Origin of the sequence: Halomonas sp. SL1 (genome assembly GCF_003030865.2) — a bacterium.
Taxonomy (GTDB): Bacteria; Pseudomonadota; Gammaproteobacteria; order Pseudomonadales; family Halomonadaceae; genus Halomonas; species Halomonas halophila.
Window position 1 is genome coordinate 1 of record NZ_PYUQ02000005.1, and the last position, 56832, is coordinate 56832.

General features: G+C 68.3%; 50 protein-coding genes and 2 tRNA genes (1 of these 52 only partly in view). 22 read left to right on the forward strand and 30 right to left on the reverse strand.

Annotation, left to right across the window (positions count from 1 at the left end):
- Positions 1-254: 254 nt before the first annotated feature.
- Positions 255-1454: a tyrosine--tRNA ligase gene (gene tyrS / locus C9J49_RS01860; RefSeq protein ID WP_046079382.1), complete on the reverse strand. Its 1200-nt coding sequence runs from the start codon at positions 1452-1454 to the stop codon at positions 255-257.
- A 111-nt stretch (positions 1455-1565) separates the two neighbouring features.
- Between tyrS and C9J49_RS01865 the strand changes: the two genes are divergently transcribed.
- The gene (locus tag C9J49_RS01865; protein ID WP_107180911.1) at positions 1566-2696 is read left to right on the forward strand and encodes an anhydro-N-acetylmuramic acid kinase; all 1131 of its coding nucleotides are present in this window, start codon (positions 1566-1568) and stop codon (positions 2694-2696) included.
- Positions 2697-2875: 179 nt separating this feature from the next.
- Here the strand turns inward: C9J49_RS01865 and C9J49_RS01870 are convergent, their stop codons facing one another.
- Entirely contained in the window at positions 2876-4018 is a 1143-nt protein-coding gene (locus C9J49_RS01870; protein WP_107180912.1) for a PilT/PilU family type 4a pilus ATPase, read from the reverse strand.
- 26 nt (positions 4019-4044) lie between these two features.
- Positions 4045-5082 (reverse strand): type IV pilus twitching motility protein PilT, encoded by a 1038-nt coding sequence (locus C9J49_RS01875; protein ID WP_107180913.1) that lies wholly within the window; start codon positions 5080-5082, stop codon positions 4045-4047.
- A 54-nt stretch (positions 5083-5136) separates the two neighbouring features.
- Here C9J49_RS01875 and C9J49_RS01880 point away from each other — a divergent pair, with 54 nt between their 5' ends.
- The 5 genes from C9J49_RS01880 (at position 5137) to metW (ending at position 9303) form a co-directional block, all read left to right on the forward strand.
- Complete coding sequence (locus C9J49_RS01880) at positions 5137-5844, forward strand: YggS family pyridoxal phosphate-dependent enzyme (protein ID WP_107180914.1); 708 nt, start codon at positions 5137-5139, stop codon at positions 5842-5844.
- Positions 5845-5905: 61 nt separating this feature from the next.
- On the forward strand, positions 5906-6730 hold the full coding sequence (gene proC, locus C9J49_RS01885) for a pyrroline-5-carboxylate reductase (protein WP_046079377.1): 825 nt from the start codon (positions 5906-5908) through the stop codon (positions 6728-6730).
- A 46-nt stretch (positions 6731-6776) separates the two neighbouring features.
- Positions 6777-7370, forward strand: coding sequence for a YggT family protein (locus tag C9J49_RS01890; RefSeq protein ID WP_035593026.1), 594 nt, complete (start codon positions 6777-6779; stop codon positions 7368-7370).
- Between the two features lie 182 nt (positions 7371-7552).
- Positions 7553-8710: a homoserine O-acetyltransferase gene (locus C9J49_RS01895; protein WP_046079376.1), complete on the forward strand. Its 1158-nt coding sequence runs from the start codon at positions 7553-7555 to the stop codon at positions 8708-8710.
- Entirely contained in the window at positions 8710-9303 is a 594-nt protein-coding gene (gene metW / locus C9J49_RS01900) for a methionine biosynthesis protein MetW (protein WP_035593045.1), read from the forward strand. The genes C9J49_RS01895 and metW overlap by 1 nt, the downstream gene beginning before the upstream one ends.
- Before the next feature lie 35 nt (positions 9304-9338).
- Here the strand turns inward: metW and sfsA are convergent, their stop codons facing one another.
- Together sfsA and C9J49_RS01910 are read right to left on the reverse strand one after the other, a co-directional pair.
- On the reverse strand, positions 9339-10082 hold the full coding sequence (gene sfsA, locus C9J49_RS01905; RefSeq protein ID WP_107180915.1) for a DNA/RNA nuclease SfsA: 744 nt from the start codon (positions 10080-10082) through the stop codon (positions 9339-9341).
- The gene (locus tag C9J49_RS01910) at positions 10082-11251 is read right to left on the reverse strand and encodes a pyridoxal phosphate-dependent aminotransferase (protein ID WP_046079374.1); all 1170 of its coding nucleotides are present in this window, start codon (positions 11249-11251) and stop codon (positions 10082-10084) included. Before C9J49_RS01910 ends, sfsA begins: the two co-directional genes overlap by 1 nt.
- A 218-nt stretch (positions 11252-11469) precedes the next feature.
- Here C9J49_RS01910 and dksA point away from each other — a divergent pair, with 218 nt between their 5' ends.
- From dksA to C9J49_RS01965, 11 genes are all read left to right on the forward strand, one after another.
- Entirely contained in the window at positions 11470-11907 is a 438-nt protein-coding gene (dksA, locus tag C9J49_RS01915) for an RNA polymerase-binding protein DksA (protein WP_035593017.1), read from the forward strand.
- A gap of 90 nt (positions 11908-11997) precedes the next feature.
- Positions 11998-12888, forward strand: a complete 891-nt coding sequence (gluQRS, locus tag C9J49_RS01920) for a tRNA glutamyl-Q(34) synthetase GluQRS (RefSeq protein ID WP_046079373.1) — start codon at positions 11998-12000, stop codon at positions 12886-12888.
- A 9-nt stretch (positions 12889-12897) separates the two neighbouring features.
- Positions 12898-13092, forward strand: coding sequence for a hypothetical protein (locus C9J49_RS01925; protein ID WP_035593013.1), 195 nt, complete (start codon positions 12898-12900; stop codon positions 13090-13092).
- Entirely contained in the window at positions 13089-16043 is a 2955-nt protein-coding gene (locus C9J49_RS01930) for an ATP-binding protein (RefSeq protein WP_107180916.1), read from the forward strand. The genes C9J49_RS01925 and C9J49_RS01930 overlap by 4 nt, the downstream gene beginning before the upstream one ends.
- Positions 16021-17424: a sigma-54 dependent transcriptional regulator gene (locus C9J49_RS01935; protein WP_107180917.1), complete on the forward strand. Its 1404-nt coding sequence runs from the start codon at positions 16021-16023 to the stop codon at positions 17422-17424. Before C9J49_RS01930 ends, C9J49_RS01935 begins: the two co-directional genes overlap by 23 nt.
- 855 nt (positions 17425-18279) lie before the next feature.
- Positions 18280-19668 carry a polynucleotide adenylyltransferase PcnB gene (gene pcnB / locus C9J49_RS01940; protein ID WP_107180918.1) on the forward strand — a complete coding sequence of 463 codons (1389 nt, stop codon included), beginning with the start codon at positions 18280-18282 and terminating at the stop codon, positions 19666-19668.
- Positions 19665-20168 carry a 2-amino-4-hydroxy-6-hydroxymethyldihydropteridine diphosphokinase gene (gene folK / locus C9J49_RS01945; protein ID WP_107180919.1) on the forward strand — a complete coding sequence of 168 codons (504 nt, stop codon included), beginning with the start codon at positions 19665-19667 and terminating at the stop codon, positions 20166-20168. The genes pcnB and folK overlap by 4 nt, the downstream gene beginning before the upstream one ends.
- Positions 20169-20276: 108 nt before the next feature.
- Positions 20277-21068, forward strand: coding sequence for a 3-methyl-2-oxobutanoate hydroxymethyltransferase (panB, locus tag C9J49_RS01950; protein ID WP_046079369.1), 792 nt, complete (start codon positions 20277-20279; stop codon positions 21066-21068).
- A complete protein-coding gene (gene panC / locus C9J49_RS01955; RefSeq protein WP_107180920.1) occupies positions 21068-21916 on the forward strand; it encodes a pantoate--beta-alanine ligase in 849 nt (282 codons plus the stop codon). The genes panB and panC overlap by 1 nt, the downstream gene beginning before the upstream one ends.
- 34 nt (positions 21917-21950) lie before the next feature.
- A complete protein-coding gene (gene panD, locus C9J49_RS01960; protein WP_035592999.1) occupies positions 21951-22331 on the forward strand; it encodes an aspartate 1-decarboxylase in 381 nt (126 codons plus the stop codon).
- A 162-nt stretch (positions 22332-22493) separates the two neighbouring features.
- Entirely contained in the window at positions 22494-23669 is a 1176-nt protein-coding gene (locus C9J49_RS01965; protein ID WP_107180921.1) for an acetyl-CoA C-acetyltransferase, read from the forward strand.
- 84 nt (positions 23670-23753) lie between these two features.
- Here C9J49_RS01965 and C9J49_RS01970 read toward each other — a convergent pair whose 3' ends face one another.
- The 16 genes from C9J49_RS01970 to rlmE all read right to left on the reverse strand — a co-directional run bounded on the left by C9J49_RS01970 (position 23754) and on the right by rlmE (position 40764).
- A complete protein-coding gene (locus C9J49_RS01970; protein WP_107180922.1) occupies positions 23754-24962 on the reverse strand; it encodes an MFS transporter in 1209 nt (402 codons plus the stop codon).
- Positions 24963-25056: 94 nt separating this feature from the next.
- Complete coding sequence (pnp, locus tag C9J49_RS01975; protein WP_173835027.1) at positions 25057-27192, reverse strand: polyribonucleotide nucleotidyltransferase; 2136 nt, start codon at positions 27190-27192, stop codon at positions 25057-25059.
- 459 nt (positions 27193-27651) lie between these two features.
- Complete coding sequence (gene rpsO / locus C9J49_RS01980) at positions 27652-27921, reverse strand: 30S ribosomal protein S15 (RefSeq protein WP_016853973.1); 270 nt, start codon at positions 27919-27921, stop codon at positions 27652-27654.
- Positions 27922-28012: 91 nt separating this feature from the next.
- On the reverse strand, positions 28013-28939 hold the full coding sequence (truB, locus tag C9J49_RS01985) for a tRNA pseudouridine(55) synthase TruB (protein WP_046079365.1): 927 nt from the start codon (positions 28937-28939) through the stop codon (positions 28013-28015).
- Positions 28939-29358 carry a 30S ribosome-binding factor RbfA gene (rbfA, locus tag C9J49_RS01990; RefSeq protein WP_035592990.1) on the reverse strand — a complete coding sequence of 140 codons (420 nt, stop codon included), beginning with the start codon at positions 29356-29358 and terminating at the stop codon, positions 28939-28941. The genes truB and rbfA overlap by 1 nt, the downstream gene beginning before the upstream one ends.
- Before the next feature lie 16 nt (positions 29359-29374).
- A complete protein-coding gene (gene infB / locus C9J49_RS01995; RefSeq protein WP_035592988.1) occupies positions 29375-31891 on the reverse strand; it encodes a translation initiation factor IF-2 in 2517 nt (838 codons plus the stop codon).
- Between the two features lie 27 nt (positions 31892-31918).
- Positions 31919-33412 carry a transcription termination factor NusA gene (nusA, locus tag C9J49_RS02000; RefSeq protein WP_107180924.1) on the reverse strand — a complete coding sequence of 498 codons (1494 nt, stop codon included), beginning with the start codon at positions 33410-33412 and terminating at the stop codon, positions 31919-31921.
- Positions 33413-33452: 40 nt separating this feature from the next.
- The gene (rimP, locus tag C9J49_RS02005; protein ID WP_046079364.1) at positions 33453-33914 is read right to left on the reverse strand and encodes a ribosome maturation factor RimP; all 462 of its coding nucleotides are present in this window, start codon (positions 33912-33914) and stop codon (positions 33453-33455) included.
- 222 nt (positions 33915-34136) lie between these two features.
- Positions 34137-34213: transfer RNA gene (locus tag C9J49_RS02010), tRNA-Met, on the reverse strand.
- A gap of 123 nt (positions 34214-34336) precedes the next feature.
- Positions 34337-34423: transfer RNA gene (locus C9J49_RS02015), tRNA-Leu, on the reverse strand.
- Positions 34424-34447: 24 nt separating this feature from the next.
- Positions 34448-34816, reverse strand: a complete 369-nt coding sequence (secG, locus tag C9J49_RS02020) for a preprotein translocase subunit SecG (protein ID WP_035592984.1) — start codon at positions 34814-34816, stop codon at positions 34448-34450.
- Between the two features lie 5 nt (positions 34817-34821).
- Positions 34822-35571: a triose-phosphate isomerase gene (gene tpiA, locus C9J49_RS02025; RefSeq protein ID WP_046079363.1), complete on the reverse strand. Its 750-nt coding sequence runs from the start codon at positions 35569-35571 to the stop codon at positions 34822-34824.
- 63 nt (positions 35572-35634) lie between these two features.
- On the reverse strand, positions 35635-36984 hold the full coding sequence (gene glmM / locus C9J49_RS02030; protein ID WP_107180925.1) for a phosphoglucosamine mutase: 1350 nt from the start codon (positions 36982-36984) through the stop codon (positions 35635-35637).
- Complete coding sequence (gene folP / locus C9J49_RS02035; protein ID WP_202020729.1) at positions 36977-37771, reverse strand: dihydropteroate synthase; 795 nt, start codon at positions 37769-37771, stop codon at positions 36977-36979. The genes glmM and folP overlap by 8 nt, the downstream gene beginning before the upstream one ends.
- A 165-nt stretch (positions 37772-37936) precedes the next feature.
- Positions 37937-39904 (reverse strand): ATP-dependent zinc metalloprotease FtsH, encoded by a 1968-nt coding sequence (ftsH, locus tag C9J49_RS02040; protein WP_046079360.1) that lies wholly within the window; start codon positions 39902-39904, stop codon positions 37937-37939.
- A 197-nt stretch (positions 39905-40101) separates the two neighbouring features.
- The gene (gene rlmE / locus C9J49_RS02045; RefSeq protein ID WP_035592978.1) at positions 40102-40764 is read right to left on the reverse strand and encodes a 23S rRNA (uridine(2552)-2'-O)-methyltransferase RlmE; all 663 of its coding nucleotides are present in this window, start codon (positions 40762-40764) and stop codon (positions 40102-40104) included.
- 177 nt (positions 40765-40941) lie between these two features.
- Here rlmE and yhbY point away from each other — a divergent pair, with 177 nt between their 5' ends.
- On the forward strand, positions 40942-41268 hold the full coding sequence (gene yhbY / locus C9J49_RS02050; protein ID WP_035592977.1) for a ribosome assembly RNA-binding protein YhbY: 327 nt from the start codon (positions 40942-40944) through the stop codon (positions 41266-41268).
- A 193-nt stretch (positions 41269-41461) separates the two neighbouring features.
- Here the strand turns inward: yhbY and greA are convergent, their stop codons facing one another.
- The 6 genes from greA to C9J49_RS02080 form a co-directional block, all read right to left on the reverse strand.
- Positions 41462-41938, reverse strand: coding sequence for a transcription elongation factor GreA (gene greA, locus C9J49_RS02055; protein WP_046079359.1), 477 nt, complete (start codon positions 41936-41938; stop codon positions 41462-41464).
- Positions 41935-45165 (reverse strand): carbamoyl-phosphate synthase large subunit, encoded by a 3231-nt coding sequence (gene carB / locus C9J49_RS02060; RefSeq protein ID WP_046079358.1) that lies wholly within the window; start codon positions 45163-45165, stop codon positions 41935-41937. Before carB ends, greA begins: the two co-directional genes overlap by 4 nt.
- 48 nt (positions 45166-45213) lie before the next feature.
- Positions 45214-46359 (reverse strand): glutamine-hydrolyzing carbamoyl-phosphate synthase small subunit, encoded by a 1146-nt coding sequence (gene carA, locus C9J49_RS02065; RefSeq protein WP_107180926.1) that lies wholly within the window; start codon positions 46357-46359, stop codon positions 45214-45216.
- Positions 46360-46645: 286 nt separating this feature from the next.
- The gene (gene dapB / locus C9J49_RS02070) at positions 46646-47452 is read right to left on the reverse strand and encodes a 4-hydroxy-tetrahydrodipicolinate reductase (protein WP_046079357.1); all 807 of its coding nucleotides are present in this window, start codon (positions 47450-47452) and stop codon (positions 46646-46648) included.
- Positions 47453-47524: 72 nt separating this feature from the next.
- On the reverse strand, positions 47525-48475 hold the full coding sequence (locus tag C9J49_RS02075; protein WP_258393722.1) for a DMT family transporter: 951 nt from the start codon (positions 48473-48475) through the stop codon (positions 47525-47527).
- Entirely contained in the window at positions 48475-48756 is a 282-nt protein-coding gene (locus C9J49_RS02080; protein ID WP_046079355.1) for a DUF2218 domain-containing protein, read from the reverse strand. The genes C9J49_RS02075 and C9J49_RS02080 overlap by 1 nt, the downstream gene beginning before the upstream one ends.
- A gap of 272 nt (positions 48757-49028) precedes the next feature.
- On the opposite strand from C9J49_RS02080, the gene C9J49_RS02085 reads away from it, so the two are divergent.
- Genes C9J49_RS02085 through C9J49_RS02095 form a run of 3 tightly spaced genes read left to right on the forward strand, consistent with a single transcriptional unit; the run spans position 49029 to position 51974 of the window.
- On the forward strand, positions 49029-50156 hold the full coding sequence (locus tag C9J49_RS02085) for an ABC transporter substrate-binding protein (protein ID WP_046079354.1): 1128 nt from the start codon (positions 49029-49031) through the stop codon (positions 50154-50156).
- Position 50157: 1 nt separating this feature from the next.
- Positions 50158-51231: an iron ABC transporter permease gene (locus tag C9J49_RS02090; protein WP_107180927.1), complete on the forward strand. Its 1074-nt coding sequence runs from the start codon at positions 50158-50160 to the stop codon at positions 51229-51231.
- Complete coding sequence (locus tag C9J49_RS02095) at positions 51225-51974, forward strand: ABC transporter ATP-binding protein (protein WP_046079352.1); 750 nt, start codon at positions 51225-51227, stop codon at positions 51972-51974. Before C9J49_RS02090 ends, C9J49_RS02095 begins: the two co-directional genes overlap by 7 nt.
- Here C9J49_RS02095 and C9J49_RS02100 read toward each other — a convergent pair.
- The gene (locus C9J49_RS02100) at positions 51952-52845 is read right to left on the reverse strand and encodes a DMT family transporter (protein WP_107180928.1); all 894 of its coding nucleotides are present in this window, start codon (positions 52843-52845) and stop codon (positions 51952-51954) included. The two genes, C9J49_RS02095 and C9J49_RS02100, sit on opposite strands and share 23 nt — an antisense overlap.
- 199 nt (positions 52846-53044) lie before the next feature.
- Between C9J49_RS02100 and C9J49_RS02105 the strand changes: the two genes are divergently transcribed.
- Positions 53045-53977, forward strand: coding sequence for an HNH endonuclease (locus tag C9J49_RS02105; protein WP_181454228.1), 933 nt, complete (start codon positions 53045-53047; stop codon positions 53975-53977).
- A gap of 69 nt (positions 53978-54046) precedes the next feature.
- On the opposite strand, the gene dnaJ is transcribed toward C9J49_RS02105, so the two are convergent.
- Both dnaJ and dnaK read right to left on the reverse strand, forming a co-directional pair.
- Positions 54047-55189: a molecular chaperone DnaJ gene (gene dnaJ / locus C9J49_RS02110; protein WP_046079349.1), complete on the reverse strand. Its 1143-nt coding sequence runs from the start codon at positions 55187-55189 to the stop codon at positions 54047-54049.
- Between the two features lie 93 nt (positions 55190-55282).
- A protein-coding gene (dnaK, locus tag C9J49_RS02115; protein ID WP_107180930.1) for a molecular chaperone DnaK crosses the window boundary here: on the reverse strand, positions 55283-56832 show its 3' portion. Its footprint extends 379 nt past the window's final position; 1550 of the gene's 1929 nt are visible here — the last part of the coding sequence; its start codon lies off the right edge, out of view — the gene reads right to left on this strand; its stop codon occupies positions 55283-55285.

Genomic DNA, 56832 nt, shown 5'->3' on the forward strand with positions numbered 1-56832 from the left:
CATTACCGCCTGCAACGTTGCCCGTCGCCGGCAGCGGATGCGTACTCTACGGATTTCCCGAGGGCGACGCAAGGACTATTTGCCGAATCGTGACGAGGGGATGAACAAGGCGTGACATTCACCTGCACCGGCACCCGCAGAAAGCCATCCACACCCGCCTGCCCACTCGACCGCCTGTGGATAATTAAGGCCCGGCGCCCAGAGACAACAACGCCCGCACGAGGCGGGCGTTCGTCTCGGCACTCGTCAGCGCATCAGGCGACGATGACGCGCGCGTAGCGCTTCTTCCCGGCCTGAACCACGTAGCTCTTGCCGGTATCCAGCATGGCGCTCGGCTCCACGACCTCGCCGTCGACCTTGACCCGGCCGTTCTTGAGCATGTCCTTGGCCTGGGCGCTGTTCTTGGTCAGTCCGGCGCGATTGAGCAGTGCGGCAATAGGCGCCTGCTCGCTGCCCTCGAAATCGACCTCCACTTCCGGCAGGTCTTCCGGCAGCTCGCCGTCGGCCAGCTGGTTGCCGGCGCTGCGGTGGGCATTGGCGGCGGCCTCATCGCCGTGATAGCGGGCGATCAGCTCGCGGGCCAGCTCCATCTTCACGTCGCGCGGGTTGGCACCGCCCTCGACATCGCGCTTGAGCGCCTCAAGCTCCTCGTTGCTCTTCAGCGAGAGCAGCTCGAAGTAGCGCCACATGAGGCTGTCGGGCATCGATACCAGCTTGTTGAACATGGTGCCCGGCGTATCGTCGACGCCCACATAGTTGCCCAGCGACTTGGACATCTTCTGTACGCCGTCCAGGCCCTCGAGCAGCGGCATCGTGATGACGACCTGGGAAGACTGGCCGTAGTGCTTCTGCAGCTCGCGGCCCATCAGCAGGTTGAACTTCTGGTCGGTGCCACCCAGCTCGACATCCGCCTCCAGAGCCACGGAGTCGTAGCCCTGCACCAGCGGATACAGGAACTCGTGAATGGAGATCGACTGGCCGGACTTGTAGCGCTTCTCGAAGTCGTCGCGCTCGAGCATGCGCGCCACGGTGCTCTGCCCCGCCAGCGAGATCATGTCGGCCGCGCTCATGGCGGAGAACCACTCGGCGTTGAAGCGCACCTCGGTCTTCTCGGGATCGAGGATCTTGAACACCTGGGCCTTGTAGGTCTCGGCGTTGGCCTTGACCTCTTCCTCGGTGAGCGGCTTGCGGGTGACGTTCTTGCCGGTGGGGTCACCGATGCGGCCGGTGAAGTCCCCGATCAGGAAGATGACCGTATGACCGAGATCCTGGAACTGGCGCATCTTGGTCAGCAGCACGCTGTGCCCCAGATGCAGGTCCGGTGCGGTGGGATCGAAGCCCGCCTTGATGCGCAGCGGGCGGCCGGAGGCCAGCTTCTTCTCCAGCTCGTCTTCCAGCAGGATCTCGTGGGTACCACGCTTGAGCAACGCTAGCGCGTCGGCGACATCGGTCATGCTCTCCTCTCCACTCGGCAGGGCGGCCCGTTCGGGCGACGCAGGACATTGGCAATGGGCGAGGATGTTACCATGCCAGCCATCGACGGTTGAGCCCCAGCGAGAGCCCTTATGCCCTACTTCATCGGCCTGATGTCCGGCACCAGTCTCGACGGCATCGACGCCGCCCTGGTCGACTGCTCGGCGACACAGCCCCCGCGCCTGATCGCCACCCACGGCGAGCCGATGCCGCCGACGCTCCGCGAGCGCCTGTGGACGCTGTGCCACGCCGACGGCGCCGGCTTCGCCGAACTGGCCGCGGCCGAGCAAGGCTTCTGCGAGGCCCAGGCCCGAGCCGTCACCGGACTGCTGGCGGATGCCGGGCTCGCTCCCGCCGACATCGCCGCCGTCGGCAGCCATGGCCAGACCATCGAGCACGCCCCCTGGGGCCACGACGGAGGGCCGCCCTATACCCTGCAGCTCGACAACCCCAGCCTGCTGGCCGAGCTCACCGGCTGCCCGGTGGTCGCCGACTTCCGTCGTCGCGACCTGGCCGCCGGCGGCCAGGCCGCGCCCCTGGCGCCCGCCTTTCATCAGGCGCTGTTCCGCGCCCCGGGCCAGTGGCGCCTGGTGCTGAACCTGGGCGGCTTCGCCAACCTGACCCTGCTGCCGCCGCGGGAGGACGACCGCCCACCCCTGGGCTTCGACAGCGGTCCGGCCAACGCCCTGCTGGACGCCTGGCACGCTCGCCATCGCCGCGGAAGCTTCGATGCCGACGGCGCCTGGGCGGCCTCGGGCCGCGTCGATGAAGCCCTGCTGGAGCGGCTGCTTGCCGAGCCCTTCTTCCATCGCCCGCCACCGCGCAGTACCGGGCGCGAGATCTTCCATCTCGACTGGCTGGCCTCACATCTCGACGGCCGCGAGCGCCCGGAGGACGTTCAGGCCACCCTCGCCGAGCTGACCGCCGCCAGCGTGGCGCTGGCCGTGGAAATGGCCCGCGACGTCTACGACGCCCCGCCCGCCGAATGCCTGATTCCCTGCGGCGGCGGCGCCCACAACGCCAATCTGCTGGCCCGCCTGGCACGCCGAATGCCCGACACGCGACTGGAAACCGCCGAGGCCTTCGGCTGGTCGCCCGACTGGCTCGAGGCCTCGGCCTTCGCCTGGCTGGCCTGGTGCCGCCTCGAGGGCCAACCCGGCAACCTGCCCTCGGTCACCGGCGCCGCCGGCCCGCGAGTGCTGGGCGGACTCTTCACGCCCTGACTCATACATCCCGCACCGGCACCGACGACGACAGATACTGGCAACACCTGAAAAGTCGACGAGCGAAGGCTAGACCAGGCAAAAATCGGCGAAAGGCCGGAGTTTACGAGCCGTAAATGAGGACCTTGAGCCGATTTTTAACGCCGTATAGCCGAGCGCAGTCACTTTTCGAATAGGCCCTAATAGTCGTCCTCGCCGCGCAGGGACAGATGACTGGCCGCCTCCTTGGCCTGCGCCAGCCCCACCCCCTGCTCGTCGCCGTACTTGATCATCATGCGCAGATCGTTGGCCGAGTCGGCATGCACCAGCGCGACCTCTTCGCTGATCGCCCCCTTCTTGTAGAGGTCATAGAGCGCCTGGTCGAAGGTCTGCATGCCCATGTCCCGGGAGCGGGCCATGACGTTCTTGACGTCCGCCACCTCCCCCTTGCGGATCAGGTCGGCGATCAGCGGCGACTTCAGCAGGACCTCGATGGCCGGGCAACGGCCACCGGCCTGGGTCGGCAGCAGCTGCTGGGCGACGATGGCCTGCAGGTTGAGCGACAGGTCGAGCCAGACCTGGTCGTGCCGCTCGTGGGGGAAGAAGTGGATGATGCGTTCCAGCGCCTGGTTGGCGTTGTTGGCATGCAGGGTCGCCAGGCACAGGTGGCCGGTCTCGGCGAAAGCCAGCGCATGCTCCATGGTCTCCCGGGTGCGGATCTCGCCGATCAGGATCACGTCCGGGGCCTGGCGCAGGGTGTTCTTCAGCGCCACCTCGAACGACTCGGTGTCGATGCCGACCTCGCGCTGGTTGATGATCGCTCGGCGGTGGGGGTGCACGTACTCGATCGGATCCTCGATGCTGATGATGTGGCCGCCGGCGGTCTCGTTGCGCTGCTGGATCATCGACGCCAGGGTCGTCGACTTGCCGGTGCCGGTGCCGCCGACCACGAACACCAGCCCGCGCTTGATGTTGGCCAGCTCGCCGAGCACCTCCGGCAGCGACAGTTCCTCGAGATGGGGAATCTCGAAGGCGATGCGACGGAGCACCATGGCCGGCTGGTTACGCTGGCGGAAGGCACTGACGCGGAAGCGCCCCCGCCCCGACAGGCTGAGCGCGAAATTGGCCTCCTGCTCATCGTCGAAGCGCGCCCGGTGATTCTCGGGCATTGCCGCCGCCACCAGCTCGCCGACCTGCGCCACCGACAGCCCTTCTTCGCCCATGGGCGTCAGCTGACCGGCCATCTTCAGCGTCGGCGGCGCGCCCACCGAGATCAGCAGGTCCGAGGCTTCCTTCTCGATCATGATGTCGAGCAGCTGATACAGCCATTCCTTCGCGGTCATTGACGCTTTCCTCCTGCCTCACCGCCTCATTGATGCGCGAGCGTGGCTCGCGCCTTAGTCTGGGCTTCCTCACGGGCGACCACGTTGTCCGCCACCAGCCGCGACAGCGCCGTATCCAGGGTCTGCATGCCCAGGTTGCCGCCGGTCTGCAGCGCCGAGTAGATCTGCGCCACCTTGTCCTCGCGGATCAGGTTGCGCACGGCCGAGGTGGCGATCAGGATCTCGTGGGCCGCCACCCGGCCGCCGCCCTGGCGCTTGAGCAGGGTCTGCGAGATCACCGCCTGCAGCGACTCGGAGAGCATCGAGCGCACCATGGCCTTCTCGTCCCCCGGGAAGACATCGATGATCCGGTCGATGGTCTTGGCCGCCGAGGTGGTATGCAGGGTGCCGAACACCAGATGGCCGGTCTCGGCCGCGGTCAGCGCCAGCCGGATGGTCTCCAGATCACGCATCTCGCCGACCAGGATCACGTCCGGGTCCTCGCGCAGCGCACTGCGCAGCGCCGGGGCGAAGCCCTGGGTGTCGCGATGCACCTCGCGCTGGTTGATCAGGCAGCGCTTGCTGCGATGCACGAATTCCACCGGATCCTCGATGGTCAGGATATGCTCGAAGCGGTTGTCGTTGATGTGGTCGATCATCGCCGCCAGGGTGGTGCTCTTGCCCGAGCCGGTAGGCCCGGTCACCAGCACCAGGCCGCGCGGCAGCATGGCCAGGCGGCGGAACGTCTCGCCCATGCCCAGATCCTCCATGGTCAGCACCTCGGAGGGAATGGTGCGGAACACCGCCCCGGCGCCGCGGGCCTGGTTGAAGACGTTGACGCGAAAGCGCGAGACGCCCGGCACCTCGAAGGAGAAGTCGGTTTCCAGGTACTCCTCGAAGTCGCGCCGCTGACGGTCGGTGAGGATATCGTAGATCAGCTTGCGGACCTCACGATCGTCCATGGCCGGCACGTTGAGCCGCCGAATGTCGCCGTCGACCCGGATCATCGGCGGCAGGCCGGCCGAAAGGTGAAGGTCCGAGGCGTTCTGCTTTGCCGAGAATGCCAGCAGTTCGGTAATATCCATGCGATTCCCCTGCTCCCGGGATAGAGGTGTTCTTAGTATGGTAAAGCTTGCGACATGACAAACCTGGCACTTCGTGACGCCCTGGCCAACGCCCGCCACCGCCTCGACGCGGCACTGGCCGATGCCGGCCGCGCGCCCGACGGCGCGACGCTGCTGGCCGTGAGCAAGACCAAACCCGCTGCCATGATCCGCGAAGCGCACGCGCTGGGCCAGCGCGACTTCGGCGAGAACTACCTGCAGGAGGCGCTGGAGAAGCAGGAGGCGCTCGCGGATCTCGACGATATCGTCTGGCATTTCATCGGCCCGCTGCAATCGAACAAGACCCGCGACGTGGCCGAGCACTTCGCATGGGTGCACAGCCTGGAACGCGAGAAGATCGCTCGCCGCCTCGATGCCCAGCGCCCCGAGGCGCTGCCGCCGCTGAACGTCTGCCTGCAGGTCAACATCAGCGACGAGCCCTCGAAGTCCGGCGTCTCCGTCGCCGATCTCCCGGCACTGGCCGAGGCCGTGCTGGCCATGCCGAACCTCCGGCTGCGCGGGCTGATGGCGATCCCGGCCCCGGCCGACGATCCCGCCGCACAGCGCCGCCCCTTCGCCCGCCTGCGCGAGGCGCTCGAGGACCTCCGCGAGCGCTTTCCCGAGGCACGGCTCGACGCCCTCTCGATGGGCATGAGCGGCGACCTGGAAGCCGCCGTGGCCGAGGGCGCCACCCAGGTGCGGCTCGGCACCGCCATCTTCGGGGCACGCGACACCTCCGCCTGATCACTCACGACGCCGCCGGCATGCCGACGGCCCATTCGTCGACCCACACAGGATTGAACGCATGGCAAGCCAAGTCACCTTCATCGGCGCCGGCAACATGGCCGGCGCCATCATCGGCGGCATGATCGACAGCGGCTATCTCCGCGACGCCATCACCGCCACCTCGCCCAGCGACGAGATGCTCGCGCCGATGCGCGAGAAATACGGCATCCACACCGCCACCGACAACGCCGCCGCCGTGGCCGAGGCCGACGTGGTGGTGCTGGCGGTCAAGCCGCAGATCATGCAGGACGTCTGCGCCGGGATGCGCGACGCGATCCAGGCGCGCAAGCCGCTGATCGTCTCGGTGGCGGCCGGCCTGCCCGCCGAGACCCTCGAGGCCTGGCTGGGGGGCGAACTCGCCGTGGTGCGCTGCATGCCCAATACGCCCTCGCTGGTCGGCGCCGGCGCCGCCGGGCTCTATGCCAACGCCAAGGTCAGCGACACCCAGCGCGACCTCGCCACCGAACTGCTCGAGGCCGTGGGCCTGGTCGAGTGGGTCGACGACGAAGGCCTGCTGGAAGCCGTGACCGCGGTCTCCGGCAGCGCTCCGGCCTACTTCTTCCTGATGTTCGAGGCCATGGAAGAAGCCGGCGTCAGCCTCGGCCTGCCCGCCGACACCGCCCGCCGGCTGGCCATGCAGACCGCCTTCGGCGCGGCGCGCATGGCGATGGACAGCGACAAGACCCCGGGCGAGCTCAAGCGCAACGTGATGTCGCCCGGCGGCACCACCGAGCGCGCCATCTCGCACCTCGAGGATGCCGGCATGCGCCGCATCGTGGCCGAGGCCATGGATGCCTGCGCCGCCCGCGCCCGCGAAATGGCCGACGAACTCGGCAAGCACTGAACGCCGCGCCACCGCGACCGATCGCACAAGACACGGAGGAGCCCCGATGGGCAGTCAACTGGGAAACGCCGGCCTGCTGCTGGTCAACACCCTCGTCAATATCTACCTGTTCCTGCTGATGCTGCGCTTCCTGCTGCAGGCATCCCGGGCCGACTACTACAACCCGATCAGCCAGTCGGTGGTGAAGATCACCCAGCCGGTGGTACGCCCCTTCCAGAGTTTCCTGGGGCCGGTGATGAACCGCTTCGACCTGGCCACCCTGGCGGCCGGCCTGGTGGTCAAGCTGATCGCCATCGTGGCCATCCTGCAGATCGCCGGCTACGGCATGGCACCGATCGGTAGCCTGGCGATCGGCGCGGTGGCGGCGCTGGCCAATGCCATTCTCAAGATCTACTTCTTCGCGCTGATCGTGATGATCATCCTCAGCTGGGTGTCGCCCCGCGCCAGCCACCCGGCGGCGATCCTGGTCATGCAGCTGGTGGAGCCGATCATGGCACCGGTGCGCCGGGTGATCCCGCCGCTGGGCATGCTCGACCTCTCGCCGATCGTGGTGTTCATCGCCATCAGCCTGCTCGACGGCATCGTGGTGGGCTCGCTGATCCGCGCCGCCGGCGTCGTCGGCGTGCTGGTGGGGCTCTAGAAGGCACGTCGCCGACGATCAGGGATTCGCGATGAGCGTTTCCGGCGACAAGCCGTCGCGAGGGCGCCTTGACCCCATCCATGGCCAAGCCCCCTCGCGCCGGCTCATCCCCGGCGCGGATCGAGCCGAGCCCCCCGTCACGCCCCGAATACCAACGAAAAACGACTGGACACGCCTGACAGATGACCGAGCAGCCACGCGATTCGGTCGGCCTGGTGACGCCGCAGACGGCGCACTTCGACGACCCCCTGGAGCTGGCCTGCGGCAGAACGCTGCCGGCCTACGACCTCGTCTACGAGACCTACGGCACCCTCAACGCCGAGGGCACCAACGCCGTGCTGATCTGCCACGCCCTGTCGGGGCATCACCATGCCGCCGGCTACCACTCGGCGGACGACCGCAAGCCCGGCTGGTGGAACGCCCATATCGGCCCCGGCAAGTCGATCGACACCGACCGCTTCTTCGTGGTCTCGCTGAACAACCTGGGCGGCTGCCACGGCAGCACCGGGCCGACCAGCGAGAACCCCGAGACCGGCACCGCCTGGGGCCCCGACTTCCCGATGATGACGGTGATCGACTGGGTGCACAGCCAGGCGCGCCTGGCCGACCGGCTCGGCATCCAGCGCTTCGCCGCGGTGGTCGGCGGCAGCCTCGGCGGCATGCAGGCGCTGCAGTGGGCCCTGACCTACCCGGAGCGCGTCGCCCACGCCGCGGTGATCGCCGCCACGCCCAAGCTGTCGGCCCAGAACATCGGTTTCAACGAGGTGGCCCGCCAGGCGATCCGCTCCGACCCCGAATTCTTCGACGGCCACTACGCCGAACACGCCACCCTGCCACGCCGCGGGCTCAAGCTCGCCCGCATGGTGGGCCACATCACCTACCTGTCCGAAGACGCCATGGGCAGCAAGTTCGGCCGCGACCTGCGCAGCGACGACCTCAACTTCGGCTACGACGTGGAGTTCCAGGTGGAGTCCTACCTGCGCTATCAGGGCGACACCTTCTCGACCTCGTTCGATGCCAACACCTACCTGCTGATGACCAAGGCGCTGGACTACTTCGACCCGGCGGCAGCCCACGGCGGCGACCTGGCGGCGGCGCTGGCCCCGGCCGCCTGCCCCTTCCTGGTGGTCAGCTTCACCAGCGACTGGCGCTTCCCGCCGTCGCGCTCGAAGGAACTGGCCAACGCCCTGATACGCGCCGGCAAGGCGGTCAGCTACGCCAACATCGACTCGCCCCACGGCCACGACGCCTTCCTGCTGCCCGAGCCCCGCTACCTGGCGGTGTTCGCCGCCTTCATGCAACGCGTGGCCCGCGACCAGGGACTGGAGGAACGCTCATGATGCGCGCCGACCTGCAACGTATCCACGACTGGGTGCCGCACGGCGCCCGGGTGCTCGACCTGGGCTGCGGCGACGGCACCCTGCTGGCGGCCCTGGCCGAGAGCAAGAACGTCACCGGCTACGGCCTGGAAATCGACCCGGACGGCATCACCGCCTGCCTGGCCCGGGGCGTCAACGTCATCGAGCAGAACCTCGACGAGGGGCTCTCCAACTTCGAGGACGACGCCTGCGACCTGGTGGTGATGACCCAGGCCCTCCAGGCGCTGCGCCGCCCGGACCGCATGCTCGACGAGATGCTGCGCGTGGCCGACGAGTGCATCATCACCTTCCCCAACTTCGCCTACTGGCGTCACCGCGCCTATCTGGGCCTGCGCGGCTACATGCCGGTCTCCAAGTCGCTGCCCCACGCCTGGTACGACACCCCCAACATCCACCTCTCGACCTTCAACGACTTCGAGCAGCTGTGTCGCGACAAGGGGCTGTCGATCGTCGACCGGGCGGTGGGCGTCGGCAGCCGTGGCGGCAACTGGGCCTCGCGGCGCTGGCCCAACCTGTTCGGCGAGATCGCGATCTTTCGCGTCACCCGGCGCTGAGCGGACGGGGCGCCGCCCCGTCCGGTTCGTGCCCGTCAGCGATAGCGGCGCTCGAGCTCGACCGGCAGCGCCTCGCCCAGGCTCACGGCCACCGGCCGCCCGTCTTCCCGCATGAAGCGGCAGGCCCGCGCCAGCACCTCCACGCCCTCGCCGGCCACCCGACGCAGCGCCTCGGCATAGGCCGGATCCAGGTGGCCGGCCGGCGCCACCGAGCGGATGCCCTCATGGGCGACGCAGAACAGCAGCACCGCACGATGGCCCTCGGCGGCGAGCGCGGCCAGGGTCTCGAGGTGCTTGCGCCCACGCTCGCTGACCGCATCGGGAAAGTAGCCGTGGCCGTCGTCCTCGCGCAGGGTCACCTGCTTGACCTCGACATAGGTGGTCGCGCCGGCATCGCCATCCAGCCGGAAATCCAGCCTCGCGCCCTCCACCCTGGCCTCACGCTTCAGCGTACCGGCCCCGGCCAGCGCCTCGACCGTGCCCGCCACCAGCGCCTCCTCGACGATGCGGTTGGCCCGCCCGGTATGCACCGAGGCCAGGTCGACGCCGCCCTCGGGCCGAGGCAGCTCGATAAGCTCCCAGGTCCAGGCCAGCTTGCGCCGCGGATCGGCGCTTGGCGACAGCCACACCCGGCAGCCCGGCACGTTGACCGCGCGCATCGAGCCGGTGTTGGGGCAGTGGGCGACGACCTCGCGGCCGTCGGCCAGGCGCACGTCGGCCAGGAAGCGCTTGTAGCGGCGCAGCAGCACGCCCGCCACCAGCGGCGCGGCATAGTCCATCAGGCGCCCTCCTGGCGACTCAGGAACCGCCCCAGCCGCGTCACGGCCTCTTCCAGCCGCTCGACGCCGGTGGTGAAGGCGATGCGCACATGGTATTCGCCGCCCTCGAGGGCGAAGTCGGTGCCCGGGGTGATGGCCACGTTCTCCTCCTCGAGCAGGCGCCGGCAGAAGGCCTCGCTGTCGCGGGTGTAGCGGGACACGTCGAGCCACAGGTAGAAGGCGCCCTGGGGCGGCTGATCGGGCGCCAGCCCCAGTCGCTCCAGCCCCGCCAGCAGGGCGTCGCGGCGCTGCGCCAGCTCCCGGCGGCGCGCCTCGAGGATGTCCCGACACTCGGGCTCGAAGGCCGCCAGGGCGGCGTGCTGGGCCGGCGTCGGTGCCGACAGGAAGACGTTCTGTGCCAGCCGGGTCAGCGGCTCGACCGCCGCCTCCGGCGCCACCAGCCAGCCCAGGCGCCAGCCGGTCATGCCGAAGTACTTGGAGAAGCTGTTGACCACGAAGGCCTGCGGCGCCACCGAGGCGGCGGAGAGCGGCGCCAGGTCGTAGCACAACCCCTGATAGATCTCGTCGACCAGCAGATGGCCGCCGCGCGCGGCGACGGTGTCGGCCACGGCGCCCAAGGCCGAGGCATCGAGCATGTGCCCGGTGGGGTTCGACGGCGTGGCCAGCATCGCCAGCCGGGTGTCGTCGCGCCAGTGGCGGGCGACGGTCGCGGCGTCGAGCTGCCAGCCGCTCGCCGGCCCCACCGGCACCGCCTCGACCTCGGCGCCGGCCAGTGCCATGAAGTGGCGATTGCAGGGATAGGTGGGATCGGCCATCAGCACCCGATCTCCGCCCTCGACCAGCAGCTGGCTGGCCAGCAGCAGCGCGCCGGAGGCGCCCGGAGTGACGATGATGCGGGACGGATCGACCTCGGCGCCGAAATGGCGCGCGTAGTGCCCGGCGATCGCCTCGCGCAGCGCCGGCAGCCCCGCCGCCGGCGTGTAGCGGGTCTGCCCCTCGGCCAGGGCCCGCTGGCCCGCGGCCTGCACCGGTTCGGGAGTGGGGAAGTCCGGCTCGCCCACCTCCAGATGGATGACGTCGTGGCCGGCGGCTTCGCGGGCCTGGGCGGCCTCCAGCAGGCGCATCACGCGGAAGGGAGCAACGGCGTCGAGTCGCGAGCTCCAGGACATGGGCTTCTCCTTGCACGGCGAGTCGTGACCGGCATCTTTTCGGCCGCTCACGGTCAAAGCTCGCATGTTACGACTTTTGTTGCGCTGGCGCAGTCCGGCGCGTCGGGGGGATTGCAAAGGCCGCGTTTTTTCGCTAAACAAGCATCCCTTTGGCGTGAGATACCTTGAGCAGTTCATCGGGTATTGATCAGCAGTCACACAAGTAACGAGGCAGTCCCATGCCAGTAGCAGAAAAGAAGATGGAAGCGCCCAAGAAATTCACCCCGTACGAGCCGGCACCGGGTGAAGAGTACATGAACGAGAAGCAGCTCGAGCACTTCCGCCAGATCCTGCTGGGCTGGAAACAGGAGCTCATGGAAGAAGTGGATCGCACGGTGCGCCATCTCCAGGAAGAGGCGAACAACTACGCCGACCCCGCGGATCGCGCTACCCAGGAGGAAGGCTTCAGCCTCGAGCTCCGCACCCGCGACCGCGAGCGCAAGCTGCTCAAGAAGATCAACGAGACCATCGAGAAGATCGACGAGGACGACTACGGCTTCTGCGAGGCCTGCGGCGTCGAGATCGGCATCCGCCGCCTCGAGGCGCGTCCCACCGCGACCCTGTGCGTCGACTGCAAGACCCTCGCCGAGCTCAAGGAGAAGCAGCTGGGCGGCTGATGGCCGGCCGCCACCGGTTCCGCGACGGGCGCCGCCGGCGCCCGTCCGCACCGTCGCTTCAGCCCTGTCTCTCCCGCTCCGGAGCTGCCCATGAGTGCCTATCGTGGCCGCTTCGCGCCGACCCCCTCGGGTCCCTTGCACTTCGGCTCACTGGTCGCCGCCCTCGCCAGCTTCCTCGACGCCCGCCACGCGCGGGGCCACTGGGGACTGCGCATCGAGGACGTCGACCCGCCACGCTGCCCGCCCGGCGCCGCTGATGCCATCCTGCGCCAGCTCGAGGCCTTCGGCCTGCACTGGGACGGCCCGGTCGCCTGGCAGAGCGAGCGTGACGACGCCTACGCCGCCGCCCTGGCTCGCCTCGAGGCCCGGGGCCTGGCCTATCCCTGCAGCTGCTCGCGCAAGCAGTGGCGCGATCACGCGATCTACCCCGGCTGGTGTCGCGACGGCGTGTGCGAACCGCAGCAGCCTCAGGCCTGGCGGCTGCGTAGCGACCTCGGCCTGCGCCCCGTGCGCTGGCAGGATCGCCTGTTCGGCCCGCAGGCCTTCGATCCGGCCGAGCTCGGCGACGTGGTGCTCAAGCGCAAGGACGGCCTCTGGGCCTACCAGCTGGCCGTGGTGGTCGACGACGCCGACCAGGGCATCAACGAGGTGGTGCGCGGCGCCGACCTGCTCGACAACACCCCCTGGCAGCGCCAGCTGCAGCACGCCCTGGGCCTGCCCGAGCCGCGCTACCTGCACCTGCCGCTGGTGATGGGCGACGACGGCCAGAAGCTCTCCAAGCAGAACCTGGCCCCGGCGCTGCCGGAGGCCGAGCCCGAGGCCCGGCCGCTGCTGCATCGGGCCCTGACGCTGCTCGACCAGGCACCGCCGGCCGCGCTGGCCGAGGCCCCGGTGGCCGAGCAGCTCGAACACGCCATCGCCCGCTGGGCACCATGGCGGCTGCGCGCCGATCCCGAGCGGCACCTGACCGCCGCCGACTGAGGAGAGCGCATGTACGTCTACCGCATCGTGCTGTTCCTGGTCTTCGCCGGCTACCTGTTCTCGCCGCTGCTGATGAGCGGCTGGGGCAGCCCCGGCGCCGCCTGGTATCGGCCCTTCCTGATCTGGGGCGGACTGATCGCCCTGACCGTGTGGCTGGAGCGCAAGCGCCACCTCGACGAGCGACGCCAGGGGGACCTCGAATGAACCTCGCCGGCCTGCTCGCCCTGGGCGTGGGCTACCTGCTGCTGCTCGCCCTGTGCGCCCTGGCGGTGGAACGGGGCGGGGCGGCGAACCGCCTCGCCCGCCATCCCGCGACCCACACCCTGGCGCTGGGCGTCTACGCCAGCGCCTGGGCCATCCACGGCACCCTCGAGCAGGCCGACCGCAGCGGCTACGGCTACCTGGCCTACTACCTGGGGGCGGCCGGTGCCTTCCTGCTGGCGCCGATGCTGCTGGTGCCGATCCAGCGCATGGCCCACACCTACCAGCTGGCCTCGCTGGCCGACCTGTTCGCCTTCCGCTTCCGCTCACGCTGGGTGGGCACGCTGGTCACCCTGGTCAGCCTGCTGGCGGTGCTGCCGCTGCTGGCGCTGCAGGTGCAGACCATGGCCAACGCCATCCGTCTGCTGACCGGCGGCGGCTCGCGGGAGTGGCTGGCGCTGGGCTTCAGCGCCCTGATCGCGCTGTTCGCGATCCTGTTCGGCGCCCGGCATACCCACCTCAATGCCCGCCAGGACGGCCTGCTGGCGGCGATCGCCCTGGAGTCGGTGGTCAAGCTAGGCGCCATGCTGGCGCTGGGCGCCGTGGCGCTGTTCGGGATCTTCGACGGCCCCGGCGACCTCCAGGCCTGGCTCGACGGTCCGGGCCACCTCGCCCAGGCCGAGACGCAGTCGCTGCCCCCGGCCCAGTGGCGCACCCTGCTGATGCTGTTCTTCGCCGCGGCCTTCCTGATGCCGCACATGTTTCACATCACCTTCGCCGAGCCGCTGGAGCGCCGCACCCTGCTGCGCGCCGGCTGGGTGGTGCCGCTGTTCCTGCTGCTGATGGCCCTGCCGGTGCCGCTGATCCTGTGGGGAGCCCAGCGTCTCGGGGTCGACCCCGCGACCACCGGCAGCGCCTACCTGGCCTTCGCCCTGTCGTCCTCGTGGTGGGTCGGCGCCCTGGCCTTCCTCGCCGGCCTGGCCGCGGCCAGCGGCACCATGATCATCATCTCCCTGGCGCTGTCGGGGATGATCCTCAACCACCTGGTGCTGGTGGCCCACCCGCCCATCGCCCAGCCCGACCTCTACCGCTGGCTGCGCTGGCTGCGGCGCGCCCTGATCGGCGCGGTGATCGTTGGCGGCTGGCTGTTCTATCGCACCGTGGGCGTGCACCACGACCTGTCGACCCTGGCGATCGCCTCGTTCGTCGGCATGGCCCAGTGCCTGCCGGGCATGCTGGCGCTGCTCTACTGGCCCGGCGCCAACCGCAAGGGCATGGTCACCGGCCTCGCGGTGGGCGTGGCCATCTGGCTGGCCGGCCTCTGGCCGTCGCTGCTCGGCGGCGCGCCCTGGCTCCCTCCGATCCCCCCGGGACTGGAGACGCTGGCCGACGAGCCCGACTGGTATCTCGTCACGCTGGTCTCGCTGGCCGCCAACGTGCTCGCCTTCATCCTCGTCTCGCTGGCCACCCGCACCTCGGCCGGCGAGCGGGCCGCCGCCGAGGCCTGCTCGGTGGACGCCGTGGTGCGCCCCATGCGTCTGCCGCTGGTGGCCGCCAACGGCCTGGAGATCAAGCGCCACCTGTCCCGGGCGCTGGGTCAGGAGGTCGCCGAGCGCGAGGTGGAGCGCGCCCTGGCGGCGCTGCAGATGTCGCCTCTCGATGGCCGCCCCTATGCCCTGCGCCGGCTGCGCGACCGCATCCAGGCCAACCTCTCCGGGCTGATGGGCCCCTCGGTGGCCCAGGACATCGTCGACCGCTTCCTGCCCTATCGCCAGGACGGTCCCGGCCCCACCGAGGACATCCACTTCGTCGAGAACCGGCTGGAGGACTATCGTCCGCGGCTCAACGGCCTGGCCCGTGAGATCGACGGCCTGCGCCGCTATCATCGCCGCACTCTGACGCGGCTGCCGGTGGGGCTGTGCGCCTTCGGCGAGGACGGCGAGCTGCTGATGTGGAACGACGCCCTCGCCGAGCTCTCCGGCATCCCCGGCGAGTCGGTGATCGGCGCCCACCGCGATACCCTGCCGCCACCCTGGGACGAGCTGCTGGGCCGCATCCTCGCCGAACCGGCCAGCCAGCTCTACAAGCAGCCGGTGACGCTGGCGAACGGCCAGCGCTTCCTGAGCCTGCACCGGGCCGAACATCAGGACGAGCGCGACGCCCACGGCGGCAACGTCATCCTGGTGGAGGACCACAGCGAGATGAAATGGCTGGAGGACGAGCTGGTGCACGCCGCTCGCCTGGCCTCCATCGGCCAGCTGGCGGCCGGCGTGGCCCACGAGATCGGCAATCCCATCACCGGCATCTCCTCGCTGGCCCAGAATCTGCGCTACGACACCGATGACCCCGAGCTCCGGGAGACTGCCGACCAGATCCAGCAGCTCACCGACCGGGTCTCGCGCATCGTCGGCTCGCTGGTGGGCTTCGCCCACGGCGGGCGCCACGTCACCGGCGCCGCCTTCGCGCCGGTGTCGATGGCCGAGGTCACCGACGAGGCCCTGAACTTGATCCACCTCGCCCGCTCGGGGGAGGATATCCGCTTCGAGAACCGCTGCCCGCCGAACCCACGGGTGTCCGGCGACGCCCAGCGCCTGCAGCAGGTGATGATCAACCTGCTCGGCAACGCCCGCGACGCCAGCGTGCCCGGCGGGCGAGTGGTCGCCGCCGGCGAGGCGGACGGCAAACGGCTTCGGGTCACGGTCACCGACGAGGGCCACGGCATCGACGCCCGGGTCCGCGATCATCTCTTCGAGCCCTTCACCACCACCAAGCCCGCCGGCGAGGGCACGGGACTCGGCCTGCCGCTGGTCTACAGCATCGTCGCCGAGCACGGCGGCCACATCGACATCGAGTCCCCGCCCGCCGGGCAGGCCCATGGCACCCGTATCCTGCTGTGGCTGCCCCTCCACCGAGAGGATGCTGAGAGTACCAATGAGCCGGATCCTGATCGTTGAAGACGAAGCCATCATCCGCAGCGCCCTGAAGCGCCTGCTGGAACGCCATGACCATCGCGTCAGCGAGGCCGGCTCGGTGGACGAGGCGCTGGCCCTCGATCCCCAGGGCTTCGACCTGGTGATCAGCGACCTGCGCCTGCCCGGGGATCCCGGCACCGAGCTGGTCGCCCGCGTCGCCCCGGTGCCGGTGCTGATCATGACCAGCTACGCCAGCATGCGCTCGGCGGTGGAGGCGCTGAAGCTCGGCGCCGTGGACTACGTGGCCAAGCCCTTCGATCACGACGAGCTGCTCGAGACCGTGGCCCGGGTGCTCCACCAGCGCGCCCTGCAGCAGGGCGAGCCGCCTGACGTCACCGCCCCCGGCGGCGAACGCCAGCCAATGATCGGCAACTGCCCCGCCATGCAGGCGGTCTACACCCGCATCCGCAAGACCGCGCCGGCCGACGTCACCGTGCTGATCCAGGGCGAGTCCGGCACCGGCAAGGAGCTGGTGGCCCGCGCCCTGCACCAGCAGAGCCGGCGCGCCGCCGCCCCACTGGTGTGCGTCAACTGCGCGGCCATTCCCGAGACGCTGATCGAGTCCGAGCTGTTCGGCCACGAGAAGGGCGCCTTCACCGGCGCCAGCGCCGCCCGCACCGGCCTGGTCGAGGCCGCCGACGGTGGCACCCTGTTCCTCGACGAGATCGGCGAGCTGCCGCTGGATGCCCAGGCCCGCCTGCTGCGCGTGCTGCAGGAGGGCGAGATCCGCAAGATCGGCTCGGTGGAGACCCGCCACGTCGACGTGCGCCTGATCGCCGCCACCCATCGCGACCTGCACGCCCTGTCACGCACCGGCGGCTTCCGCCTGGACCTCTACTACCGCCTCAACGTGATGCAGATCGACCTGCCGCCGCTGCGCGACCGCGAGGACGACATCCTGGAAATCGCCGACGTGCTGCTGGAGAAGGCCTGCCGGCGCCACGAACGCGAGGGGCTCAAGCTGTCGCGGGCCGCCCGACGGGTGATCCGCGACTGCCCCTGGCCCGGTAACGTGCGCGAGCTGGAGAACGCCCTGGAACGCGGCGTGATCCTCGCCGAGGGCCACCTGATACACCCCGACGATCTGGGGATCGGCCCCCCGCCCCATGCCGGTGCGGCCCCGCCGGCGCCGCCCGTTCCCGACGACGAGCCGCCCGCGTCCGGCGGCGGCGAACGACCGGACGAGGAGGAAGAGGACCTGTCCCTCGAGGACTACTTCCAGCACTTCGTGCTCGAGCACCAGGACCAGATGAGCGAGACCGAGCTGGCCCAGAAGCTCGGCATCAGCCGCAAGTGCCTGTGGGAGCGCCGTCAGCGCCTCGGCATCCCGCGCAAGAAGGGCCCTCGCCGCAGCACCGGCTGAGGCGACGGGCACCGGACGCCGCCCGCCACTACGACCAAAGCACTAGCGCCCGCGGCCGACCCCGCGGGCGTCGTTTTTGAGGCGTTCGACGGCGCACACGCACCATTTGTTACCTTCCCACACAGCCTTTGCCCCATAAGCGCGCACCCTGGGTAACACTTTCCCGCCTCACGCCGAGAGCACTCGACGGTGTATAACATATCTTATTGATTTAAATGAGCTTAATGGATTGTGGCACACCGCCTGCTACATACAGGACAAGAAAAACAATGCCGGATGCCACCCGCGGCCAATAACAACAACAAGGCCCGCGCGCGGTGACAGGCCCGTCCAACAACAACAAGACCACGGGCCGGAAGACACACGAGCGCCATTGCCGACAACAAGCACAACAGCGGCAGCGGGCGCGAGTCCTTCGAGGCAACAACAACAAGACGCTCGAAGTCCGGAATCAGGACGCGACGCACCCGACCCGGCCGCCAACAACAACAAGGGCCGTCAGAGGTGCACCCCCGTCAACAACAACAAGACGTCGGGGGGAGGCAATCACATGCCGTCGTGGTTGGATTATTGTTTTGAATACGAGACGGTCACTTTCAGGAACGTCCACAATGACAACAACATTGCTTGCCTGAGCTCCTTGGTGACTGTGGTGCGTATTCAAGGCGATGCGCCATCACGAAGAAGAATCAGCAGCAGGGATGCTGCATCCTGCTTTCAGGGGAGGCTCACGAGCCTCCCCTTTCCATTTCCAGGCGGCGGGTCAGCGGCCCCACGCTTTGCAAGGTGTCGGGTGTTCGCTACACTCAACGCCTTTCGTACCCTCTTTTGTACCCCGCGAGTCGACAACGCCGCATGATCAAAGGATTTACCCGCTTTCTGCAGAGCCCGGGCGAGCGCCTCCGGTCGCTGTTCGGCCCTCAGGAGCCGTCGGCCGCCCTCCCCGAGCTGCGCATCATTCCACGCGACGAGCACCCGGTCTCTCGCCAGCACTTCAGCGACGCCGCCCTCAAGGTGCTGTACCGGCTGCACAACGCCGGCCATGAGGCCTTCCTGGTAGGGGGCTGCATCCGCGACTCCCTGCTCGGCCGCATGCCCAAGGACTTCGACGTGGCCACCGACGCCACCCCGGAGCAGGTGCGCGAGCTGTTTCGCAATTCCCGTATCGTCGGGCGCCGCTTCCGTATCGTCCACGTGCGCTTCGGCCGCGAGGTGATCGAGGTCACCACCTTCCGCGGCAAGCCCAGCGACGATCACGCCGACCATATCGCCCAGCAGTCGGACGACGGCATGCTGCTGCGCGACAACGTCTGGGGCAACATCGAGGAGGACGCCATCCGGCGCGACTTCACGATCAACGCGCTCTACTACAACATCGCCGACTTCTCGATCCACGACTTCGCCGGCGGCGTCCAGGACATCGAGGATCGCACCCTGCGGCTGATCGGCGACCCGGCGACCCGCTACCGCGAGGACCCGGTACGCATGCTGCGTGCGGTGCGCTTCGCCGCCAAGCTCGACTTCGACATCGCCCCGGCCACCGAGGCGCCGATCGCCGAGCTGGCCGAGCTGCTGCTCCAGGTACCGCCGGCGCGGCTGTTCGACGAGGTCCTCAAGCTGTTCATGAGCGGCCACGGCGTCGAGACCTTCCACCTGCTGCGCGACTACGGCCTGTTCGCCATGCTGTTCCCCGAGGCCGACGAGGCCATGGAAGAGCTGCCCTGGGCCGAGGCGGTCATCGAGCGCGCCCTGACCAGCACCGACCGCCGCGTCCGCGACGACCGCCCGGTGACGCCGGCCTTCCTGTTCGCCGCCCTGCTGTGGGGCCCGGTGCAGCTGCGCCAGCAGGCCCTGGAGGCCGACGGCATGCCGCCCATCCCGGCGCAGCAGGCCGCCTCCCAGCAGGTCATCTCGCGCCAGCTGCAGCACGTGTCCATTCCCAAGCGCTTCAGCCTGCCGATGCGCGACATCTGGGACCTGCAGCAGCGCCTGCCGCTGCGCCGCGGCAAGCGCGTCTTCCAGACCCGCGAGCATCCGCGCTTCCGCGCCGCCTACGACTTCCTGCTGGTGCGCGAAGCCGCCGGCGAGATGGAGCCCGGCCTCGGCGACTGGTGGACCGCCTTCCAGGACGCCGACGAACACGAGCAGCGCCGCCTGCTGGGCAAGGTCGACGCCGACCCCGCCGGCACCCCCGCCCCGCGCAACAAGCGCCGGCGCCGCAAGCCGTCCAACGACGACTCATGAGCGCACCACACCGCGCCTGGATCGGGCTCGGCAGCAACCTCGACGACCCCCACGGCCACGTCGAGCGCGCCCTGACCGAGCTCGACGCCCTGCCGCTGACCCGGCGGCGCCGGGCCTCGTCGCGCTACGCCAGCCGCCCGCTGGGCCCGGCCGACCAGCCCGACTTCGTCAACGCCGTGGCCGAGCTGGAGACCCGGCTGTCGCCGCTGGCCCTGCTCGACCAGCTGCAGGCCCTCGAGCAGCGCCACGGACGTGTCCGTGGCCGCCGCTGGGGGCCGCGCACCCTGGACCTCGACCTGCTGCTGTTCGACGATCACGAGATGACGACGCCACGACTGACGCTGCCCCACGCGGAAATGGCGAACCGCGCCTTCGTGCTGGTGCCAATGGCCGAGCTCGCCCCGGCGCTGCGCCTGCCCAACGGCCGAACCGTCGCGCATCTGGCCGCCGACCTCGACCAGGCCGGACTGCGCCGAGTGTTACCCGATACCGCCGAATGACGCCCCGCCTGTTACATATCGACACCCTCGACCGGTTCGGGTAACAATGCGCGGTTACACAAGAGCGCGGCCTTCGCCGAGCGCCGGATCACGACACGAGAGCACGCCATGAAAACCGTCACCCTGAGCACGCTGCAGGCCTTCAAGCGCGCCGGTGAAACCTTCAGCTGCCTGACCGCCTACGACGCCACCTTCGCCCATGCCGCCAGCGAGGCCGGCATCGAGGTGCTGCTGGTCGGCGATTCCCTGGGCATGGTCCTGCAGGGCCACACCAGCACCCTGCCGGTGACCCTGGACGACGTCTGCTATCACACCCGCTGCGTGGCCCGCGGCAAGGGCGCGAGCCTGCTGATGGTCGACCTGCCCTTCATGAGCAACACCACCACCGAACGCCTGCTCGAGGACGCCGGGGCGCTGATGCGTGCCGGCGCCGAGATGGTCAAGGTGGAAGGCGAGGCCTGGATGGCCGACGGCATCCGCGAGCTCTCCCGCCGCGGCGTGCCGGTGTGCGCCCATCTGGGCCTGACCCCGCAGACCGTCCACCAGCTGGGCGGCTACAAGGTCCAGGGGCGCGACGCCGGCCAGGCCGAACGCATCCTCGAGGATGCCCGCACCCTGGCCGAGGCCGGCGCCTCGGTGATCCTGCTCGAGTGCGTGCCGGCGAGCCTCGGCCGCGCCGTGAGCGAGGCCCTGGACGTGCCGGTGATCGGCATCGGCGCCGGCGCCGGCACCGACGGCCAGATCCTGGTGATGCACGACGTGCTCGGCGTCACCGCCGGCCGCAAGCCGCGCTTCGTGAAGAACTTCCTGGCCGAGGCCGACGACGTCCAGGGCGCCTTCCGCCGCTACCACGAGGACGTCAAGGCACGGCGCTTCCCCGCCGAGGAGCACGGCTTCTGATGCAGACCCTGAACGACGTCGCCACGCTGCGCGAGATGCTGGCCGAGCATCGCCGCGCCGGCCGCACCATCGGCCTGGTGCCGACCATGGGCAACCTGCACGCCGGCCACCTGGCGCTGGTCGCCGAGGCACGGCGCCGCACCGACGTGGTGGTGGCGACCATCTTCGTCAATCCGATGCAGTTCGGGCCGAACGAGGACCTCGACGCCTATCCGCGCACCCTGGCCGACGATCAGGCCCACCTCGAGGCCGCCGGCTGCGACCTGCTGTTCGCCCCCGACGTGGCCACCGTCTACCCGCGCGGCCTGGACGCCCAGACCCGGGTCAGCGTGCCCGAGGTCTCCGAGGGGCTGTGCGGCGGCGACCGTCCCGGTCACTTCGACGGCGTGGCCACCGTGGTCACCATGCTGTTCAACCTGGTGCAGCCGGACCTGGCCTGCTTCGGCGAGAAGGACTACCAGCAGCTGGCGGTGATCCGCCGCCTGGTGGCCGACCTGCACCTGCCGCTCGAGATCGTCGGGGTGCCGATCGAGCGCGCCGAGGACGGCCTGGCGCTGTCCTCGCGCAACGGCTATCTGGACACGGCGCAGCGCGCCGTGGCGCCCGAGCTGTATCGCACCCTGTGCGCCCTGCGCGAGGCGCTGGAGGGCGGCGAGCCGGTCGACGACAGCCTGACCCGCGGCCTCGAGCGGCTGCGCGAGGCGGGCTTCGTCCCCGACTATCTGGAACTGCGTGCCGCCGACCTGGGCCCGGTCGGCGACACCACGCGCGACGCCGTGCTGCTCACCGCGGCGCGCCTGGGCCCGACCCGACTGATCGACAACCTGTCGCTGACCCTCCCCCGCTGAGGGCCCGGCCACGCCACGAAGGAGTTCCCCTTTCATGCTGACCACCATGCTCAAGGCCAAGCTGCACATGGCCCGCGTCACCCACTCGGTGCTGAACTACGAAGGCTCCTGCGCCATCGACGGCGAGCTGCTCGACATGTCCGGCATCCGTGACAACGAGCAGATCCAGATCTACAACGTCGAGAGCGGCCACCGCTTCACCACTTATGCCATCCGCGCCGAGGAAGGCTCCAAGGTGATCTCGGTCAACGGCGCCGCCGCCCACCTGGCCAACGCCGGCGAGCGGGTGATCATCTGCAGCTACGCCCAGTACGAACAGGCCGAGCTCGACGATCACCAGCCCTCGCTGGTCTACCTCAAGGAAGGCAACGTCGTCAGCCACACCAGCAACGCCATCCCCGTCCAGCTGGCCTGATGCTCCCCGGCCGGGGCGCCCGCCCCGGCCTCTCCTCTCGTCCTTCTCCCGCGTGCCTATACTGAAGTTCTAGCCGAGCCGACTCGGCGGGGATTGCCGCAGCGCACAAAAGTCCCCTATGCTGAGCGGACGCTCGTCCGCGAATCTTCAGGAGTAAGCCTCATGCAAGAAGTGGTCATCGTTGCCGCCCGTCGCACCGCCGTCGGCGCCTTCGGCGGCTCCCTCGCCGGCATCCCCGCCAGCGACCTGGGCGCCCATGTGATCAAGGACATCCTCGCCGGCACCGGCGTGGCCCCGGAGCAGGTCGACGAGGTGCTGCTCGGCCAGGTGCTGACTGCCGGCACCGGCCAGAACCCGGCCCGCCAGGCCGCCATCAAGGGCGGACTGCCCGACGCGGTGCCGGCCATGACCATCAACAAGGTCTGCGGCTCGGGCCTCAAGGCCCTGCACCTGGCCACCCAGGCGATTCGCTGCGGCGACGCCGAGCTGATCCTGGCCGGCGGCCAGGAGAACATGTCGCTCTCTCCGCACATGCTGCCCAATTCGCGCACCGGCCAGCGCATGGGCGACTGGAAGGCCATCGACTCCATGGTTCATGACGGCCTGTGGGATGCCTTCAACGACTTCCACATGGGCATCACCGCCGAGAACCTGGCCGAGAAGTACGGCATCACCCGCGAGGAGATGGACGCGTTCGCCGCCGGCTCCCAGCAGAAGGCCTCCGCCGCGATCAAGGAAGGCAAGTTCAAGGGCCAGATCGTTCCGGTGGAGATTCCCCAGCGCAAGGGCGACCCGCTGGTGTTCGACACCGACGAGAACCCCCGCGAGACCACCGCGGAGAAGCTCGGCGGCATGCGCCCGGCGTTCAAGAAGGACGGCAGCGTGACCGCCGGCAACGCCTCCTCGATCAACGACGGCGCCGCCGTGGTGATGCTGTGCTCCGCCGAGAAGGCCAAGGCCCTGGGCCTGGAGCCGCTGGCCCGCATCAAGGCCTATTCCAACGCCGGCGTCGACCCGGCGATCATGGGCATCGGCCCGGCCCCGGCCACCCGCCGCTGCCTCGACAAGGCCGGCTGGAGCCTCGAGGACCTGGACCTGGTCGAGGCCAACGAGGCCTTCGCCGCCCAGGCGCTGGCGGTGAACAAGGAGCTCGGCTGGGACACCTCGATGATCAACGTCAACGGCGGCGCCATCGCGCTGGGCCACCCGATCGGCGCCTCCGGCTGCCGCATCCTGGTGACCCTGGTGCACGAGATGATCGCCCGCGATGCCAGGAAGGGCCTGGCGACGCTGTGTATCGGCGGCGGGCAGGGCGTGGCGCTGGCGATCGAACGTTAAGCGACTGCCACGACGCCTCACCACGAAAAAAGCCCCCGCTTTGATGAGCGGGGGCTTTTGCGTTCTGGCTGGTGTCTCTCGTCTTCAGCCCTGAGGCGGCCCGACCACCCGCGAGGGCGTGCGTGCCACCAGTGCCGCGGCCAGCACGAACAGCCCGCCGGCACCGAGCAGCACGCCGCTCAGGCCGATGGCATCCACCACCCGGCCGCCGGCCATGGCCCCGATGCCGATCGACAGGTTGAAAACGAAGGCCATCAGCGCGGTGGCGGCCTCGGTATTCAGGGCGCTCTTGAGGATCCAGGTCTGCAGGCTCACCGAGATGCTGCCGAACACCGCGCCCCACAGCATCAACAGCCCGATCGCGGCCGCCGGCTCGCGCCCCAGCCAGGGGAAGGCCAGGGTCGCGATCGCCAGCAGCAGCGGAATCACCAGCACCGTGGCGTAGGGCCGTCGCCCGGCGGCGGTGCCGGCGAGGAAGTTGCCCAGCAGCCCGGCCGCGCCGTAGCAGAGCAGCAGGGCGCTGACGCTCGCCAGGGGTATGCCGGCGATCTCCTGCAGGATCGGGCTGACGAAGGTGTAGGCGGCGAAGTGGCCCATCACGATCAGCGCGGTGGCGGCCACGCCGACCCGCACGCCGCGGCTGGCGAACTGGCCGGCCAGGTTGGACAGCCGCACCGGCTGCTGCGCCGGCAGGCTCGGCAGCAGCCGCCACAGGGCAATGGTCACCAGCAGGCTCAGCCCGGCCAGCGAGCCGAAGGCGATGCGCCAGTCGGTGTGCTCGCCGAGCCAGGTACCCGCCGGCACGCCGAGCACCGAGGCCCCGGCCACGCCGCTGAAGATCAGCGACATGGCCCGCGGCACCTGCTCCAGGGCCACCAGCCGCGAGGCCAGCCCGCCGGCGATGGCCCAGAAGCCGCCGATGCACACGCCCACCAGCACCCTGGTCACGAGCAGCATGGCGAAGTCGTCGGCCAGCGCGCCCAGCAGGCTGGCCAGGGTCATCAGCGTCATCAGCCCGGTCAACAGCCAGCGGCGGTCGAGCCGGCCCACCGCCACCGGCAGCAGCGGCGCGGCGAAGGCTGCCACCACACCGGGCACGGTGATCAAAAGGCCGGCGGTACCGGAAGTCACGGACAGCGAGTCGGCCACCTGGGACAGCAGCCCGATGGGCAGCTGCTCGGCGGTGACCAGCAGGAAGATACCGATCATCACCGCGCCCACGCCCAGCCAGTCGCGACGCTGGGTGTCGGTCCTGGGGGCGGTGGATGACGGAGCGGATTCGTGGCGCGTCATGGGTCGTCCCTGATCGATGGCGGGGCCAGGGCCCCGGAACGAGAACGCCCCCGCGGCGTGAGCCACGGGGGCGTTCGGCTCAATGACCGCTCGCTTAGAGCTCGTCGGTCTCGGCTTCCTCGGCCTCGAAGGCGGCCTTCTCTTCCGGGGTGATCTCCTTGATGGTCAGCTTCACCCGGTTGCGGTTGTCGATGTCGAGCACCTTGACCACGGCCTCGTCACCCTCGTTGAGGAAATCACGCACGTCATTGACGCGCTCGGGCACGATCTGGGAGATGTGCACCAGGCCATCGGTGCCGGGCATGATGTTGACGAAGGCGCCGAAGTCGGCGATGCGCACCACCTTGCCGCGATAGAGCTTGCCGATTTCCGGCTCGGCGGTGATCGCCAGCACGGTGTCGATGGCCGCCTTGGCCGCCGACTTCTCCTCGGCGTAGATGCGTACGGTGCCGTCGTCGTCCAGGTCGATGGAGGCGCCGGTGTCCTCGCAGATCTTGCGGATGGTGGCGCCGCCCTTGCCGATGACGTCGCGGATCTTCTCCGGATCGATCTTGATGGTGGCCATGGAGGGCGCGTTGTCGGAGACCTCCTCGCGGCTCTTGGCGATCACGGTGTTCATCTGCTCGAGGATGCTCAGGCGGGCCTCGTTGGCCTGCTGGAGCGCCTGCTCCATGATCTCCTCGTTGATGCCCTCGATCTTGATGTCCATCTGCAGGGCGGTGACGCCCTCGGCGGAACCGGCCACCTTGAAGTCCATGTCGCCGAGGTGGTCCTCGTCGCCGAGGATGTCGGTCAGCACGGCGTAGCCGTCATCGTCCTTGACCAGGCCCATGGCGATGCCGGCCACCGGGGCCTTCATCGGCACGCCGGCGTCCATCAGGGCCAGCGAGGAGCCGCACACGGAGGCCATGGAGCTGGAGCCGTTGGACTCGGTGATCTCGGACACCACGCGAATGGTGTAGGGGAAGTCGTCCTCGCTCGGCAGCATGGCCTGGACGCCGCGGCGGGCCAGACGGCCGTGGCCGATCTCGCGACGCTTGGGACCGCCCATGAAGCCGGCCTCGCCCACGCTGTAGGGCGGGAAGTTGTAGTGCAGCAGGAAGCGGTCCTTTCGCTCGCCTTCCAGCGATTCGATCAGCTGGGCGTCGCGCAGGGTGCCGAGGGTGGCCACGACCACGGCCTGGGTTTCGCCGCGGGTGAAGATCGCCGAACCGTGGGTCTTGGGCAGGCCACCGACCTCGATGTCCAGCGGACGCACGGTCTTGTGGTCGCGGCCGTCGATGCGCGGCTCGCCCTGGATGACGCGGGAGCGCACGACGCGCTTCTCGAGACCGGCGAAGGCGCCCTTGACCTCGTCGGCGGCGAACTGGCCTTCTTCTTCACCGGCCAGCTGGGCCACGGCCTCGTCCTTCAGCGCGGACAGGGCATCCTGGCGGGCCATCTTGTCGGTGATCCGATAGGCCTCGCCGACCTTGGCCTCGAAGCCCAGCGCCACGGCGTCCTTGAGGGCGGTGTTCTCGGCGGCCGGCTGCCAGTCCCAGCGCGGCTTGCCGGCCTCGGCGGCCAGCTCGTTGATGGCGGAGACGGCGACCTGCATCTCCTGGTGGCCGTAGAGCACGGCGCCCAGCATCTCGTCCTCGAGCAGCTCGCTGGCCTCGGACTCGACCATCAGCACGGCCTTCTCGGTGCCGGCGACGACCATGTTCAGCTCGGAGCTGGCGAGCTCCTCGACGCTGGGATTGAGGAAGTAGCCCTTGTCCTCGGTGAAGCCGACGCGGGCGGCGCCGATCGGGCCGTTGAAGGGCACACCGGAGACGGCCAGGGCGGCGGAGGTGCCGATCATGGCGGCGATGTCCGGGTCCTGGTTACGGTCGGCGGAGAGCACCGTGCAGATGACCTGGACCTCGTTCATGAAGCCCTTCGGGAACAGCGGGCGGATCGGGCGATCGATCAGGCGCGAGGTGAGGGTCTCCTTCTCGGTGGGCCGCCCCTCACGCTTGAAGAAGCCGCCGGGAATCTTGCCGACAGAGTAGGTCTTCTCCTGGTAGTGGACGGACAGCGGGAAGAACGGCTGGGCGGGATTGACGTCCTTCTTCGCCACCACGGTGCACAGCACCACGGTGTCGTCCATGGTGACCATCACGGCACCGGAGGCCTGGCGGGCGATGCGCCCGGTTTCCAGGGTGACGGTGCTGCGACCGTACTCAAACGTTTTCTTGACCGGGTTCACGGCGACTTCCTTCAGCTTTTCGATTCATGTTCGGGTCGTTTCGACTCGGCGACCATTTTAGGGGGTGTCGCCCGGCGCGGCCACCAGGGGGTGAGATTTCCCCCATCGACTTCTTGCGCAAATCATGAGCATTCGAGGCTGATCCGGGGACAGGCCTCCGCGAGGCGCTGTGAACCCATCCCTGGGCGCTACTTTTGCCATCCATGGCAAAAACCCTCGCTGCGACCTGCCCCCGGCGCCTCGATGAAAGCTGCCATGCCTGCCCCATAAACGCGAAACGGGCAGCCCCGGAGGGCTGCCCGTTTCACGTCTACGTCAGAAAAGGAGGAATTCGCGTCTCGAGCGACGAGAGGATGGTCGCCGCCGGAGCGCAGGAACCGGAATGTAGCCTGCTACATGAGGATTCCGAGCACCGCCGACGGCCAGGCTATCGAGCGCAGTAGCGAATTACCCTTTTCCTTAGCGACGCAGGCCGAGGCGCTGAATCAGGGACTGATAGCGCTCGAAGTCCTTGCGCTTCAGGTAGTCCAGCAGCTTGCGGCGCTGGTTGACCATGCGGATCAGGCCACGACGAGAGTGGTGATCCTGCTTGTTGGTCTTGAAGTGATCCTGCAGGCCGTCGATGTTGGCGGTCAGCAGGGCCACCTGCACCTCGGGGGAACCGGTGTCGTTGTCGCCACGGCCGTATTCGTTGACGATTTCGGCCTTCTGCTCGGCTGTCAGTGCCATCTGTCTCTCCAGTTCAGCAATATGCCTGAATGATGTGAATGTCGGAGACCACGCATATTTGCAGTCTCCACGCCGGCCCCGAAGGGCCGGATCATGCCGAGTCCGCCTCGGCGGTGCTCAGCAGGCGGCGCGGGGCGATCTCCCCCGCCGCTCTCACCACGCCGAGCCCCAGAAAGGTCTCGTCGCGGTAGAGTCTGGTCAGGCCGTCGACCGGCAGTTCACCGGTGTCGCACCTGGCGCTCTGGCCATGCAGCAGGCGGCTGGCCGCCGCCTCGTCCAGGGCCAGCCTGGGCAGGTCGGCCACCAGCACGTCCACCGGCAGCAGCACGCCTTCGCGTGCAGCCTGATCCGGCAGCGCCTCGAGGGCCTCCGGCGTCAGCATGCCGTCGGCGCCGAAAGGGCCGGTGGCCAGCCGTCGCAGGACGCTGATATGGGCGCCGCAGCCGAGCGCCTCGCCGATGTCCTCGGCCAGGGTCCGGATGTAGGTGCCCTTGCTGACCCGCACCTCGAGTTCGAAGGCCGTGCCCTCGAACGAGAGAAGGCGCGCATCATACACCGTCACGCGACGCACTGCACGCTCCACGCTCTTGCCCTCGCGGGCCAGCTCGTAGAGCTTGCGCCCCTGGTGCTTGAGCGCCGAATACATCGGCGGCACCTGGTCGATCTCGCCGGTGAAGCGCTCGAGCACGCCGCGCAGGTCGGCCTCCTCGAGGGGCGGCACCTCGCGACGCTCGACCACCTCGCCCTCGGCGTCGCCGGAGTCGGTGATCGTCCCGAGTTCGACCCGGGTGCGATACGCCTTGTCGGCGTCGAGCAGGAAGGCCGAGAACTTGGTCGCCTCGCCGAAGCACACCGGCAACAGCCCGGTGGCCATCGGATCGAGGGTGCCGGTGTGGCCGGCCTTCTGCGCCTGGAACAGGCGCCGGGCCCGCTGCAGCGCGTGGTTGCTGGACGCGCCCTGAGGCTTGTCCAGCAGCAGCACGCCGTTCACCGGCAGTCCGCGACGGCGACGCGCCATCAGTCGCGCTCTCCCTCACCGCGCTCGCCGTCGCCACCCTCGGTCTCGTCGTCGTGACGGTCGCGATCGCTCGCCACCGCCTCGTCGATCAGCGAGGACAGCTGCTGACCGCGCACCACGCTCTCGTCGAAGTGGAAGCGCAGCTCCGGCACGTGACGCAGCTTGATGCGACGGGCGATCTGCCCGCGCAGGAAACCGGCGGCGCGCTTGAGCACGCCGAGGTTTTCCTTGATGCGCTCGGCATCCTGCTCGCCGAGCAGCGTCACGTAGACGTCGGCATAGCCGAGGTCACGGCTGACCGTGACCCCGCTGACGGTGACCATGCCCAGGCGCGGATCCTTGATCTCGCGCTGGATGAGTACCGCCAGCTCCTTCTGGAGCTGGTCGGCTACCCGGTCGGTACGCTTGAACTCGCGCATGATCGGCTCCTCGCGGTCAGAGCGTCCGCTCGACCTTGACCTGATCGAAGACCTCGATCTTGTCGCCGACCTGGACGTCGTTGTAGTTCTTCACGCCGATACCGCACTCGATACCGTTGCGAACCTCGTTGACGTCGTCCTTGTAGCGGCGCAGGGACTCGAGCTCGCCCTCGTAGATCACCACGTTCTCGCGCAGCACGCGGATCTTCTTGTGGCGATAGACGGTGCCCTCGACCACCATGCAGCCGGCGACGGCGCCGATCTTCGGTGCCTTGAAGACGTCGCGAACCTCGGCCACGCCGACGATCTCTTCCTTCCACTCCGGCGCGAGCATGCCGCTCATCGCCTGCTTGACCTCGTCGATCAGCTGGTAGATGACGCTGTAGTAGCGCAGGTCGAGACCCTCGCGCTCGATGATCTCGCGAGCGGCGGCGTCGGCACGCACGTTGAAGCCGACCACGATGGCGTCACTGGCGAGTGCCAGGTTGGCGTCGGTACCGGTGATACCGCCCACGCCGGAGGACACCACGGCGACCTGCACTTCGTCGGTCGACAGCTCTTCGAGCGCGCCCTTGATGGCCTCCAGGGAGCCCTGGACGTCGGCCTTGAGGACGATGTTGACCTTGGCGACCTCTTCCTGGCCCATCTGGGAGAACATGTTCTCCAGCTTGGCCTTCTGCTGGCGAGCCAGGCGCACCTCGCGGTACTTGCCCTGACGGAAGTTGGCGACCTCGCGGGCCTTCTTCTCGTCGTCGAGGACCATGAAGTCGTCACCCGCTTCCGGGGTGCCGTCCAGGCCCTGGATCTCGACCGGCATGGCCGGACCGGCGTCGTCGACCTGCTGGCCGAGCTCGTTGATCAGCGCACGCACGCGACCGTAGTGCAGGCCGGCGAGCACGATGTCGCCCTTCTTCAGGGTGCCGTTCTGGACCAGCACGGTGGCCACCGGGCCACGGCCCTTGTCCAGGCGAGACTCGACCACCACGCCCTTGCCGGGCGCCTCGGGGACGGCCTTGAGCTCGAGCACTTCGGAGACCAGCTGGATCGACTCGAGCAGGCCCTCGATGCCATCGCCGGACTTGGCGGAGACGTGCACGAACTGGGTGTCGCCACCCCACTCTTCCGAGATCACGCCGTGCTGGGACAGCTCGTTCTTGACCCGGTCCGGATCGGCGCCCTGCTTGTCGATCTTGTTGACCGCGACGACCATCGGCACGCCGGCGGCCTTCGAGTGCTCGATGGCCTCGATGGTCTGGGGCATGACGCCGTCATCGGCAGCCACGACCAGCACCACCACGTCGGTGGCCTTGGCACCGCGAGCACGCATGGCGGTGAACGCCGCGTGGCCCGGGGTATCGAGGAAGGTCACGCCGCCGTGATCGTCCTCGACGTGGTAGGCGCCGATGTGCTGGGTGATGCCGCCGGCCTCGCCGGTGGCGACCTTGGCGCGACGGATGTAGTCGAGCAGCGAGGTCTTGCCGTGGTCGACGTGACCCATGACGGTCACGACCGGCGAACGGGTGATCTCATCGCCTTCATAGGAGATGTTCTCGAGGACCTCGGTCTCCAGCGCATCGTCCTTGACCAGCTTGGGCTTGTGACCCATTTCCTCGACCACGATGGCCGCGGTGTCCTGATCGATGGTCTGGTTGATGGTCACCGCCGCGCCCATGGTGAACATGGTCTTGATGACCTCGTTCGCCTTGATGGACATCTTGTCGGCCAGGTCGGCGACGCTGATCGACTCGGGGATGGAGACCTCGCGGACGATCGGCTGCGTCGGCTTCTGGAAGCCGTGCTTGCCGCCGCCCTGGCTGCCACCGCGACGGCCGCCGCGACGCTCGGCGCGCTTGGCCTTCTTGCCGCCGCGACGACGCTCTTCGCGATCGCCACGGTCGTCCTCGCGCTCGTGACGGCCCTTCTTGCCGGCCTTCTTGCCGGCCGGTGCGGCGCGGCGGTCGGTGCGGCCTTCCTTCGGCGGGGCCGGCGGCTGCTCGGACGGCGCCGGGGTTTCCAGCTCCGGCACCGGGATCTCCGGCTCGGCCTTGGCGGCCGCCTCGGCGTCGGCCTTGGCCTTCTCGGCCTGGGCCTTTTCCTCGGCCGCGCGGGCCGCCTGCTCGGCGGCGCGCTGCTCTTCCTCGGCCTGACGCTTGGCTTCGGCCTCGGCCATGTCACCGACCAGCTGACGCGGACCGTGATCCTGCGACTTCGGCTCCTCGGCGGGCTTCTCTTCCTCGCGCTTGACGTAGGTGCGCTTCTTGCGGACCTGCACCTCGATGCTCTTGCCCCGGTCGCCGCTCTTGATGCGGCTGCGCGTCTTGCGGGTCAGGGTGATACGGTTCTTGGGCGCGGCCTTCTCGGCGCTCCCGCCGTGACTCTTGGTGAGGTAGTCCAGCAGCTGACGCTTGTCCTCTTCGGACACGGCGTCGCCCTCGGACTTGTGCTCGAGCCCGGCTTCTTTCATCTGTTCCAGCAGACGGGGCACTTCACGCCCCACCTTCGCTGCAAAATCCTTAACGGTCATTTCTGACATTACGACCCTCCTCAGCCCGTGACCCGTTTACTGTTCGCTCTCGAACCAAGGCGCACGGGCAGTCATGATCAGTGCCGCGGCGCGCTCCTCGTCCAGTTCCTCGATATCCGTCAAATCGTCGACGGACTGTTCGGCGAGGTCCTCCATGGTCTTGATGCCCCGGCTGGCCAGGATATAGGCCAGGTGACGCTCCATGCCGTCCATCTCAAGCAGGTCGTCGGCCGGTTCGGCACCGTCGAGCTCCTCTTCGGAAGCGATGGCCAGGTTCAGCAGCTCGTCCTTGGCACGAGCGCGCAGCTCCTCGACGAGATCCTCGTCGAACTCTTCGATCTCCAGCATTTCCTCCGCCGGGACATAGGCGACCTCCTCCAGGGAGGTGAAGCCTTCCTCGACGAGCAGGCGTGCCACGTCGTCGTCGATGTCCAGGTGATGGATGAAATGCTCGACCAGGCTATCGACCTCCTGGTCGCGCTTGGCCTCGGCGTCGGCTTCGGTCATGACGTTGAGACGCCACCCGGTGAGCTCGGAGGCCAGGCGCACGTTCTGGCCGCTACGGCCGATGGCCTGGGCCAGGTTGTCCTCGGCGACCGCCACGTCCATGGCGTGGGAATCCTCGTCGACGAGAATCGAGGCGACATCCGCCGGCGCCATGGCGTTGATCACCAGCTGGGCCGGGTTGTCGTCCCACAGCACGATGTCCACGCGCTCGTTCTGGAGCTCGGTGGACACCGCCTGGACCCGGGAACCGCGCATGCCCACGCAGGCGCCGACCGGGTCGATGCGGCGGTCGTTGGTCTTGACCGCGATCTTGGCCCGCGAGCCCGGATCGCGGGCCGCGCCCTTGATCTCGATGAGCTGCTCGGCGATTTCCGGCACCTCGATGCTGAACAGTTCGATGATCAGCTCGGGGCAGGTCCGCGACAGGATCAGCTGGGCGCCGCGGGCCTCCGGATCGACCTTGGTCAGCAGCGCGCGGACGCGCTCGTTCATGCGGTAGCGCTCGCCCGGGATCATCTCGCTGCGCGGCAGGAAGGCCTCGGCGTTCTCGCCGAGGTCGATGATCAGGCCATCGCGTGTCGTCTTCTTGACGATGCCGGCGACCAGTTCGCCCTCGCGGTCGGCATAGAGGCGCACCACCTCGGCCCGCTCGGCCTCGCGCACCTTCTGCACGATGACCTGCTTGGCGGTCTGGGCCGCGATGCGACCGAAGGCGGCGTTCTCGATCTGTTCCTCGACCACGTCACCGAGGCCCAGCGGCGGATCGCGACGCTCGGCATAGCTCAGCTTGATCTGGGCGTCCGGGCCGTCGAAGTCGTCGTCCTCGACGACCTCCCAGCGGCGGAACGTCTCGTAGTCGCCGGTGATGCGGTCGATATGAACCCGCACGCTGGCTTCCTCGTCCTCGAAGCGCTTGCGTGACGCGCTGGCCAGCGCCGCCTCGACGGCCTCGAAGATTACCTCGCGGGGGACACCCTTTTCGTTGGAGATCGCGTCGACGACCGCCAGAATCTCTTTACTCATGCCTTAGCCTCGCCAGTAAACCCGTCCTTGTGCATCGACCTCAGTCTTCGAACTGCGGCACGACCCGCGCCTGATCGATGCTCTCGATGGGAAAGCAGTATTCCTCGTCGTCGAGCCGCACCAGCACCTCATCGTTCTCGACGCCGGCCAGCAGGCCCTGAAACTTGCGCCGCCCATCGAACGGCACCCGCAGCTTCACCGCCACCTTGTGGCCGGCATAGCGCGCGAACTGCTCGAGGGTGAACAGGGGGCGATCCATCCCCGGAGAGGACACCTCGAGCCGATATTCACCGCTGACGGGATCCTCGACGTCGAACACCGCACTGACCTGGCGGCTGACGTCGGCGCAATCATCCACGCTCACGCCATCGGCGTGATCGATGTAGATCACCAGACGAGAGTGTTTGCCCTGGGACAGATAGTCGATGCCCCACAGCTCGAACCCCATGGCCGAGACCACCGGTTCGATCAGCGCGTGCAGCGCAGCATCCTTGGTTGCCACGGAAGAAAGCTCCTACAGCCGTTGCATCAGGCACCTGGCCGGGAGTGAACAGGAGAGTCAGGTGGCTGATTGGCGTTGCCCGGATCAGCGCCGCCGATGCTTGCCGGCGAGCTGGCCGCTAACAAAAAGCCCCTTCACAGGAAGGGGCTTTTCAAGAAACCTGTATACCACTTCTCGACGCCTGGCATGCCCCTCAAGGGTCCTGCATGCCCGACAGGAAGATGGTAGCGGGGACCGGATTTGAACCGATGACCTTCGGGTTATGAGCCCGACGAGCTACCAGACTGCTCCACCCCGCATCAATCTAGGTCGGTGATTCTATGCTGACTCGGCGCTTCCGTCAAGCCGCATCACACCGTTTCGCCAATCCTGCGATGAAGATCCGATGCTCGGCGATGAGATCGCCAGACCGGCTTCAGGAATGGTGCCGAAGGCGGGACTTGAACCCGCACGGCCGTAAGGCCACTACCCCCTCAAGATAGCGTGTCTACCAATTCCACCACTTCGGCATCAGGGGAGGCCAGATTCGCGGCTCAGTTGCTGCCGCTATCCTCTAGCACTGGCGCAGTATTATCCATACCCGATGACCCTTCGTCAAGGGACGGCACGGCATTTTGCTGCTGTTCGATCAGCTCGGCATCGGGAATGCCCGTCTCTTCCGGCGCCTGACCGGCCTGGGAGGCGAAATACGCCAGGGCCAGGGAGGTGACGAAGAAGGCCGCGGCCAGCAGCCCGGTGGCGCGCGACAGGAAATTGCCGCTGCCGCTGGAGCCGAACACGGTCTGGGAGGCACCGCCACCGAAGGAGGCACCGGCGTCGGCGCCCTTGCCCTGCTGCAGCAGGATCAGGACGACCAGGGCGATGGCGATCGCCACATGGATCATGAGAATGGCAACTTGCATGGTTATCAACCTGCTGACTGGCAAATGGCTAGGAATTCGTCGACGTTCAGGGAAGCGCCGCCAATGAGACCGCCGTCGATGTCCGGCTGCGCGAGCAGCTCGGCGGCGTTGGCGGCCTTCATGCTGCCGCCGTAGAGCACCTGGGTATCGGCGGCGAGCCCGGCGTCGTAGCGCGCAAGACGCGCCCGGATGGCGCCGTGGACCGCCTGGGCCTGCGCCGGTGTCGCGGTGCGGCCGGTGCCGATGGCCCACACCGGCTCGTAGGCGAGCACCAGCCGGGCGCGCTCGTCCGCGCCGAGCGCATCGAACACCGCCTCGAGCTGACCGAGCACCACCGCCTCGGTGCGGCCGGCATCGCGCTCCTCGAGGGTCTCGCCCAGGCACAGCACCGGGGCGAGCCCCAGGTCGAGCGCGGCGCGCACGCGGGCCAGCACGGCGTCATCGTCCTCGCCGAACAGCGTGCGCCGCTCGGAGTGGCCGACCAGCACCATCCGGGCGCCGCAGTCGCGCAGCATCTCGCCGCTGACCTCGCCGGTGAAGGCCCCGGAAGGCCGGTCGCTCAGCGTCTGGGCGCCGAGGGCCAGCGGCGTGCCCTCGAAGGCGCGACTCGCGGCGTCCAGATAAGGGAAAGGCACCATCAGCGCCACCGCCACGTTCTCCGGCAGCTCGGCATCGCCGAAGGCACGACCGAAGTCGTCGACCAGCGCGCGGGACCCGTTCATCTTCCAGTTGCCGGCGATCAGCGGCGTAGGCATGCAGCTTCCCTCTTTCAAGGTGGAGCGAAATGGTATAGGAGCGGCCCTGTCAAGACAACCGACCTAGGTCAGCAGCCCCTCGACGTCGGCCGCCAGGCGACGAGCCAGGCCGTCGACGTCCAGGTGCGGCCGCCCTTCGACCATCACCCGGATCAGCGGCTCGGTACCGGAGGGGCGCAGCAGCACCCGCCCCTGGTCGCCGAGCTCGGCCTCGACGGCGGCCACCGCGGACTTGAGCGAGGCCTCATCCATCAGCGCCCGGGCGTCGGTGCCTGGCGTCAGGCGCACGTTGACCAGCGCCTGGGGCGCCTTCTCCAGCCCGTCGAGCAGCCGCCCCAGCGGCTTGCCCTCGCGCACCATGATGGCCAGCACCTGCAGGGCGGAGACGATGCCGTCGCCGGTGGTCTGGACGTGACCGCAGACGATATGCCCCGACGATTCGCCGCCGAGCTGCCAGCCGTTGGCGTCCAGGCGCTCCATGACGTAGCGGTCGCCGACCTTGGCCCGCTCGAAGGGCACGCCCATCGTCTCCAGCGCGGCGGCCAGGCCGAAGTTGCTCATCAGGGTGCCGACCACGCCGCCGCCGAGCTCGCCGCGGGAGTGGCGATCGCGGGCGATCATGTAGAGGATGTCGTCGCCGTCGATCTCGCGCCCCTCGGCGTCGACCATCAGCACCCGGTCGCCGTCGCCGTCGAAGGCCACGCCCAGGTCGGCGCCGCTGCGGATCACCGCGGCGCGCAGCGCGGCGGGATGGGTGGAGCCGACCTCGTGGTTGATGTTGAGACCGTCCGGCTCGGCGCCGATCACCTCGACCCTCGCGTCCAGCTCGCGGAACACGCTGGGCGCGATGTGATAGGTGGCGCCGTGAGCGCAGTCGATCACCACCTTCAGGCCGTGCAGGTCGACGCGATCGGGAATGGTCGACTTGCAGAACTCGATGTAGCGGCCGGCGGCGTCGTCGGCACGCCGCACCTTGCCCAGGGCATCGGGTGCCACCGTGGTCAGCGGCTCCTCGAGCATGGCCTCGATGCGTTCCTCGACGGCATCACCGAGCTTGGTGCCGGCGGCGGAGAAGAACTTGATGCCGTTGTCGGCGAAGGGGTTGTGCGAGGCCGAGATGACGATCCCGGCGCTGGCGCGGAAGGCCCGCGTCAGGTAGGCGATGCCCGGGGTCGGCATCGGGCCGAGCAGGATCACGTCGACCCCGGCGGCCGACAGGCCGGCCTCCAGGGCCGACTCGAACATGTAGCCGGAGATACGGGTGTCCTTGCCGATCACCACCCGCGGCCGCCCGCCCTTCTCCGCCAGCACCCGGCCAGTGGCCCAGCCCAGCTTGAGCATGAAGTCGGCGGTGATGGGCGGCTCGCCCACCGTGCCGCGAATGCCGTCGGTCCCGAAATAGCGCCTAGTCATGGTCGCAACCCTCCTTGAGTACGGCCCAGGCCATGTTGATCGCATCCACGTGGGGCGCCACGTCATGGACGCGAAGAATCCGTGCGCCGCGCTCGACGGCCAGGGCCGACAGCGCCAGTCCGCCGTGGAGCCGCTCCTCCACCGGACGATCCAGCACCTTGCCGATCATGCTCTTGCGCGACATGCCCACCAGCAGCGGCAGGCCGAGCGCCTCCAGACGCTCCATGCGATGGAGCAGGCGCAGGTTGTGCTCGACGCTCTTGGCGAAGCCGAAGCCGGGATCGAGAATCAGCCGCTCGCGACGCAGGCCGGCGGCCTCGCACTCCGCCACCCGGCGCTCGAGGAAGTCGGCCACCGCCTCCTCCACCGGCACCTCATAGCAGGGCGCGTCCTGCATGTCGCCGGGCTCGCCGAGCATGTGCATCACGCACACCGGCAGGCCGCTGGCGGCGGCGGCGCGCAGGGCGCCCTCGCGACGCAGGTTGCGCACGTCGTTGAGCAGGCCGGCGCCGGCCTCGGCCGAGGCGGTCATCACCTCGGGGGCGCTGGTGTCCACCGAGACCAGGGCATCGAACTCGCGCACCAGTGCCTCGACCACCGGCACCACACGATCGAGCTCCTGCTGCACCGGCACCGCCGCGGCGCCGGGACGCGTGGACTCGCCGCCCACGTCGATGATCGCCGCCCCCTCGGCCAGCATCCGCTCGGCGCGCCGCAGGGCGTCGTCGAGGGCGTTGTGCCGACCGCCGTCGGAGAAGGAGTCGGGAGTGACGTTGAGGATCCCCATCACGCGGGGAAAGGAGAGGTCGAGCCGCTGCCGGCCACACTGCAGGGAAGTGGGAACGCTGTTGTGCATCGTTGTCCTGAAGCTGTTCGGGTGGCGGGGAGCGGTCGCCCCGCCACGGCAAGGGCGCCCCGCAGGGCGCCCGTTGATCGTCTCGCTCGCGAGGGGTCAGCTGCCGGCCGGACCACCGAGGGGGTCGGAGGGACGGCGGCCCGAGGATTCCTCCTCGTCGTCGCCGTCATCGCCCTTGGCATCCTCCTGGGGCGCCTCGCCGATCGGCGCACCGGGGCCGGGGCCGTCGTCATCCCAGCCCTTGGGCGGACGCGGGGTGCGGCCGTCCATGATGTCCTTGAGCTGGTCGGCGTCGATGGTCTCGTACTGCACCAGCGCCTCGGCCATGGCATCCAGCTTGTCGCGGTTGTCCTCGAGGATCTGCTTGGCCTGGGCGTAGCACTCGTCGATGATGCGACGCACTTCCTTGTCGAGCTTGGTGACCGTCTCGCCGGACTTGAGCTTGCCGCCGCTCTGGCCCGGGCCGCCGAGGAACTGGTGGGACTCGTCCTCGTCGTACATGATCGGGCCCATTTCCTCGGACAGGCCCCACTTGGCCACCAGATTGTGGGCCAGCTCGGTGGCGCGCTTGATGTCGTTGGAGGCCCCGGTGGTCACGCCGTTCGGGCCCAGCGTCATCTCCTCGGCGAGACGGCCGCCGTACAGCGAGCAGATCTGGCTGATGATCTGCTGACGCGACAGGCTGTAGCGATCCTCCTCGGGGAGGAACATGGTCACGCCCAGCGCGCGGCCGCGCGGGATGATGGTGACCTTGTAGACCGGGTCGTGCTCGGGCATCACCAGGCCGATGATGGCGTGGCCCGATTCGTGATAGGCGGTATTGAGCTTGTCCTTCTCGGTCATGACCATGGAACGGCGCTCGGCGCCCATCATGATCTTGTCCTTGGCCAGCTCCAGCTCCTCCATGCCCACCAGGCGCTTGTTGCGACGGGCCGAGAACAGTGCCGCCTCGTTGACCAGGTTGGCCAGGTCGGCGCCGGAGAAGCCCGGGGTACCGCGGGCGATCAGCGACGGCTTGACGTCGTCGCCCAGCGGCACCTTGCGCAGGTGCACGTTGAGGATGTGCTCACGACCGCGGATGTCGGGCAGCGGCACGGTGACCTGGCGGTCGAAGCGGCCCGGACGCAGCAGCGCCGGGTCGAGCACGTCGGGACGGTTGGTGGCGGCGATGACGATGATGCCCTCGTTGGCCTCGAAGCCGTCCATCTCGACCAGCAGCTGGTTCAGGGTCTGCTCGCGCTCGTCGTTGCCGCCACCCATGCCGGCGCCACGCGAGCGGCCCACGGCATCGATTTCGTCGATGAAGATGATGCAGGGCGCCTGCTTCTTGGCCTGCTCGAACATGTCGCGCACGCGCGAGGCGCCCACGCCGACGAACATCTCGACGAAGTCGGAGCCGGAGATCGAGAAGAACGGCACCTTGGCCTCGCCGGCGATCGACTTGGCCAGCAGCGTCTTGCCGGTACCGGGCGGGCCGACCATCAGCACGCCGCGGGGGATGGTGCCGCCCAGGCGCTGGAACTTGGTCGGATCGCGCAGGAAGTCGACCAGCTCCTCGACCTCCTCCTTGGCCTCGTCGCAGCCTGCCACGTCGGCGAAGGTGGTCTTGATCTGGTCCTGGGACAGCAGCTTGGCCTTGGACTTGCCGAAGCTCATCGGGCCGCCCTTGCCGCCACCGCCCCCCTGCATCTGGCGCATGAAGAACATGAAGATGGCGAGGATCAGCAGGATCGGGAAGCTGGCGATCAGCAGCCGCGTCCACAGGCTCTGCTGCTCGGGCTCCTGGCCGATCACGGTGACGTCGTGGGCCAGCAGATCATCCATCAGCTTGGGATCTTCCGCCGCCGGGCGGATGGTCTGGAACTGGGAGCCGTCCTTGCGCTCGCCATTGATGGTATAGCCATCGATGGTCACGCTCCGGACCTGCTCGTTCTGCACCTGCTCGACGAACTGGGAATAGTTCATCGTCTGCGGTGTATTCTCGACGCTGAAGTTGTTGAACACCGTCAGCAGCACCGCCGCGATGACCAACCACAGAATCAGGTTCTTCGCCATGTCGTTCAAGGGACTACCCTCAATTGCAAGAATCTGTCGGCCGTAACCACCTGGCCCTTCGACACTACCCTACCACGCCCGTTCGCTGGCAGGGCCCAAGGTGCGGCTCCTGTCTCCACTGTGACACAGACACGCGATGATGTCCGGCCATGGCATCCTTAGCCTGACGCTATCGATGCGCCTTCATCGGCGGCCCGCCACGGCGCTCAGCCGCGAAACCCTTCCGCCAGCAGGTAGACCTCGCGGGAACGCGCCCGGGACGCTTCCGGCTTGCGGGTCACCACCCGCTTGAAGCTGCCGCGCAGCTCCTTCAGATATTCGTCGAAGCCTTCGCCCTGGAAGACCTTGGCCAGGAAGGTGCCGCCGGGGGACAGGGTCTGACGCGCCAGGTCCAGGGCCAGCTCCACCAGATACATGGCCTGGGGCTGGTCGATGGCGGCCATCCCACTCATATTGGGGGCCATGTCCGACATCACAAGGTCGACCGGACGATCGCCGAGGCGGCCGAGGATCTCGTCGAGCACGGCCTCCTCGGTGAAGTCGCCCTGCACGAAATCGACCCCGGCCAGGGCATCCATCTCGAGGATGTCGGAGGCGATGACGACGCCATTGTCGCCGACCTTCTCGGCGGCGATCTGGCTCCAGCCGCCGGGGGCCGCTCCCAGATCGATGATCGTCATGCCGGGACGCAGCAGCTTGTCCTTCTCGTCCAGCGCCAGCAGCTTGTAGCTGGCCCGCGAGCGATAGCCGTCCTGCCAGCTCTGCTGGACGTAGCGGTCGTCGAAGTGTTCCTTCAGCCAGCCGGCGCTGCTCTTGCTGGCGCCGCGCCGCTTGGAGCCCTTGTCCCGGGCGTCATGGGAAGATGCCACGGCATCACCTGTGAGAAATCTGGATGACAGGGGGTCGAGCGGATTCCGATAAACGGGGATGGGGAAGCTGACCTTGCGGGCCGGTCGAGGAGGCGGTGAGAGCCGGCCGCGCTTTCGCCGCGAGGCGATTCACCGTACCATGTGCGCTGCGCGCCAACCGGGAAGAAGCAAGATACCATGAGCTTGTCACAGGCACAAAAGAAAGCATTTCGCAGCATCGGCCACCATCTCGACCCCGTCGTCATGGTCTCCGAGAACGGCCTCAGCGAGGGCGTGCTCGCCGAACTCGACCGGGCGCTGACCGACCACGAACTGGTCAAGGTCAAGCTGGCGCTGGCCGAGCGCGAGGACCGCGCCGCCGTGCTGGAGGCCCTGGTCGCCGAGAGCGGCGCCGAGCTGGTGCAGAAGATCGGCAAGGTCGCCCTCTTCTACCGCCACAACCCCAAGGTCAATCCGAAGCTGTCCAACATCAAGCGCTTCGAGGAGCACCACGGCCGGCGCTAAGGTGGCCAAGCGGCCAAGCGGCCAAGCGGCCAAGCGGCCAAGCGGCCAAGCGGCCAAGAATAGCTAACGGCCGCCCAACGAGAAGCCCCGCCGACGAGAGTCAGCGGGGCTTCTTTTTTTATGCCGATTTACCGCCTCTACACCAGCCGCCCGTCACCGAGCGGCCTGACGCTTGCAGCTTGACGCTCGGCGCTTACAGGTGCTCGACGCTGGAAATCTCGTACTCGACGTCGCCGCCGGGGGTACGCACCAGCACCACCTCACCCTCTTCCTTGCCGATCAGGGCACGGGCGATGGGCGAGGTCACGGAGATCTGGCCTTCCTTGATGTTGGCCTCGTCCTCGCCGACGATGCGGTAGGTCACCTCTTCGTCGGTATCGAGGTTCATCAGCTCCACGGTCACCCCGAAGATCACCTTGCCGGTCTTGGGCAGCTTGGTGACATCAATGACCTGTGCGTTGGACAGCTTGCCTTCGATCTCCTGGATACGCCCCTCGATGAAGCCCTGCTGTTCGCGGGCCGCATGATACTCGGCGTTCTCCTTGAGGTCGCCGTGCTCGCGCGCCTCGGCGATGGCCGCGATCACGTTCGGACGGGCCTCGCTCTTGAGGTGATCGAGCTCGTCGCGAAGGCGCTGCTCACCGACGACGGTCATCGGGACCTTGTTCATTGACTGACTCCTGCATGCTGTTCCTGTAGCCGCCGCACGGTGATGGCATTGCCGTACTCGAGCGCCAGACAAACGGCCTTGGCCCCTGCCAGGGTGGTGGCATAGGGAACCTTGCGGGCGAGGGCGGTGCGACGGATCACCGAGGAATCATTGATGGCCTGACGGCCCTCGGTGGTATTGACGATGTAGGCGACCTCGTCGTTCTTGAGCAGATCGACGATGTGCGGACGACCCTCGTAGACCTTGTTCACGATCTCCACGGGCAGATCGGCCGCCTGAAGGGCCGCCGCCGTACCACGGGTCGCACAGAGGGTGAAGCCCAATGTTAACAGAGAACGGGCCACCTCGATAACACCCGCCTTGTCGGGCTCGCGCACGGACAGGAACGCCTTGCGCTCGCCTTCCAGCGACGGAATCGCCTCGCCGGCCCCCAGCTGCGCCTTGTAGAAGGCCTCGGCGAAGGTCTCGCCGGAACCCATCACCTCGCCGGTGGACTTCATCTCCGGCGACAGGATCGGGTCGACGCCCGGGAACTTGTTGAACGGGAAGACCGCTTCCTTGACGCTGTAGGTCGTCGGCACGATCTCGGCCACGAAGCCCTGGTCGGCCAGGCTGATGCCGGCCATGCAGCGCGCCGCCACCTGGGCCAGCGAGGTGCCGATGCACTTGGAGACGAAGGGCACGGTGCGCGAGGCGCGCGGGTTGACCTCGATGACGTAGATCTCGCCGTCCTGCCAGGCCAGCTGCACGTTCATCAGGCCGTTGACGCCGAGCTCCACCGCCATGCGCTTGACCTGGTCGCGCATCTCGTCCTGCACGTCGGCCGGCAGCGAGTACGGCGGCAGCGCACAGGCGGAGTCGCCGGAGTGCACGCCGGCCTGCTCGATGTGCTGCATGATGCCGCCGATCACCACCTGCTGGCCGTCGGAAACGGCGTCGATGTCGACCTCGATGGCGGCGTTGAGGAAGTGGTCCAGCAGCACCGGCGAGTCGTTGGAGACCTTGACCGCGTGGGTCATGTAGTTCTCCAGCTCGGAGGCATCGTAGACGATCTCCATGGCCCGGCCGCCGAGCACGTAGCTCGGGCGCACCACCAGCGGATAGCCGATCGCCTCGGCCTTGGCGAAGGCCTCGTCGAAGCTGCGCGCGGTGGCGTTGGGCGGCTGCTTGAGGCCCAGCTTGTCGATCATGGTCTGGAAGCGCTCGCGGTCCTCGGCGCGGTCGATGGCGTCCGGGGTGGTGCCGATGATCGGCACGCCGGCGGCCTCGAGCTCGCGGGCCAGCTTGAGCGGGGTCTGACCGCCGAACTGCACGATCACGCCGGCCGGCTGTTCCTTGTCGGCGATCTCCAGCACGTCCTCCAGGGTCACCGGCTCGAAGTAGAGGCGGTCGGAGGTGTCGTAGTCGGTGGAGACGGTCTCCGGGTTGCAGTTGACCATGATGGTCTCGTAGCCGTCGTCGCGCATGGCCAGCGCGGCGTGGACGCAGCAGTAGTCGAACTCGATGCCCTGGCCGATGCGATTCGGACCGCCGCCGAGCACCATGATCTTCTGCTTGTCGCTGACCTCGGCCTCGCACTCCTCCTCGTAGGTGGAGTACATGTAGGCGGTGTCGGAGGCGAACTCGGCCGCGCAGGTGTCGACCCGCTTGTAGACCGGGCGGATGCCGGCCTTCTGCCGAGTCTTGCGGAACTCCTTCTCGGCCACGCCGAGCAGCGCCGCCAGGCGGGCGTCGGAGAAGCCCTTGCGCTTGAGCTGCCACAGGTCACGGGCGCTCAGCTCGGAGAGCGAGCGCCTGGCCAGGGCCTGCTCGGTCAGGATCAGATCCTCGAGCTGGACCAGGAACCAGCGGTCGATGTTGGTCAGCGCGAACACGTCCTCGACGCTCATGCCGCTGCGCATGGCATCGGCGACGTAGAAGATGCGGTCGGCGCCGGCGGCCTGCAGCTCGCCCTTGATCTGCGCCATCGCCTCGTCGGTGAAGCGGGTGATCTTCGGGTCGAGGCCGTCGTTGCCGGTCTCCATGCCGCGCAGCGCCTTCTGCAGCGACTCCTGGAAGGTACGGCCGATCGCCATCACCTCGCCCACCGACTTCATCTGGGTGGTCAGACGGTCGTTGGCCTGGGGGAACTTCTCGAAGGTGAAGCGCGGAATCTTGGTCACGACGTAGTCGATGGACGGCTCGAAGGACGCCGGGGTGCGACCGCCGGTGATGTCGTTCTGCAGCTCGTCCAGGGTGTAGCCGACGGCCAGCTTGGCGGCGATCTTGGCGATCGGGAAGCCGGTGGCCTTGGAGGCCAGCGCCGAGGAGCGCGACACCCGCGGGTTCATCTCGATGACCACCACGCGGCCGGTCTTCGGGTCGACGCCGAACTGGACGTTGGAACCGCCGGTCTCGACGCCGATCTCGCGCAACACCGCCAGGGAGGCGTCGCGCATGTTCTGGTATTCCTTGTCGGTCAGCGTCTGGGCCGGGGCCACGGTGATGGAGTCACCGGTGTGCACGCCCATGGGATCGAAGTTCTCGATCGCGCAGACGATGATGCAGTTGTCGTTCTTGTCGCGAACGACCTCCATCTCGTATTCCTTCCAACCCAGCAGCGACTCGTCGATCAGCAGCTCGTGGTTGTTGGAGAGCTCGAAACCGCGGGTGCAGATCTCCTCGAACTCTTCCTTGTTGTAGGCCACGCCGCCGCCGGAGCCACCCATGGTGTAGGACGGGCGGATGATGACCGGGAAGCCCAGCTCGCCCTGGATGCCCCAGGCCTCGTCCATGGTGTGGGCGACCTTGGCCTTGGGGCACTCCAGGCCGATGCGCTTCATGGCCTGGTCGAACAGGTCGCGGTCCTCGGCCATGTTGATGGCGTCGGCGTTGGCGCCGATCATCTCCACGCCGTGCTTGGCGAGCACGCCGTGCTTGTCCAGGTCGAGAGCGCAGTTGAGCGCGGTCTGGCCACCCATGGTCGGCAGCACGGCATCGGGCTGCTCGGCCTCGATGATCTTCTCCACCGCCTGCCAGGTGATCGGCTCGATGTAGGTGGCGTCGGCCATCACCGGGTCGGTCATGATGGTGGCCGGGTTGGAGTTGACCAGGATGACCCGGTAACCCTCTTCGCGCAGGGCCTTGCAGGCCTGGGCGCCGGAATAGTCGAACTCGCAGGCCTGGCCGATGACGATGGGGCCGGCGCCGATGATCAGGATGCTCTGGATGTCGGTACGTTTTGGCATGGTGCTTCCCGCAAAAAAGGTGACGGACGAGGGGCGACGATCGGACGGTTAGCGCTTGGCCTTCATCATCTCGATGAAGCGATCGAACAGCGGCGCGACGTCGCGCGGCCCCGGGCTCGCCTCCGGGTGGCCCTGGAAGCTGAAGGCCGGACGGTCGGTGCGCTCGATGCCCTGCAGGGTGCCGTCGAACAGCGAGCGATGGGTCGCGCGCAGGGTCTCGGGCAGGGACGCCTCGTCCGCGGCGAAGCCGTGGTTCTGGCTGGTGATCATCACGTGGCCGGTATCGAGATCCTGGACCGGATGGTTGGCACCGTGGTGGCCGAACTTCATCTTCTCGGACGTCGCGCCACTGGCCAGCGCCAGCAGCTGGTGGCCGAGGCAGATGCCGAAGATCGGCAGCTCGGTCTCGAGCAGCTCGCGGATGGCGGCGATGGCATACTCGCAGGGCTCGGGGTCGCCCGGGCCGTTGGAGAGGAAGACGCCGTCCGGATTCAGCGCCATGACCTCGCTGGCCGGGGTCTGGGCCGGCACCACGGTCAGGCGGCAGCCGCGGGACGCCAGCATGCGCAGGATGTTGCGCTTAACGCCGTAGTCGTAGGCGACCACGTGGAAGGGACGCTCGGCCTCGGCGGCATCGGCGTAGCCGGCGCCCAGGGCCCACTCGCCCTCGCTCCACTCGTAGGCGGACTGGCAGGACACCACCTTGGCCAGGTCCATGCCCTTGAGGCCCGGGAAGGCGTTGGCCGCGGCCAGGGCGCGCGCCTCAGCGTCCTCGCCCTCGGCGTCCGCGCCGGCCAGGATGGCACCGTTCTGGGCACCCTTGTCGCGCAGGATGCGGGTCAGGCGGCGAGTGTCGATGTCGGCGATGCCCAGCACGTTCTGGATGACCAGGTAGTCGGAGAGCGACTGTTCGGAGCGGAAGTTGCTGGCCAGCAGCGGCAGGTCGCGGATCACCAGGCCGGCGGCGGCGATGGCACCGGATTCGACGTCTTCGGCGTTGATGCCGGTGTTGCCGATGTGAGGATAGGTCAGGGTGACGATCTGACGGGTATAGGAGGGGTCGGTGAGAATTTCCTGATAGCCGGTCATGGCCGTATTGAACACCACCTCACCGCTGGTTTGTCCATCGGCGCCGATGGCGGTGCCATGAAACACACTGCCATCTTCCAAGGCCAGTATCGCGGGTTTGTTCAATGCAACGTCCTCCCATATGTTCACAGACGACTTCAAGAGACAGCTCGTCAAGGATAGGCTCGGCAGGCACCCGACGGGTAAAACGCCCCACCGCCCTTCGGCCCGTAAAAAAGCGGGACGAAACCCGACATGGAAGACCGGTTTCATCCCGCTTGTTGTCATTCGCTCGGAATGCTGGGCCGACGCAACAAGCGCTTGCGCGGCGAAGGGCCGTCGCCCGGCCAAAATTTGGGGGATTTTAAAGCATCCGAGCCCGCTCGACTACCCCCTCACGCATACCGATGGCTCAATTCAGGCCGATGACGTCCTGCATGTCGTAGCGCCCGGCCGGACGCTCGCTCACCCAGCGCGCCGCGCGCACCGCGCCCTTGGCGAAGGTCATGCGGCTGGAGGCCTTGTGGGTGATCTCGATGCGCTCGCCCTCGGTGGCGAACATCACGGTGTGCTCGCCGACGATGTCGCCGGCGCGCACGGTGGCGAAGCCGATCTCCTTGTCGGTGCGCGGCCCGCACTGGCCGACGCGCTCGAACACACCGTATTCCTTCAGCGGACGCGCCAGGGCATCGGCCATCACCTCGCCCATCTTCAGCGCGGTACCGGAGGGCGCGTCGACCTTGTGGCGGTGGTGGGATTCGATCACCTCGATGTCATAGCCCTCGTCGCCCAGCGCCCTGGCGGCGGTCTCGAGCAGCTTGAGGGTCAGGTTCACGCCGACGCTCATGTTGGGCGCGAAGACCATCGGCACGCGGTCGCGGTAGCCGTCCAGCTCGGCCAGCTCGTCGTCGGACAGGCCGGTGGTGCCGATCACGATGCGCTTGCCGTGCTCGGCGCAGATCGCCAGGTTGGAAAGCGTCACCTGCGGCGTGGTGAAGTCGATCAGCACGTCGACGTCGTCGACGATCTGCGCCAGGGAATCGACCGCGGCGACCCCCAGCTTGCCCTGACCGGACAGCTCGCCGAGATCGGCGCCGACCAGCGAGCTGCCCGGCTCGACGATGCCGCCGGCCAGGGTGGCTTCGGCATCCTGCTGCACGGCGTTGACCAGGGTGCGGCCCATGCGGCCGGCGACACCGACGATGGCGATACGGGTCATGCGGAGACTCCTGACATTGGCGGATCGAAAGATGGCCGGGAGTATATCAGAGCCCCGAGGGAGACCGCGCCGTCAGCCGCGACGCTCGCCACCCTCGGCCGCGCCAGCGTGGCCGTCATCGGCGCCTTCCTCGCCGCCGGCCAGCAGCAGGCCGATGGCCAGCACCACCAGGGCACTGCCCGGCAGCCAGACCCAGTCGAGCCGCGACGGCGTCTCAACGAACAGCCACAGCATCGAGACGAAGGGCACCAGATAGCCGTAGGCGGTAATGCTGGCCGGGCCGAGCACCGCCGTGGCGCGCTGCATCAGCCAGAAGGTCAAGGCGCTGGAGCCGAGCCCCAGATAGACGATCAGCAGGGCGTCGCGCCCGCTCATGGTGGCGAGCCTGGCCACCGGCTCCACGACGATCCCCAGCGCTCCGACCAGCACGCCGCCCAGCGCCAGGCTCCAGAAGGTGCGCACCGCCGCCGAGGCGGGCAGGTGCCCGGCGACCAGGCCGCGACGCGACAGCACCGGATACAGCGCCGAGCACAGGCAGCCGAGGAAGAACACCGCCTCGCCGGAGCCGAAGCGCCACTGGCCGCCGCGCTGCCAGGCCTCGGCGCCGGCCAGCCCCAGGGCCCCGAGCGCGCCCAGCGCAAGGATCGCCGGCAGCCGCCAGGCCAGCCGTTCCACGCCGACCGCCAGCCCCATGCCATAGGCCAGCAGCGGCACGCTGACGTAGAGCGTGGACATGGACAGCGCCGTGGCGTGATGGGCGGCCCAGAACATCGCGCCAAAGAACCCCGCCAGGCACGCCCCCATGGCGACGAGCCACGGCCAGGCGCACCGCGCGGGCCGGCGCTCGGGGGAGCGGTGCACCAGTGCCCACAGCCCCAGGCAGGCGATGGCGAAGCGCAGCGCGGTCAGCGACAGTGGCGGCAGCTCGCCGAGCCGCCCCACGATGGGAAAGGAAAGCCCCACCAGCAGCGCCCAGGCCAGCATGCCGAGGTGGGCGCGGCGGACCGGGGCACGGGCGGCCATCAGTTCTCCCAGACGATCTCCAGCGGCTCCTTGCCGGCCATGCGTTCGAGATGGCTCGCCACCACGCCCTCGAGCCGGTCCAGCGCCTCTTCGTCCAGGGCCTCGATGGCCACGTGCAGCTTGCCCGGCTCGCTGGTCATCAGGCAGCTGCCCGCCTCGAAGGTCACGCGCCCCTTGCCCTCTTCCTGCTCGACTTCCAGCTTGTGGGCCCAGTGCTTGCACAGTCGGTTGATCAGCTTGTCGCCGGACTCGGTGGCGATATCGGCTCGTGAAATCGGCATCTCTGCCCTCCGCGTTCCAGAGTGGATAGGCCTCCAGCCTATGACGTGGGCACCCTCGCGCGCCAGTCCCTATCCGGCAACCTCATGTTCGCCACTGCGGTACCCGAGGGCCGCCCGCCGGGGCGGAACGCGACGTTCCGCCTGTCTCGACGCCGCCGAGAGATGCGGGCATACTGGCCATCGCCTGCGAATAGGAATGATACGTAACCACCAGCAGGCAGCACCGGCGCCCCTCGCGCATTCCGACACACGAAACGAGCCCGATACCGCCCATGTCCAGCCCCTTGCTGAAAGCCGTCGCCGGCACGGCCATCGCCCTCGGTTCCACGGCTGCCCTGGCCGAGGAAATCACCGTGACCGACGTCGCCGGTCGTGAGGTCACCGTCGACGCCCCCGTGGATCGCGTGATCCTTGGCGAGGGGCGTCAGATCTACCTGCTGGGCGCGCTGCAGCCGGAGAACCCGTTCGAGCACGTGGTGGGCTGGCGCGAGGACTTCTCCCAGGCCGATCCGGACAACTACGCCAGCTACGCGGCGAAGTTCCCCGAACTGGAAGACATCCCGACCTTCGGCGGCTTCAAGGACGGCACCTTCGACGTCGAACAGGCCGCCGCGCTGCAGCCCGACGTGGTGCTGATGAACCTCGAGGCCAGGACCGCCACCGAGGATGCCGCCTACGACGACAAGCTCGCCCGGCTGGGCATCCCGATCGTCTACGTGGACTTCCGCGAAGATCCGCTCGCACACACCACGCCCTCGATGCGACTGATGGGCGAGCTGCTGGGCGAGGAAGACGCCGCCGAGGCCTTCATCGACTTCTCCGAGGCACAGATGGCGCGGGTCACCGAGACCATTGCCGCCGCCGAGCCGGAACGCCCGCGGGTGCTGATCGACCGCGCCGGCGGCTACTCCGAGGAGTGCTGCATGAGCTTCGGCCCGGGCAACTTCGGCGAGTACGTCGAGCTCGCCGGCGGCAGCAACATCGCCGACGGCATCATCCCCAACACCTTCGGCACCCTGAACCCGGAACAGATCATCGCCGCCGACCCGCAGCAGGTGGTGGTGACCGGGGGCAACTGGGACGCCTACGTGCCCGGCGGCGCCTGGGTGGGCGTGGGCCCCGGCGCCGACATGGAGGCCGCCCGGGCCAAGCTCCAGGGGCTGACCGAGCGCACCGCCATGACCGGCATCGAGGCCGTGGAGAACGATGACTTCCACGCCATCTGGCACCAGTTCTACAACAGCCCCTACTACTTCGTCGCCGTGCAGCGGCTGGCCAAGTGGTTCCACCCCGAGCTGTTCGCCGATCTCGACCCCGAGGCGACGCTGCAGGAACTGCATGAACGCTTCCTGCCGGTGGACTACGCCCCGGGCTACTGGGTCTCGCTGAAGGATGACTGACATGTCGGCCAGCGCACCGTCCGCCGCCCCCTCCGCCGAGGAGGGGCGAGACTTCTATCGCGCCCTGGTGGTCCGCCGCCAGCTGATTCTCGCCGCCCTGACCCTGGCGCTGTTCCTGAGCCTGTGCGTCGACCTGGCCCTGGGGCCGGCCCGCTTCGGCCTCGGCGAGGTGATTACCGCGCTGTTCTCCCCGGATGACGTCGGCCAGCAGGCCCGCGTCATCCTGTGGGAGATCCGCATGCCGGTGGCGCTGATGGCGCTGGTGGTCGGCGCCAGCCTGTCCGTGGCCGGCGCCCAGATGCAGACCATCCTCAGCAACCCGCTGGCCAGCCCCTTCACGCTCGGTATCTCTGCCGGCGCCAGCTTCGGCGCCGCCCTGGCGCTGGCCTTCGGCGTGGTGATCGTGCCCGCGGCGGTCGACTACATGGTGCCGATCAACGCCTTCGTCATGGCCATGCTGACCGCCTTCGCGATCCATGCCCTGAGCATGCGGCGCGGCGTGACCATCGAGACCATCGTGCTGCTGGGCATCGCCATGGTCTTCATCTTCAACGCCCTGATGGCGCTGATCCAGTTCTTCGCCAGCCAGCAGGCCGTCTCCGCGGTGGTGTTCTGGACCATGGGCAGCCTGACCAAGGCCACCTGGCCCAAGCTGTGGATCGCACTCGGCGTACTGGCCGTGGTGATGCCGCTGCTGGCGCGCCATGGCTGGGCGCTGACCGCCATGCGCCTGGGCGACGCCAAGGCCGAGAGCCTGGGCGTGAAGCCCCGCGCACTGCGCCTCGAGGTGCTGGTGCTGGTCTCGCTGCTGGCCGCCATCGCCGTGGCCTTCGTCGGCACCATCGGCTTCATCGGCCTGGTCGGGCCGCACATCGCCCGCCTGCTGCTGGGCGAGGATCAGCGCTTCTTCCTGCCCGGCGCGGCGCTGTGCGGCGCGCTGATCCTGTCCATCGGCTCGGTGCTGTCGAAGGTGCTGATCCCCGGGACCGTCATCCCGATCGGCATCATCACCTCGCTGGTCGGCATCCCCTTCTTCCTGTTCCTCGTTCTCAGCAACAAGAAGGCCTCATGGTAACGCTCACCCTCGACGGGCTGTCGGCCCGCTACGGCCGCCGCCGCATTCTCTCCGAGATCACCACCCCACCCCTCGAGGGCGGCCAGGTGGTGGCCGTGCTCGGCCCCAACGCCGCGGGCAAGTCGACCCTCTTCCGGCGCATCTTCGGGCTGCTCGACGGCGGCGGCACGGTGCGCATCGAGGGCGCCACCCGCGAGCGCCCGGTGGCCTACATGCCGCAGGACACCGGCGTCAATGCGGTGCTGACGGTCTACGAGTCGGTGCTGCTGGCGCGCATGCAGGGCCGGCGCCTGAACGTGAAGCCCGAGGACCTGGCCGAGGTGGATCGCGCCCTGGACGCGCTGGGCATCGCCGCGCTCGGCGAGCGTGACATCGGCGACCTGAGCGGCGGCCAGCGGCAGATGGTGGGCGCGGCCCAGGCGCTGGTACAGAACCCGGAGGTGCTGCTGCTCGACGAGCCGACCTCGGCGCTGGACCTGCATCGCCAGATCCAGCTGCTGTCGATCCTGCGCCGGCTGGCGAAGGAGCGCGGCATGCTGGTGATCGCCGCCCTGCACGATCTGGGCCACGCGCTGCGCTTCACCGACCAGGCGATGGTGCTCAAGCACGGCGAGCTGATCACCTGCGGCCCCACCGAGGAGGTGGTGACCCCCGAGCTGCTGCATCGCGTCTATCAGGTGACCGCGCGCATCGAACGCTGCTCGAGGGGCCAGCCTCAGCTCATTGTCGAAGAGGCCGTGTGAGGCGACGCCCTTCCAGCGCCGCCAGGGCCGCCCCGCCCAGCACCAGGGGCAGGGCCACCAGGAAGCCGCTTGACGGCGCCAGGCCGAAGATCGCCAGGTCGGCCAGCACCGGCCAGACCAGCGCCACGTACTCGAAGGGCGCCAGGCGCGAGACCTCGGCATAGCGCAGCGCCAGGGTCATGCAGATATGCGCGGCCCCGCCGAACAGCCCCGCCAGCACCAGCAGCGCCAGCGTCTGTCCCGACACCGCCACCCAGCCCAGCGGCAGGGTGGCGAGCCCCGCCAGCGCCGTGACCAGCACGAAATAGAAGGCGATGGACGCCGCCGTCTCGGTGCGCGAGATGCGCCGCACCGTCACCAGCGCCCCCGCCGTCAGCAGCGCGGCCAGCACGCCCAGGCCGTAGCCCATCACCTGCCCGCGGGACTCGCCCAGGTCGGGCACCACCAGCGCCGCCACCCCCGCCAGCACCAGCGCGAAGGCCGCCGCCCGGTGGAGGGTGAAACGCTCACCCAGCAGCAGCACGCCCCCCACCGCCATGGCCACCGGCGACAGCTGGGCCAGCAGCGTCGCCTCGGCCACCGGCAGCCGCGCCACCGCGGCGAAGGAGGCGAACATCGCCGCCGCCCCCAGCCCCGAGCGCACCAGATGCCCCAGCGGCTTGCGCGTCACCAGGGCCCGAGGAAACTCACGCCGCCAGGTCATGAAGATCATGATCGGCAGCAGCGCGAAGGCCGAGCGGAAGAACACGGTCTGGCCCAGCGGCACCGCATCGCTCACCGCCTTGACGCACACCATCATGCCCGTGAAAAGAATGCCCGACATCAGTCGAAGCACGATGCCGGCCAGCGGCCGATCCGTGGCGTTATCCATGAGCGCCCCTGTGAGTGATTGGATCGGTCGGGCCCGGCGATCACCGCGCCCGGAATAGCCCCACATGGTACACCGTCGACGGGAATGATTCCCATCTGAAAGCTGGCATTTTTCACCTCTCCTCCGGAAAGCGGCATGACAGCCATCGCCTGTGCGCGATACGTTGTCCGCTCTCATGACGATCGGAAAGGCAGCGCACATGGACGAGCGACTCGAATGCCTCAAGCGCCTGCGAACGAGCAGCCCCTTCCACAAGCCCGGCCTCATGATGGCTATCATTTGCGAGATTCAGGCAGGGCACATCACATCACCCCGAGTCGATCTCGACGATCGCCTGCTGGCGCGCTACCACGATATCTACGAAACCCTGAAGGGTGAGAGAAGCAACGCGAGTCCCTGGCTGCCGCTGTGGCACCTCAGCAGCGACAAGGGGCCATCGGGGCCGCTATGGACACCCGATTATTCCCCCGAGATCGCACCGCTGGCGAGACAACTGGGGCAACCGAAATCGCTGAACCAGCTGTTCGAACGCTTTTCCTCCGCACGCCTGGACGCCGAACTGTTCGAATCACTACAAGCCCCCGGCACGGCAGAAACGGCCTGCCAGTTGATCGCCCACCACCATCTCGCGCTGGAACCGGATGCCCTCGGCCGACTACAGAAATATCTTCGCGTCGCCCTCGCCAGCGGCGCATACGAGCGACAGCCGGATCGAATGCTCGGCAGCGTCGAGGAAGCAAGCCAGCAGCAATATGCCCGTTCCGCGGCTTTTCGCGCCCTGGTGCTGGAGACCTATGACTATCGATGCGCGGCCACCCGATTGCGTTACATCACGCCGGACTACCGCTATCTGGTGGAGGCCGCCCACCTAATTCCCTTTTCCGTCAGCCAGGACGACCGCCCCGTGAACGGCCTGGCCCTGACACCCAACCTGCACTGGGCCATGGACAATCATCTGATCGCGCCGGGGCCGGACAAGCGCTGGCACGTCAGTCCCGTCATCGACGCCCTGGTGCCGGACAATCGCTGGCTGTGCGAACTGGATAACGCACCTCTTTCCATGCCACGGGACGAACAGCGCCATCCCTCTCCCGAGGCGCTCGCCTGGCGACTGGCACAGCTGCAGCGCTGAGCCAGACACGACGAGGCCCCGCCTCCCTGAGGAGCGCGGGGCCTCGAGCGTGCCACCGAGGTTGTCGCCTTACGGCTTCATGTCCTCGAAGAACTTCTTCACGCCGTCGAAGAAGCTGGTCTTCTTCGGCGAGTGATGGCTGTTGCTGCCTTCCAGGCTGTCCTGGAACTGGCGCAGCAGGTCCTTCTGCTCCTCGCTGAGCTTGACCGGGGTCTCGACGACCACCTTGCACAGCAGGTCGCCGGCGGGGCCGCCGCGGACCGGCTTGACGCCCTTGCCCTTGAGCCGGAACAGCTTACCGGTCTGGGTCTCGGGCGGAATCTTCAGCTTGACCCGGCCGTCCAGGGTCGGCACCTCGAGTTCGCCGCCCAGGGAGGCGTCGACGAAGTTGATCGGCACCTCGCACTGCAGGTGGCGGCCGTCGCGCTCGAAGATCGGGTGCGGCTTGATGGCCACCTGCACGTAGAGGTCGCCGGCCGGCCCGCCGTTGAGCCCGGCCTCGCCTTCGCCGTTCAAGCGGATGCGATCGCCGGTGTCGACGCCCGCCGGGATCTTCACCGACAGGGTGCGGGTCTCGCGCACGCGACCCTCGCCGTGACAGCCGTGGCACGGCACCTTGATGTGCTGGCCGCTGCCGTGACAGGTCGGGCAGGTCTGCTGCACGGCGAAGAAGCCCTGCTGCATGCGCACCTGACCCATGCCGTTACAGGTCGGGCAGGTCTCCTTGGTGGAGCCCGGCTCGGCGCCGTCGCCGTCGCAGCGCTCGCACTCGACGTGACGCGGCACGCGGATGTCGACGCTGGTGCCGGCCACCGCGTCCTCGAGGTCGAGCTCGAGGTTGTAGCGCAGGTCGCTGCCACGCTGCGGGGCGTTGGGATGACGCCGGGCGCCGCCCCCGCCGAAGATGTCGCCGAAGACATCGCCGAAGATGTCGCTGAAGCCGCCGGCTCCCGCGCCGCCGAAGCCGCCGCCACCGCCGGCCTGGCCGTCGACGCCGGCATGGCCGAACTGGTCGTAGGCCGCGCGCTTCTCGCTGTCGGTCAGGACCTCATAGGCTTCCGAGACCTCGCGGAATTTCTCCGCCGAGGTCTCGTCGTCCGGATTGCGATCCGGATGGTATTTCTGGGCCAGGCGTCGATAGGCCTTCTTGATCTCTTTCTGATCGGCCCCACGCTCGACGCCCAGTACCTCGTAGTAATCACGCTTGGACATGAGTCTGTCCGCCTCCGTCGCGACGCTGCTGCGGAAACACCAACGCGGGAGTCTGGCCCCCGCGCTGGCGTCACCCGATGTCAGGCGTCGTGGTTACTGCTTCTTCTGGTCGTCGTTGACTTCCTCGTACTCGGCGTCGACCACGTCGTCTTCCTGCTTGGCACCGGCCTCGCCGGCGGCGTCGGCGCCCTGGGCGGCCTCGCCCTGCTCGGCGTACATCTTCTGCGCCAGGTTGCCGGAGGCCTCGGTCAGCTTGTCGAGCTTGGCCTGAATGTCTTCCTGGTCGTCGCCCTTGACCGCTTCCTCGAGCTCGGAGGCGGCGCTCTCGATGGCCTGCTTCTCCTCGTCGGTGGCCTTGTCGCCGGCTTCCTCGAGGGTCTTGCGAGCGGCGTGGATCATGCCGTCGGCCTGGTTGCGCAGCTGCACCAGTTCCTCGAACTTCTTGTCCTCGTCGGCGTGGGCCTCGGCGTCCTGGACCATCTGGTCGATCTCTTCGTCGGACAGGCCGCTGGAGGCCTTGATGACGATCGACTGTTCCTTGCCGGTGGCCTTGTCCTTGGCGGACACGTTGAGGATGCCGTTGGCGTCCAGGTCGAAGGCGACCTCGATCTGCGGCACGCCGCGCGGCGCCGGCGGAATGTCGGCCAAGTCGAAGCGGCCGAGCGACTTGTTGCCGCTGGACTGCTTGCGCTCACCCTGCAGCACGTGGATGGTCACGGCCGTCTGGTTGTCATCCGCGGTCGAGAAGGTCTGGGTCTTCTTGGTCGGGATGGTGGTGTTCTTCTCGATCAGCGGGGTCATCACGCCGCCGAGGGTCTCGATGCCGAGCGTCAGCGGGGTGACGTCGAGCAGCAGCACGTCCTTGACGTCGCCGCCCAGCACGCCGCCCTGGATCGCGGCGCCCACGGCCACGGCCTCGTCCGGGTTGACGTCCTTGCGGGCGTCCTTGCCGAAGAACTCGGCGACCTTGGACTGGACCATCGGCATGCGGGTCTGGCCGCCGACCAGGATGACGTCGTCGATCTCGGAGGCGGACAGGCCGGCGTCGGCCAGTGCGGTCTTGCAGGGCGACAGCGAACGGGTCACCAGGTCTTCCACCAGCGACTCCAGCTTGGCCCGGGTCACCTTCACGTTGAGGTGCTTGGGACCGGTGTTGTCGGCGGTGATGTACGGCAGGTTGACCTCGGTCTGCTGCGCGCTGGACAGCTCGATCTTGGCCTTCTCGGCGGCTTCCTTGAGGCGCTGCATGGCGAGGTTGTCGCCGGACAGGTCGATGCCGCTGTCGGCCTTGAACTGGTCGACCAGATAGTTGATCAGCGCCAGGTCGAAGTCCTCACCGCCCAGGAAGGTGTCGCCGTTGGTGGCCAGCACCTCGAACTGGGTCTCGCCGTCGACGTCGGCCACTTCGATGATGGAGATATCGAAGGTGCCGCCACCCAGGTCGTAGACCGCGATAGTCTTGTCGCCGCGGGCCTTGTCCATGCCGTAGGCCAGCGCGGCCGCGGTCGGCTCGTTGATGATGCGCTTGACCTCGAGACCGGCGATGCGGCCGGCGTCCTTGGTGGCCTGGCGCTGGCTGTCGTTGAAGTAGGCCGGCACGGTGATGACCGCTTCGGTCACGGACTCGCCGAGGTAGTCTTCGG

Bases quoted from the DNA above. Each gene is read 5' to 3' on its own strand.
- gluQRS (WP_046079373.1), top strand. From the start codon at position 11,998: ATGAGTGCCTATCGTGGCCGCTTCGCGCCGACCCCCTCGGGTCCCTTG.
- panC (WP_107180920.1), top strand. From the start codon at position 21,068: ATGCAGACCCTGAACGACGTCGCCACGCTGCGCGAGATGCTGGCCGAG.
- infB (WP_035592988.1), bottom strand. From the start codon at position 31,891: ATGTCAGAAATGACCGTTAAGGATTTTGCAGCGAAGGTGGGGCGTGAA.
- yhbY (WP_035592977.1), top strand. From the start codon at position 40,942: ATGAGCTTGTCACAGGCACAAAAGAAAGCATTTCGCAGCATCGGCCAC.
- dnaJ (WP_046079349.1), bottom strand. From the start codon at position 55,189: ATGTCCAAGCGTGATTACTACGAGGTACTGGGCGTCGAGCGTGGGGCC.
- sfsA (WP_107180915.1), bottom strand. From the start codon at position 10,082: ATGGACTATGCCGCGCCGCTGGTGGCGGGCGTGCTGCTGCGCCGCTAC.
- tpiA (WP_046079363.1), bottom strand. From the start codon at position 35,571: ATGCCTACGCCGCTGATCGCCGGCAACTGGAAGATGAACGGGTCCCGC.
- greA (WP_046079359.1), bottom strand. From the start codon at position 41,938: ATGAACAAGGTCCCGATGACCGTCGTCGGTGAGCAGCGCCTTCGCGAC.
- glmM (WP_107180925.1), bottom strand. From the start codon at position 36,984: ATGACTAGGCGCTATTTCGGGACCGACGGCATTCGCGGCACGGTGGGC.
- truB (WP_046079365.1), bottom strand. From the start codon at position 28,939: ATGGCGCGTCGCCGTCGCGGACTGCCGGTGAACGGCGTGCTGCTGCTG.
- dksA (WP_035593017.1), top strand. From the start codon at position 11,470: ATGCCAGTAGCAGAAAAGAAGATGGAAGCGCCCAAGAAATTCACCCCG.
- secG (WP_035592984.1), bottom strand. From the start codon at position 34,816: ATGCAAGTTGCCATTCTCATGATCCATGTGGCGATCGCCATCGCCCTG.
- C9J49_RS01925 (WP_035593013.1), top strand. From the start codon at position 12,898: ATGTACGTCTACCGCATCGTGCTGTTCCTGGTCTTCGCCGGCTACCTG.
- C9J49_RS01930 (WP_107180916.1), top strand. From the start codon at position 13,089: ATGAACCTCGCCGGCCTGCTCGCCCTGGGCGTGGGCTACCTGCTGCTG.
- proC (WP_046079377.1), top strand. From the start codon at position 5,906: ATGGCAAGCCAAGTCACCTTCATCGGCGCCGGCAACATGGCCGGCGCC.
- nusA (WP_107180924.1), bottom strand. From the start codon at position 33,412: ATGAGTAAAGAGATTCTGGCGGTCGTCGACGCGATCTCCAACGAAAAG.
- rbfA (WP_035592990.1), bottom strand. From the start codon at position 29,358: ATGCGCGAGTTCAAGCGTACCGACCGGGTAGCCGACCAGCTCCAGAAG.
- metW (WP_035593045.1), top strand. From the start codon at position 8,710: ATGCGCGCCGACCTGCAACGTATCCACGACTGGGTGCCGCACGGCGCC.
- pcnB (WP_107180918.1), top strand. From the start codon at position 18,280: ATGATCAAAGGATTTACCCGCTTTCTGCAGAGCCCGGGCGAGCGCCTC.
- panB (WP_046079369.1), top strand. From the start codon at position 20,277: ATGAAAACCGTCACCCTGAGCACGCTGCAGGCCTTCAAGCGCGCCGGT.
- C9J49_RS02090 (WP_107180927.1), top strand. From the start codon at position 50,158: ATGTCGGCCAGCGCACCGTCCGCCGCCCCCTCCGCCGAGGAGGGGCGA.
- C9J49_RS01865 (WP_107180911.1), top strand. From the start codon at position 1,566: ATGCCCTACTTCATCGGCCTGATGTCCGGCACCAGTCTCGACGGCATC.
- C9J49_RS01870 (WP_107180912.1), bottom strand. From the start codon at position 4,018: ATGACCGCGAAGGAATGGCTGTATCAGCTGCTCGACATCATGATCGAG.
- C9J49_RS02085 (WP_046079354.1), top strand. From the start codon at position 49,029: ATGTCCAGCCCCTTGCTGAAAGCCGTCGCCGGCACGGCCATCGCCCTC.
- tyrS (WP_046079382.1), bottom strand. From the start codon at position 1,454: ATGACCGATGTCGCCGACGCGCTAGCGTTGCTCAAGCGTGGTACCCAC.
- C9J49_RS01880 (WP_107180914.1), top strand. From the start codon at position 5,137: ATGACAAACCTGGCACTTCGTGACGCCCTGGCCAACGCCCGCCACCGC.
- rpsO (WP_016853973.1), bottom strand. From the start codon at position 27,921: ATGGCACTGACAGCCGAGCAGAAGGCCGAAATCGTCAACGAATACGGC.
- folK (WP_107180919.1), top strand. From the start codon at position 19,665: ATGAGCGCACCACACCGCGCCTGGATCGGGCTCGGCAGCAACCTCGAC.
- C9J49_RS01935 (WP_107180917.1), top strand. From the start codon at position 16,021: ATGAGCCGGATCCTGATCGTTGAAGACGAAGCCATCATCCGCAGCGCC.
- C9J49_RS02095 (WP_046079352.1), top strand. From the start codon at position 51,225: ATGGTAACGCTCACCCTCGACGGGCTGTCGGCCCGCTACGGCCGCCGC.
- C9J49_RS01875 (WP_107180913.1), bottom strand. From the start codon at position 5,082: ATGGATATTACCGAACTGCTGGCATTCTCGGCAAAGCAGAACGCCTCG.
- folP (WP_202020729.1), bottom strand. From the start codon at position 37,771: ATGGGGATCCTCAACGTCACTCCCGACTCCTTCTCCGACGGCGGTCGG.
- C9J49_RS02075 (WP_258393722.1), bottom strand. From the start codon at position 48,475: ATGGCCGCCCGTGCCCCGGTCCGCCGCGCCCACCTCGGCATGCTGGCC.
- C9J49_RS01895 (WP_046079376.1), top strand. From the start codon at position 7,553: ATGACCGAGCAGCCACGCGATTCGGTCGGCCTGGTGACGCCGCAGACG.
- C9J49_RS02105 (WP_181454228.1), top strand. From the start codon at position 53,045: ATGGACGAGCGACTCGAATGCCTCAAGCGCCTGCGAACGAGCAGCCCC.
- dapB (WP_046079357.1), bottom strand. From the start codon at position 47,452: ATGACCCGTATCGCCATCGTCGGTGTCGCCGGCCGCATGGGCCGCACC.
- C9J49_RS01965 (WP_107180921.1), top strand. From the start codon at position 22,494: ATGCAAGAAGTGGTCATCGTTGCCGCCCGTCGCACCGCCGTCGGCGCC.
- C9J49_RS01970 (WP_107180922.1), bottom strand. From the start codon at position 24,962: ATGACGCGCCACGAATCCGCTCCGTCATCCACCGCCCCCAGGACCGAC.
- C9J49_RS02100 (WP_107180928.1), bottom strand. From the start codon at position 52,845: ATGGATAACGCCACGGATCGGCCGCTGGCCGGCATCGTGCTTCGACTG.
- C9J49_RS02080 (WP_046079355.1), bottom strand. From the start codon at position 48,756: ATGCCGATTTCACGAGCCGATATCGCCACCGAGTCCGGCGACAAGCTG.
- panD (WP_035592999.1), top strand. From the start codon at position 21,951: ATGCTGACCACCATGCTCAAGGCCAAGCTGCACATGGCCCGCGTCACC.
- C9J49_RS01910 (WP_046079374.1), bottom strand. From the start codon at position 11,251: ATGTCCTGGAGCTCGCGACTCGACGCCGTTGCTCCCTTCCGCGTGATG.
- carB (WP_046079358.1), bottom strand. From the start codon at position 45,165: ATGCCAAAACGTACCGACATCCAGAGCATCCTGATCATCGGCGCCGGC.
- C9J49_RS01890 (WP_035593026.1), top strand. From the start codon at position 6,777: ATGGGCAGTCAACTGGGAAACGCCGGCCTGCTGCTGGTCAACACCCTC.